At 57.2% G+C, this 51,312-nt stretch carries 55 protein-coding genes, 3 tRNA genes, 1 rRNA gene, 2 pseudogenes and 3 other annotated features; of the genes and pseudogenes, 45 read left to right on the top strand and 16 right to left on the bottom strand.

The window, feature by feature from the left end; all coding sequences use genetic code 11:
- Positions 1-334: a sequence feature (23S ribosomal RNA rRNA prediction is too short), on the top strand.
- Between the two features lie 125 nt (positions 335-459).
- Positions 460-1,084: a sequence feature (23S ribosomal RNA rRNA prediction is too short), on the top strand.
- Between the two features lies 1 nt (position 1,085).
- Positions 1,086-1,940: a sequence feature (23S ribosomal RNA rRNA prediction is too short), on the top strand.
- 101 nt (positions 1,941-2,041) lie between these two features.
- Both rrf and NANH_RS0112630 read left to right on the top strand, forming a co-directional pair.
- Positions 2,042-2,156: ribosomal RNA gene (rrf, locus tag NANH_RS0112635) — 5S ribosomal RNA — on the top strand.
- A gap of 69 nt (positions 2,157-2,225) precedes the next feature.
- Positions 2,226-2,302: transfer RNA gene (locus NANH_RS0112630), tRNA-Met, on the top strand.
- Between the two features lie 295 nt (positions 2,303-2,597).
- Here the strand turns inward: NANH_RS0112630 and NANH_RS26185 are convergent.
- The 9 genes from NANH_RS26185 to NANH_RS28580 all read right to left on the bottom strand — a co-directional run bounded on the left by NANH_RS26185 (position 2,598) and on the right by NANH_RS28580 (position 12,408).
- Entirely contained in the window at positions 2,598-4,928 is a 2,331-nt protein-coding gene (locus NANH_RS26185) for a S8 family peptidase (protein ID WP_036049819.1), read from the bottom strand.
- A gap of 8 nt (positions 4,929-4,936) precedes the next feature.
- On the bottom strand, positions 4,937-5,905 hold the full coding sequence (locus NANH_RS0112620) for an AAA family ATPase (RefSeq protein ID WP_211237093.1): 969 nt from the start codon (positions 5,903-5,905) through the stop codon (positions 4,937-4,939).
- A 242-nt stretch (positions 5,906-6,147) separates the two neighbouring features.
- Complete coding sequence (locus NANH_RS0112615) at positions 6,148-7,296, bottom strand: hypothetical protein (protein ID WP_027262356.1); 1,149 nt, start codon at positions 7,294-7,296, stop codon at positions 6,148-6,150.
- 176 nt (positions 7,297-7,472) lie between these two features.
- Positions 7,473-7,691 (bottom strand): hypothetical protein, encoded by a 219-nt coding sequence (locus tag NANH_RS0112610; protein WP_027262355.1) that lies wholly within the window; start codon positions 7,689-7,691, stop codon positions 7,473-7,475.
- A gap of 122 nt (positions 7,692-7,813) precedes the next feature.
- A complete protein-coding gene (locus NANH_RS26180) occupies positions 7,814-8,050 on the bottom strand; it encodes a helix-turn-helix domain-containing protein (protein WP_027262354.1) in 237 nt (78 codons plus the stop codon).
- Positions 8,051-8,240: 190 nt separating this feature from the next.
- Positions 8,241-9,440 carry a site-specific integrase gene (locus NANH_RS0112600; protein ID WP_027262353.1) on the bottom strand — a complete coding sequence of 400 codons (1,200 nt, stop codon included), beginning with the start codon at positions 9,438-9,440 and terminating at the stop codon, positions 8,241-8,243.
- Positions 9,441-9,880: 440 nt separating this feature from the next.
- Complete coding sequence (locus NANH_RS0112595) at positions 9,881-10,888, bottom strand: IS5 family transposase (protein WP_027260401.1); 1,008 nt, start codon at positions 10,886-10,888, stop codon at positions 9,881-9,883.
- A 490-nt stretch (positions 10,889-11,378) separates the two neighbouring features.
- A complete protein-coding gene (locus tag NANH_RS27965) occupies positions 11,379-11,729 on the bottom strand; it encodes a thermonuclease family protein (RefSeq protein WP_245601453.1) in 351 nt (116 codons plus the stop codon).
- 511 nt (positions 11,730-12,240) lie between these two features.
- A complete protein-coding gene (locus NANH_RS28580; RefSeq protein ID WP_154665578.1) occupies positions 12,241-12,408 on the bottom strand; it encodes a hypothetical protein in 168 nt (55 codons plus the stop codon).
- A 351-nt stretch (positions 12,409-12,759) separates the two neighbouring features.
- Between NANH_RS28580 and NANH_RS0112580 the strand changes: the two genes are divergently transcribed.
- The 5 genes from NANH_RS0112580 (at position 12,760) to NANH_RS0112565 (ending at position 15,775) form a co-directional block, all read left to right on the top strand.
- A complete protein-coding gene (locus NANH_RS0112580) occupies positions 12,760-13,275 on the top strand; it encodes a DUF805 domain-containing protein (protein ID WP_027262352.1) in 516 nt (171 codons plus the stop codon).
- Between the two features lie 44 nt (positions 13,276-13,319).
- The gene (locus NANH_RS0112575) at positions 13,320-14,090 is read left to right on the top strand and encodes a hypothetical protein (protein WP_027262351.1); all 771 of its coding nucleotides are present in this window, start codon (positions 13,320-13,322) and stop codon (positions 14,088-14,090) included.
- A gap of 44 nt (positions 14,091-14,134) precedes the next feature.
- Positions 14,135-14,611: a hypothetical protein gene (locus NANH_RS0112570; protein WP_175543437.1), complete on the top strand. Its 477-nt coding sequence runs from the start codon at positions 14,135-14,137 to the stop codon at positions 14,609-14,611.
- A 125-nt stretch (positions 14,612-14,736) separates the two neighbouring features.
- Positions 14,737-15,183, top strand: coding sequence for a DUF3955 domain-containing protein (locus NANH_RS29815; RefSeq protein ID WP_074920776.1), 447 nt, complete (start codon positions 14,737-14,739; stop codon positions 15,181-15,183).
- Positions 15,128-15,775: a hypothetical protein gene (locus tag NANH_RS0112565; protein ID WP_027262349.1), complete on the top strand. Its 648-nt coding sequence runs from the start codon at positions 15,128-15,130 to the stop codon at positions 15,773-15,775. The genes NANH_RS29815 and NANH_RS0112565 overlap by 56 nt, the downstream gene beginning before the upstream one ends.
- A gap of 87 nt (positions 15,776-15,862) precedes the next feature.
- On the opposite strand, the gene NANH_RS0112560 is transcribed toward NANH_RS0112565, so the two are convergent.
- Positions 15,863-16,150, bottom strand: a complete 288-nt coding sequence (locus tag NANH_RS0112560; RefSeq protein ID WP_027262348.1) for a hypothetical protein — start codon at positions 16,148-16,150, stop codon at positions 15,863-15,865.
- Between the two features lie 215 nt (positions 16,151-16,365).
- Here NANH_RS0112560 and NANH_RS0112555 point away from each other — a divergent pair, with 215 nt between their 5' ends.
- The 7 genes from NANH_RS0112555 (at position 16,366) to NANH_RS28570 (ending at position 20,463) form a co-directional block, all read left to right on the top strand.
- Positions 16,366-16,722, top strand: coding sequence for a helix-turn-helix domain-containing protein (locus tag NANH_RS0112555; RefSeq protein WP_027262347.1), 357 nt, complete (start codon positions 16,366-16,368; stop codon positions 16,720-16,722).
- On the top strand, positions 16,719-17,258 hold the full coding sequence (locus NANH_RS0112550; protein ID WP_027262346.1) for an ImmA/IrrE family metallo-endopeptidase: 540 nt from the start codon (positions 16,719-16,721) through the stop codon (positions 17,256-17,258). The genes NANH_RS0112555 and NANH_RS0112550 overlap by 4 nt, the downstream gene beginning before the upstream one ends.
- 336 nt (positions 17,259-17,594) lie before the next feature.
- The gene (locus tag NANH_RS28945) at positions 17,595-17,756 is read left to right on the top strand and encodes a hypothetical protein (RefSeq protein ID WP_154665577.1); all 162 of its coding nucleotides are present in this window, start codon (positions 17,595-17,597) and stop codon (positions 17,754-17,756) included.
- Positions 17,757-17,961: 205 nt separating this feature from the next.
- A complete protein-coding gene (locus NANH_RS0112540; protein ID WP_027262345.1) occupies positions 17,962-18,222 on the top strand; it encodes a hypothetical protein in 261 nt (86 codons plus the stop codon).
- Positions 18,223-18,426: 204 nt separating this feature from the next.
- Positions 18,427-18,837 carry a plasmid mobilization relaxosome protein MobC gene (locus NANH_RS0112535; protein ID WP_027262344.1) on the top strand — a complete coding sequence of 137 codons (411 nt, stop codon included), beginning with the start codon at positions 18,427-18,429 and terminating at the stop codon, positions 18,835-18,837.
- Positions 18,834-20,207, top strand: a complete 1,374-nt coding sequence (locus NANH_RS0112530) for a relaxase/mobilization nuclease domain-containing protein (protein ID WP_027262343.1) — start codon at positions 18,834-18,836, stop codon at positions 20,205-20,207. The genes NANH_RS0112535 and NANH_RS0112530 overlap by 4 nt, the downstream gene beginning before the upstream one ends.
- A 28-nt stretch (positions 20,208-20,235) precedes the next feature.
- Positions 20,236-20,463 (top strand): hypothetical protein, encoded by a 228-nt coding sequence (locus NANH_RS28570; RefSeq protein WP_139236600.1) that lies wholly within the window; start codon positions 20,236-20,238, stop codon positions 20,461-20,463.
- A gap of 38 nt (positions 20,464-20,501) precedes the next feature.
- Here NANH_RS28570 and NANH_RS0112520 read toward each other — a convergent pair whose 3' ends face one another.
- The gene (locus NANH_RS0112520; protein WP_027262342.1) at positions 20,502-20,939 is read right to left on the bottom strand and encodes a hypothetical protein; all 438 of its coding nucleotides are present in this window, start codon (positions 20,937-20,939) and stop codon (positions 20,502-20,504) included.
- On the bottom strand, positions 20,936-21,172 hold the full coding sequence (locus NANH_RS0112515) for a hypothetical protein (RefSeq protein WP_027262341.1): 237 nt from the start codon (positions 21,170-21,172) through the stop codon (positions 20,936-20,938). The genes NANH_RS0112520 and NANH_RS0112515 overlap by 4 nt, the downstream gene beginning before the upstream one ends.
- 524 nt (positions 21,173-21,696) lie before the next feature.
- Here NANH_RS0112515 and NANH_RS0112510 point away from each other — a divergent pair.
- Both NANH_RS0112510 and NANH_RS28565 read left to right on the top strand, forming a co-directional pair.
- Positions 21,697-21,876: a hypothetical protein gene (locus NANH_RS0112510; protein ID WP_027262340.1), complete on the top strand. Its 180-nt coding sequence runs from the start codon at positions 21,697-21,699 to the stop codon at positions 21,874-21,876.
- Between the two features lie 155 nt (positions 21,877-22,031).
- Positions 22,032-22,421, top strand: a complete 390-nt coding sequence (locus tag NANH_RS28565) for a hypothetical protein (RefSeq protein ID WP_139236598.1) — start codon at positions 22,032-22,034, stop codon at positions 22,419-22,421.
- Between the two features lie 70 nt (positions 22,422-22,491).
- On the opposite strand, the gene NANH_RS0112505 is transcribed toward NANH_RS28565, so the two are convergent.
- The gene (locus NANH_RS0112505) at positions 22,492-23,400 is read right to left on the bottom strand and encodes an ArdC family protein (protein WP_027262339.1); all 909 of its coding nucleotides are present in this window, start codon (positions 23,398-23,400) and stop codon (positions 22,492-22,494) included.
- A gap of 239 nt (positions 23,401-23,639) precedes the next feature.
- On the opposite strand from NANH_RS0112505, the gene NANH_RS26165 reads away from it, so the two are divergent.
- The 15 genes and pseudogenes from NANH_RS26165 to NANH_RS27955 all read left to right on the top strand — a co-directional run.
- Complete coding sequence (locus NANH_RS26165) at positions 23,640-24,422, top strand: restriction endonuclease subunit S (protein WP_139236596.1); 783 nt, start codon at positions 23,640-23,642, stop codon at positions 24,420-24,422.
- A 50-nt stretch (positions 24,423-24,472) separates the two neighbouring features.
- Positions 24,473-24,778 carry a hypothetical protein gene (locus NANH_RS28560; protein ID WP_139236594.1) on the top strand — a complete coding sequence of 102 codons (306 nt, stop codon included), beginning with the start codon at positions 24,473-24,475 and terminating at the stop codon, positions 24,776-24,778.
- 57 nt (positions 24,779-24,835) lie between these two features.
- Complete coding sequence (locus NANH_RS0112495) at positions 24,836-26,356, top strand: type I restriction-modification system subunit M (RefSeq protein ID WP_027262338.1); 1,521 nt, start codon at positions 24,836-24,838, stop codon at positions 26,354-26,356.
- Entirely contained in the window at positions 26,349-27,560 is a 1,212-nt protein-coding gene (locus tag NANH_RS0112490) for a restriction endonuclease subunit S (protein ID WP_074920772.1), read from the top strand. Before NANH_RS0112495 ends, NANH_RS0112490 begins: the two co-directional genes overlap by 8 nt.
- Entirely contained in the window at positions 27,557-29,278 is a 1,722-nt protein-coding gene (locus NANH_RS26160; protein WP_074920771.1) for a DUF6119 family protein, read from the top strand. Before NANH_RS0112490 ends, NANH_RS26160 begins: the two co-directional genes overlap by 4 nt.
- Positions 29,275-32,505: a type I restriction endonuclease subunit R gene (locus NANH_RS0112480; protein WP_027262336.1), complete on the top strand. Its 3,231-nt coding sequence runs from the start codon at positions 29,275-29,277 to the stop codon at positions 32,503-32,505. The genes NANH_RS26160 and NANH_RS0112480 overlap by 4 nt, the downstream gene beginning before the upstream one ends.
- Positions 32,502-33,218, top strand: a complete 717-nt coding sequence (locus NANH_RS0112475) for a M48 family metallopeptidase (protein WP_027262335.1) — start codon at positions 32,502-32,504, stop codon at positions 33,216-33,218. Before NANH_RS0112480 ends, NANH_RS0112475 begins: the two co-directional genes overlap by 4 nt.
- 798 nt (positions 33,219-34,016) lie before the next feature.
- Complete coding sequence (locus tag NANH_RS0112470) at positions 34,017-34,874, top strand: hypothetical protein (RefSeq protein WP_139236592.1); 858 nt, start codon at positions 34,017-34,019, stop codon at positions 34,872-34,874.
- Between the two features lie 288 nt (positions 34,875-35,162).
- Entirely contained in the window at positions 35,163-35,465 is a 303-nt protein-coding gene (locus NANH_RS0112460) for a hypothetical protein (protein ID WP_027262333.1), read from the top strand.
- A gap of 62 nt (positions 35,466-35,527) precedes the next feature.
- Complete coding sequence (locus tag NANH_RS0112455) at positions 35,528-35,743, top strand: hypothetical protein (RefSeq protein ID WP_027262332.1); 216 nt, start codon at positions 35,528-35,530, stop codon at positions 35,741-35,743.
- 132 nt (positions 35,744-35,875) lie between these two features.
- Positions 35,876-37,507, top strand: coding sequence for a type IV secretory system conjugative DNA transfer family protein (locus tag NANH_RS0112450; RefSeq protein ID WP_027262331.1), 1,632 nt, complete (start codon positions 35,876-35,878; stop codon positions 37,505-37,507).
- A 25-nt stretch (positions 37,508-37,532) separates the two neighbouring features.
- Positions 37,533-37,835, top strand: a complete 303-nt coding sequence (locus NANH_RS28555) for a hypothetical protein (protein WP_139236590.1) — start codon at positions 37,533-37,535, stop codon at positions 37,833-37,835.
- Positions 37,825-38,160 (top strand): hypothetical protein, encoded by a 336-nt coding sequence (locus NANH_RS0112440; protein WP_027262329.1) that lies wholly within the window; start codon positions 37,825-37,827, stop codon positions 38,158-38,160. The genes NANH_RS28555 and NANH_RS0112440 overlap by 11 nt, the downstream gene beginning before the upstream one ends.
- A 2-nt stretch (positions 38,161-38,162) precedes the next feature.
- Positions 38,163-38,693 carry a hypothetical protein gene (locus NANH_RS28550; RefSeq protein ID WP_139236588.1) on the top strand — a complete coding sequence of 177 codons (531 nt, stop codon included), beginning with the start codon at positions 38,163-38,165 and terminating at the stop codon, positions 38,691-38,693.
- Positions 38,683-39,714 (top strand): annotated as a pseudogene (locus NANH_RS27955) (recombinase family protein); the annotation flags it as partial. The gene NANH_RS28550 and the pseudogene NANH_RS27955, both read left to right, overlap by 11 nt.
- 547 nt (positions 39,715-40,261) lie before the next feature.
- Here the strand turns inward: NANH_RS27955 and NANH_RS0112425 are convergent.
- Positions 40,262-40,336 (bottom strand) — tRNA-Thr (locus tag NANH_RS0112425).
- A 221-nt stretch (positions 40,337-40,557) separates the two neighbouring features.
- On the opposite strand from NANH_RS0112425, the gene NANH_RS26155 reads away from it, so the two are divergent.
- From NANH_RS26155 to NANH_RS0112380, 8 genes are all read left to right on the top strand, one after another.
- Entirely contained in the window at positions 40,558-40,740 is a 183-nt protein-coding gene (locus NANH_RS26155; protein ID WP_036049813.1) for a hypothetical protein, read from the top strand.
- A 5-nt stretch (positions 40,741-40,745) separates the two neighbouring features.
- Positions 40,746-42,014: a UDP-N-acetylglucosamine 1-carboxyvinyltransferase gene (gene murA, locus NANH_RS0112415; RefSeq protein ID WP_027262326.1), complete on the top strand. Its 1,269-nt coding sequence runs from the start codon at positions 40,746-40,748 to the stop codon at positions 42,012-42,014.
- Complete coding sequence (locus NANH_RS0112410) at positions 42,011-42,481, top strand: DUF2948 family protein (RefSeq protein WP_027262325.1); 471 nt, start codon at positions 42,011-42,013, stop codon at positions 42,479-42,481. Before murA ends, NANH_RS0112410 begins: the two co-directional genes overlap by 4 nt.
- A 123-nt stretch (positions 42,482-42,604) precedes the next feature.
- The gene (locus tag NANH_RS0112405) at positions 42,605-42,817 is read left to right on the top strand and encodes an anthrone oxygenase family protein (protein ID WP_027262324.1); all 213 of its coding nucleotides are present in this window, start codon (positions 42,605-42,607) and stop codon (positions 42,815-42,817) included.
- 52 nt (positions 42,818-42,869) lie between these two features.
- Positions 42,870-44,180, top strand: a complete 1,311-nt coding sequence (gene hisD / locus NANH_RS0112400; protein ID WP_027262323.1) for a histidinol dehydrogenase — start codon at positions 42,870-42,872, stop codon at positions 44,178-44,180.
- 243 nt (positions 44,181-44,423) lie between these two features.
- Positions 44,424-45,071: a VPLPA-CTERM sorting domain-containing protein gene (locus tag NANH_RS0112390; RefSeq protein WP_027262322.1), complete on the top strand. Its 648-nt coding sequence runs from the start codon at positions 44,424-44,426 to the stop codon at positions 45,069-45,071.
- Between the two features lie 172 nt (positions 45,072-45,243).
- The gene (locus NANH_RS0112385; RefSeq protein WP_027262321.1) at positions 45,244-45,723 is read left to right on the top strand and encodes a UPF0262 family protein; all 480 of its coding nucleotides are present in this window, start codon (positions 45,244-45,246) and stop codon (positions 45,721-45,723) included.
- Between the two features lie 3 nt (positions 45,724-45,726).
- Entirely contained in the window at positions 45,727-46,185 is a 459-nt protein-coding gene (locus NANH_RS0112380) for an arsenate-mycothiol transferase ArsC (protein WP_027262320.1), read from the top strand.
- Here the strand turns inward: NANH_RS0112380 and NANH_RS0112375 are convergent.
- Positions 46,179-46,805, bottom strand: a complete 627-nt coding sequence (locus NANH_RS0112375) for a class I SAM-dependent methyltransferase (protein ID WP_027262319.1) — start codon at positions 46,803-46,805, stop codon at positions 46,179-46,181. The genes NANH_RS0112380 and NANH_RS0112375 overlap by 7 nt on opposite strands.
- A 129-nt stretch (positions 46,806-46,934) precedes the next feature.
- Between NANH_RS0112375 and NANH_RS26150 the strand changes: the two genes are divergently transcribed.
- The 6 genes from NANH_RS26150 (at position 46,935) to NANH_RS0112345 (ending at position 50,350) form a co-directional block, all read left to right on the top strand.
- Positions 46,935-47,855 (top strand): LysR family transcriptional regulator, encoded by a 921-nt coding sequence (locus NANH_RS26150; protein WP_175543436.1) that lies wholly within the window; start codon positions 46,935-46,937, stop codon positions 47,853-47,855.
- A gap of 330 nt (positions 47,856-48,185) precedes the next feature.
- Positions 48,186-48,404 (top strand): translation initiation factor IF-1, encoded by a 219-nt coding sequence (gene infA / locus NANH_RS0112365; RefSeq protein WP_005978431.1) that lies wholly within the window; start codon positions 48,186-48,188, stop codon positions 48,402-48,404.
- Positions 48,405-48,415: 11 nt separating this feature from the next.
- Positions 48,416-48,994 (top strand): Maf family protein, encoded by a 579-nt coding sequence (locus tag NANH_RS0112360; protein ID WP_027262318.1) that lies wholly within the window; start codon positions 48,416-48,418, stop codon positions 48,992-48,994.
- On the top strand, positions 48,991-50,013 hold the full coding sequence (locus NANH_RS0112355; protein WP_027262317.1) for a ribonuclease E/G: 1,023 nt from the start codon (positions 48,991-48,993) through the stop codon (positions 50,011-50,013). Before NANH_RS0112360 ends, NANH_RS0112355 begins: the two co-directional genes overlap by 4 nt.
- Positions 50,010-50,192, top strand: a complete 183-nt coding sequence (locus tag NANH_RS27950; protein ID WP_074920765.1) for a DNA gyrase inhibitor YacG — start codon at positions 50,010-50,012, stop codon at positions 50,190-50,192. The genes NANH_RS0112355 and NANH_RS27950 overlap by 4 nt, the downstream gene beginning before the upstream one ends.
- An 83-nt stretch (positions 50,193-50,275) precedes the next feature.
- Positions 50,276-50,350, top strand: a tRNA-Phe gene (locus NANH_RS0112345).
- 66 nt (positions 50,351-50,416) lie between these two features.
- Here the strand turns inward: NANH_RS0112345 and NANH_RS0112340 are convergent.
- A pseudogene (locus NANH_RS0112340) lies at positions 50,417-51,312 on the bottom strand (IS3 family transposase); the annotation flags it as partial.

Raw genomic sequence — 51,312 nt, 5'->3', positions numbered from 1 at the left:
TCGGGGGTAGAGCACTGGATGGGTAATGGGGCCCCACAGGCTTACTGATCCTAACCAAACTCCGAATACCGAGGAGTACTAGATGGCAGACACACTGCGGATGCTAACGTCCGTAGTGAAGAGGGAAACAACCCTGACCTCCAGCTAAGGCCCCTAATTCATGGCTAAGTGGGAAAGCAGGTGGGACGACCAAAACAACCAGGAGGTTGGCTTAGAAGCAGCCATCCTTTAAAGATAGCGTAACAGCTCACTGGTCTAATCAAGTTGTCCTGCGGCGAAGATGTAACGGGGCTCAAGCCATGAGCCGAAGCTGAGGATGCCGTAAGGCATGGTAGCAGAGCGTAGTGTGACATAGTTCCATGTGTCCTTACCTTCTTCGGAAGGATTGGACACAAGGAGCTTTCGATGAAGCCGGGGCGTGAGCCATCCGGTGGAGAGATCACTAGCGAGAATGATGACATGAGTAGCGACAAAGAGTGTGAGAGACACTCTCGCGAACTCCAGTCACATAACTTCGTATAATGTATGCTATACGAAGTTATGCACCCCTAAGGCGAGGCCGAAAGGCGTAGTCGATGGGAACCAGGTTAATATTCCTGGGCCAGGAGGATGTGACGGATTGTGAAGGTTGTTTGCCCTTATCGGATTGGGCAGGCCGCTGATCAGTTCCTGGAAATAGCCCTCCGTGAGATCGTACCCTAAACCGACACAGGTGGACTGGTAGAGAATACCAAGGCGCTTGAGAGAACTATGTTGAAGGAACTCGGCAAAATACCTCCGTAAGTTCGCGAGAAGGAGGCCCAGTTTCTACGTAAGTATTGGCTGGGGGCACAAACCAGGGGGTGGCGACTGTTTATTAAAAACACAGGGCTCTGCGAAGTCGCAAGACGACGTATAGGGTCTGACGCCTGCCCGGTGCCTGAAGGTTAAAAGGAGAGGTGAGAGCCTTGAATTGAAGCCCAGGTAAACGGCGGCCGTAACTATAACGGTCCTAAGGTAGCGAAATTCCTTGTCGGGTAAGTTCCGACCTGCACGAATGGCGTAACGACTTCCCCGCTGTCTCCAACATAGACTCAGCGAAATTGAATTACCTGTCAAGATGCAGGTTTCCCGCGGTTAGACGGAAAGACCCCGTGCACCTTTACTACAGCTTCGCACTGGCATCAGGATTGTGATGTGCAGGATAGGTGGTAGGCTTTGAAGCAGGAACGCTAGTTCTTGTGGAGCCACCCTTGAGATACCACCCTTCGCACTCTTGATGTCTAACCGCGGTCCGTTATCCGGATCCGGGACCCTGCGTGGCGGGTAGTTTGACTGGGGCGGTCGCCTCCTAAAGCGTAACGGAGGCGCGCGAAGGTTGGCTCAGAGCGGTCGGAAATCGCTCGTTGAGTGCAATGGCAGAAGCCAGCCTGACTGCAAGACTGACAAGTCGAGCAGAGTCGAAAGACGGCCATAGTGATCCGGTGGTCCCGAGTGGAAGGGCCATCGCTCAACGGATAAAAGGTACGCCGGGGATAACAGGCTGATACTGCCCAAGAGTCCATATCGACGGCAGTGTTTGGCACCTCGATGTCGGCTCATCTCATCCTGGGGCTGGAGCAGGTCCCAAGGGTACGGCTGTTCGCCGTTTAAAGAGGTACGTGAGCTGGGTTTAGAACGTCGTGAGACAGTTCGGTCCCTATCTGCCGTGGGTGTAGGATACTTGAGAGGAGTTGCCCCTAGTACGAGAGGACCGGGGTGAACGATCCACTGGTGGACCAGTTGTTATGCCAATAGCAGTGCTGGGTAGCTACGATCGGACAGGATAACCGCTGAAGGCATCTAAGCGGGAAGCCCCCCTCAAAACAAGGTATCCCTGAGAGCCGTGGTAGACCACCACGTCGATAGGCCAGAGATGTAAGTGCAGCAATGCATTCAGTTGACTGGTACTAATTGCTCGATAGGCTTGATTTGATCCAGTAAAAGACAGACTTTTACCAGATAAATCAAAAGCATACACAAACACAGCGTACAAGACTTGGAACACAGAGGGCTTTTTCGGTTTGGTGGTCATAGCGCAAGTGAAACACCCGGTCCCATCCCGAACCCGATCGTTAAGCACTGTAGCGCCGATGGTACTGCGTCTGAAGGCGTGGGAGAGTAGGTCACTGCCAAACCTAAAAAGCCCTCTGTCGTATCTCTCTAACGATGACGCCTCACTCAATACGAACCCGTGAGGCATTTGGCGCGGGATGGAGCAGCCCGGTAGCTCGTCAGGCTCATAACCTGAAGGTCGTAGGTTCAAATCCTACTCCCGCAACCAAAATAATACAGTATTATCAATACGCTAGAAGCCACCTCCGGGTGGCCGCGCGCGTTCCCAAAACACCACTGGAAGCACTGTGGAAGCAAACGGACGCGGTTCGGATGTGTGACGCAAGCGCAACACACAAGCCAGATCAACACATCCAGAACCAGTGCAACCACAACCGCGAACGGCCCATTCCGGCCGTTCGGTGAGCGCGAATTTCGCTGCAGCGCAGCTATCACGAAGCTGACGTTCGTCAGTCTGCAGGCGACAGATTGACGCGCAGCAATCCGTAGGAAAAGTGGGGTTTTCAGATCCGCAATCTTGGCCGTAGCCTTGCATAGAGCTGCACCTGAGCTTGGTGCTCCAGCTCGACAACCAGCGCGAAGTTTTGTCGGATCTCCTGATCCATAGCCCAGCCACCTACGCAACGCACTACCAGATGATACTCTTCGCCATATTGGGTTGTGTCGGCGGTAAACGAGATCGAGGCACTCTGGATTGTATTTTTGTCGCGAGCGTTCTTCTTGGGCACCAGATCACAATCGTATTTTCCCGCCATCTCCGGTGGAACGGTCCCCTCTCCCACGCGCGAGCGAAAGTGTTCGAAAACGTGATCGACCGGGCATCCCCGAATGAGCCGGAAATTCATACGCGTACCGGTATACTCGGCGCGGGTTCTTTTCACCGGTGGATCATATGCCAGAGAAACTCGAATAGTTCGTTTCCCACCCGTCTGGAACTCATCCGGTATCGGTACCCGATAGACTGCGAAATGGTCCATCTCCAGATTATCTTCGGCAAAGTAGACGACCCTGTGATCGTCTGAGAAGGCCGCGCGTAAGGTATCGACAAGGCCATTTCCGTGGACTCTGGACTGGTCACGCGCATCAAAACCCGCCAGCCGCTGAGTGGAAGCCTCTGGAACAGTCGCCGAGTTCGCCAAAAGTGCCTTGATCAGATTGGCTGAAGCATCAGGGAAGCGCCTGACTAACTGCGCAGCTCTGTTCGCTAACATCGGCGCGGCGAAGGAGGTGCCGCTCTTGCTGGTAAGCAACTGTCGTAAAAAATCATGATTTGTCGTAATAAGACCTGCCGTTGGCAGATGCGGGGCTTTCTGCAAACGCCGCGCCACGGCGTCGAAAACCATTGTCCCGCCATAGTCGACGAAATCCGGTTTGGTCAGACCTCCGGCACCTGGCCCGGTGCGTGTGAAGGGCGCAGGTTCGTCTTGCTCGGTAATGGGCTGAATATGCGCATCAAACTCATGCTGTGGACCAGTGCCGTTGGAATGTGCCAATGCACCAACCGTCACGATATTCGCGCCCCCAGCGGGTTCACATACCCGGTTCGCGACTTCGAGCAGATAGTTCGGATACTGGGTCACGCCCTGTTCAACCGACGTGCCACCACGAGGATACCGATTTCCCGCTGATACAAAAATCAGGATGTTCAGCTCACGCGCCAGCTCATCGAGTGTCACGGCCCAAGGGCCGACACGCCCCTGCTCAAAGTTCGCCTTCGTATCTCCCAGAGAAATAACAAAAATCCGGCAGCCATAGTTTGCATGCAGGTTTTGGATCGTTTGCCTCATCTGGGTCGGGAGCGTTCGGCGATCAAAAAACTTGCTGTCGTCGGTAACCACCTTCGCAGAAATTATCCTCGCCACACGTTGCAGGGATGCTCCGGCGAGCTGAGCCCTTACATCACCAAGCGCTGCAACACCGGCAACAGCCGTACCGTGCCCGGCAACATCTGACTGCCCGAGCTCATTCGGAAATGCCTCCCGCGCGACAATCGCATCCGCCAAAAACGGATGATCGTTGACACCTGTATCCAGCACCGCAATGAGTGGAAGATCGGGATCGAGCGGCGCGACGGGCGGCACATCATCCAGTGCAAACTGCACGATCTGATTGGCCTCGATATCCGGTTCGGGCGTGAGGTCAATGAACGCTACTTCAGGCACTGAGAAGACCGGCCTGATTGCCTGCCCAGGAGCCTTGACGCGGATCATCGTGATCGAGGGCCCGGAATAGTGGTCATACACCTCACCGCCCTGCTCCTCGACAAATGCGATGATTTCTTCTGCTTTCCTGCGCCGCGCCGCTTGTGATCCGAATTCCCAAAGTTCGATATCAAGCACGTACTCTTGCCCGTCTTGAAAATCAGAGACCTCGGTAAAACCGGACTCTTTGATCCTGATACCGAGCCGGTCGCGCGGCTCCAATGTGCTTACACTGCCTATGCGGTTGATGAAGCCGGAGTAGCTCGGATTTTTTTGACCGGCAGGCGTTGGCCCTTCATAGGCATCGAGCCGACTGCGAAAGTCTGTCAATTCATCAGTCGAGGAAAACAGAACGATATTGTTGTCATCATCTGTATTTAACAGGGTCAGCCCAAGCTGTTCCCAGTCGCCTTCCATGGCAAGTCCGTGCATATGGACCTTCAGGATCAGGGATGGATCGACAAATTGGGGGGGGCGAATAGCGCGTTGTCGCGCGACGGCATCATCGGTTTCGCGCCGTATCTGCCCGCCATGACCTTTTCCCGGCTTCGGTACCGGAGGAGGCCTGCCGCCTTTTCTGCGGGTAAAAGGTTCCTTCGCTCTGACCAGTTGCAGATGATCGTATTGTGCCAACTATGGCCTCACTGGTTGTTCGATAATTTTCTTAGTCGCATCCTGCGGCGTTCAGCGTAACGAATGGCATCGCGAAAGTCTTTCTTGGAAATGCTTTTTCGGCGATCAAGAAGAGAAATTTTCTTGGCCTGGTTGCAGATTTTTTCCAGCTCGGCATAGGAATAATCCGCAAGGCTCTGAACAAAATCCTCTGCTTCGAATTCCGTTTCAGTATTTTTCAGCGCATTGGCAAGGTATCTGCGCACCATTGCTTCATCGGGATGATCGAACCAGACGACCTCATCGAAGCGCCGCCAGATAGCGGGATCAAGATGAGCGTCCAAGTTGGTTGCTGCAATCATAAAGCCGCCCGGCTGGATCTGGTCTATGAAGATCAGAAGGCTGTTGACCACGCGGCGAAGCTCGCTGTGATCATTGCCTTCTTCCCGCGACCGGGCGATCGCGTCAAATTCATCAAAGAACAAGACGCACGGCTGACGGCGCGCGAACTCGAAGGTTTTGCGAATATTGGTGGCTGTCTCGCCAAGAAAGGATGAAATCAGACTATCAAGTTTGACGTAGAAAAAAGGCAATCCGAGCTGTCCTGCAAAAACCTCTGCACACAGTGTTTTTCCCGTTCCCGGCGGCCCACAGAACAACAGCTTGGACCGCACCGGCAGCCCGTGCCGCTTGATCGTTTCAGATTTTCGGAATTCGTCCAGAAGCCCGGTGAACAACTCGATGTTTTCGTGTGTCAGGATGATGTCGTTGGGCGTATGAACTGGTTCAATCCGCTGGATGAAATCTCCTGCCTCGTCCGGGAACGGCAACAAAGGGGAAAGGCCCTTGGCCTGCGGGCGCGTCGTTAGACCATCCAATGTTTTGCGCAGCGACTTTGCCAAAACGCGGTTATTCTTGTTTTCTTCTTCGGCGATGATCTGTTCAACCACAGCACGGAAGTCGTCGTCGCGCCCGTAGCTCGACAACAGCTTCTTCATCAGTTCTCCGCGTGCCATGCAACCACCTGTTTTTCGTGAAACCGTAGCGAAATATTACGACGAGCGCTACCGATTTCGACGCTTGATGTGAAGGACGCTGGGTGGAAATGGCACGATGCCGGGGTGGGTTGGAGGTGCGACAAAACAGTTCGAGACCTCACGGCGAACGTCCGGTTTTCTCGTTCCGATTCAAGGTTTTGGCTGAGGCAGCGAAGGTCTGCTCTCCGCCCCTTCTGCCCGCCTCACGCCCACCGATACCTTGCTTGTGCCTTCCCGATCCGCTCATCCAACGGGACAGGGTGTTCGTCGCAATACTGTTGCAACGCGGCGGTATGCTGGTCCATGAAGTCATGAAACCCGTCGCTTGGCACGTCTGAAATTGCGGCGCGGGTGACGAACAGGCCGAGCAGTTGGCGGTCTATTTCGCGCATCTTCTCGGTGCGGTTGGCTTGCTTGATGTCGCTGGGCAGGACACCGCAGCAGTTTTGCAGCAGGTCGTTGCCGATTGCGCATTCGACCAGCCGCCACAGCTCGTGGGTTGGCCAGCGGGCGCGGTTGCGGTCGGCGGTGGGTTGGCAGTAGCGAATGCGGGTCAGGGCGTCGGTGAAGGCGTCTCCGATCATGTCGTTCAGGTCTTGCCAACTGCGCATGTCGAACCGGTTGCGCAGTTGCTTGCTGCCTAACCGCATCTCGAACCGCCAGACCTGGCTTTGATCGCGGTCGGTCAGGTCGAGCGGCGATTTGCCGTCTGCGGCGCGGGCCGCGTTCCAGATCGTCAGCCAGCCCGCCTTGCCTTGCTGGATCACCTCGGTGCGTTTGTCATAGATCGCGATTTGACGGTTGGCGACGGCCCCGGCGCGCAACCCGGTGACGCGCGCGCCGCTGGCCATGGTCGCGGTTTCATCGACGCCGGTGTATTCTGTCACCTTGGTGCCGGGGGGAACGACCAAGGCAGTCCGATCCGGTTCAAACCATGGGGCCAGCAGATCGACGGCAAAATCGGCGCGGGTCACGCGCAGCTGGGTTTCGACGTAGGGAATGTCCCAAGCGGCCATGCAGTTGCGAAAGTGATCCTCGGCCCCCTGCAATCCGCCTGTGGCCAGCCCGAAGGCGCGGAAATCGACGGTGATGCCGGGATTGTTCGGAATACGGTTTTCGGGGTCTTGGAACAGCCAGATTGCGCCATGATTTCCGGTATGGGCGGTGAAGCCCGATCCGCCCGCCTTGCGCACCGTCAGGGGCAGGCCGCCGATATCAACGGTGCAATCCGCGTTGCTGTCAAACGCATGCGCCTTGGCGCTGGCCAGTTCGTCTCGCAAGGGCTTGGGGATATCGGTTTGAAGGGTGAATTTCAGACCATCAAAGCCCGAATGCAGGATGTCCACGTTCATTTACGCTGGCCTTCGATTTCGTATTCGTGGAGGGGGGTGTTACAAGACCCCCCTCCATCACGGCCTGTATCGCCGTGCCGATGTGAATGAAGTTTCCATTGCGGGTATCTGAGGAAACATGCGCCTCCGGCGGGGCAGCATTGGTTTTGGGGCCGGGCCTTGGCCCGGCGTTGTCATTACTTCGCATTGATCTGACGACCGATCCAGATTTCGGCGCGCTCCGCGCATTTTGCGAGATTGAGCAGGTCCGAATGATGGAAGCTGCCGGTGTTCTTCCAATCGCCGGTATCGGTTTTGTAGGACCGGGACAGATCGACCGAATAGAAGCCGTCATTCGCCCAGACGGTTGCCGTGATGAGGCCGATCTTGAATTTATGTGCAGGTTGGTTTGCCATGTCGATATTCTCTTGATGTGGTGTTTGTTGAGAGGGTGCAGGACAGTTTCGCCTGCACCCCCGGTTGAAGCCTTCCGGCCCCAAAATCCCGCCCGGCGCTGCCAGCCCCGCGCGGGCAAAACTCAGGCAGCTTCGGAGCTGGTGTTGGCGCGGCGGCGGGTTTCGCCCCATGCCAAAAGGTCACGGCGGCGATAGCGGATCGACCGGCCAGATTTGTAGAACTTCGGGCCAAATCCGATGACGCGCCATTTCTGGATCGTGCGCACGCTCTGGCACAGAAAATCGGCGGCGTTGGTTTCGTCAATGAACCCGTCAAGGTAATCGTTGGGAGCGGGTTGTTCGGCGGTTTGTGATTGCATGTTGCGTTACCTCAATTTCTGACCTCCCTAGTATGTTGGAAATTCAATGACTTACGAAATGTGAAATCGTGTTACCTTTCATTACATTCCATTACCTTTCATTACCCGGTGACGCCAAGATGGAGGCCGTTTCAGGGCGAGAGGGAGAATTTTCGGGATTTCCAGAGGGCTGAGGCGCAGCAACGAATCACTATGAAACGAGGTTCGTTACTATTCGTAACTTCGGATGGTCGGGCATTTCGTTACCTATGATGGAATTCAATGCACTTGCGTTTTCCTCTGCGGCGCGGCGCACCGGATCATCGGCCAAGTGGGCATACCGCATGGTTGTCTGGATTTGAGTATGCCCTAGCAATCGCCCGACCATCTGAATGGGCATACCGGATGACACCGCATTGGAGGCATAGGTATGGCGGAGGTCGTGAATGCGTACATTGGGCAACCCGGCGCGGTCCCGTATGCGCCGCCAAGGGTGCTGAAAGTCCGTGGCATGGCGACCCTCCAGTTTCCCCGCGATCACATAAGGATTGCCGGGACTGTGGGGCAGGGCAGACAGGACCGCCCGCGCCGCCTGTGGCAACGGGATGCGGCGCGCTCCAGTCTTGGTGTCGGGAAGTTCCATGCCATCCGGTGTGATGTAGTCCCATTTCAATGTCTGGATCTCGCCAAGGCGACACCCGGTCAGGATCAGCAACCGAAACGCCGCGACAATATAGGGCGTTTCGCTGCCATCGCGTTCCACATCCGACAACACCTGCCCAAGTCTCTGCAATTCCGTGCGCGACAGATAGCGTTCCCGTTTCATTTCACGATACTTCGGGACATGGCGGCAAGGGTTGGACCCGTCAGGCCGCAAGCCCCAGATTTCAGCCAAGTTGAACATCTTGGACAGGACGCCAAGTGTGCGGTTGGCCTGATAGGGCTTGTCGCGGAACCTGTGATGCAGTTCGGCGATGTCCTTGCGTTCCACATCCACCACCTTGAAGCTGCCCATGGCCGGGTTGATGAACAGATCAATCGCGCGGCGGTATTCGCGCTGTGTCGTTGGTTTGCAGCGTTCCATGACATGGCTTTCAAAGAACCGCTCGCACAGGGCGGCAACGGTCGGGGCCTTGCGGTGCTGCGAGATGTCCTCGGCGGGGTTCTCGCCCATGGCGACTTGGCCCATGACATCCTTGGCTAGCTTGCGGGCTTCGTCCACAGTGATCTTGCCATGCCGTCCCAGCGACACCCGCCGGGTGCGTCCACCCTTGCGATACTGCGCCTGATAGGTCTTGGCCCCCGACGGCATTACGCGCAGCCCGAACCCGGCAATCTGACTGTCCCAGACAAAGTAATCCCGCGACTTTGGGCGCAATGCATCGACGGTACGTTTAGTCAGTTTCGCCATGATTTTTCCTACCTTTGAAATCTCTCGTGGAAGCACTGTGGAAGCAACTGGAAGCAATCCACAGAGCATGATGTAGGAATTGAGCGTAGTCGCCGTCAATAATAGATAAGCAAAAACAATAAGATAGGGTAGGTGGGCGCAAAACGGCGTACCCCGTGCAACTCACCGGATGCTATCTCATAACCTGAAGGTCGTAGGTTCAAATCCTACTCCCGCAACCAAAATATTACAGTATATCAACACGCTAGCGCCCAACAGGGCGCTTTGCGCGTTTCCGCTTCACAGCACAGTGCTACGCTGGTGCTACGGGAGAGATACCAAACGGAAGCTCATGTAAAAGACGTCTGCGTAACGGGTCATTTTTTTGTGGTTTCAGGACTGTGCTCACTCGTTTTGGTCCGCTGATTTTTCAGCGGACACAGAGCGTTTGAGGGGTTCGGTTATGCGATTGCGAGGGTTTGCCGGTTGAGGGTGATCTTGTTTGCAGCCTTGAGCAGGTTTTGCCCGATCGCCGCCATCGCCAGTTGGGCATGGGTTTTGTCGACGCCAAAGTAGCGGGCGCGGTGCAGCCCAAAGAGGCGCTTCATGGTTCCGAAACATTGCTCCACCCGAAACCGGCGTTTGGAGATCATTTTGTTGAAGCGCTTTTCGGAGGCCCGCAGCGGGCGATTACGAGCAGCCTTCCTCATGATCCCGTCGCGGTGTTGGCCGCGTAGGATGGCACGGTTGGCCCTGGATGCGTAGGCCTTGTCCGCAAGCACACGCTGGGCCTTTGCGCCTTCAATCATGTGCCCAAACTCCGGGCTTTCGGCGCAGTTGGCGGGCTTGGTGTGAATACGATCGACAAAGCCTTCCTCGTCGGTGCGGGCGAAGGCTTTGTAACCAAGCGTGCTTTTCGAGCCCTTCTTCACCCAACGTGCATCGGGATCGGCGCTGAAATGCATCTGCGGATCATCCGATGCCTCGCCCTCGGCACGATCTTCAGGGGCGTCTATATGCGTACGGGGCCGCGCTGCGCTTTCTACCAAAGTCGCGTCGATAATCGCGGCCTCAGCCTCCTTGAGTTTCAGCCCGTGATCTTCGATCTGGCGGCAGACTTCGGCCAGAAGGTCGTCATAAACACCGCCCTTCACCAAAGCGTTGCGAAAGCGGCAATGGGTCGTCTCATCCGGTACNGCAGCATGCAGATCAGGCCCGCAAAAGATCATGAAATCCAGACGAACCTTCAGTGCGCGTTCCAGCTTCGGGTCGCTAAGACCGTGCCATTGACCAATCAACAGGCACTTGAACAGGACCAGTGCATCATACCCTCGTGGGCCGAACCCGGATCGCCCAAGACCACGCTTGAGGATGGGTGAAAACGACCGCCAATCCATCAACGCATCAATCTTGGCCAGAGCATCTTCTGCCCCGATCCGATCCGTCGCTTCTCGCAAGAACAGATCCATCAAAATCCCCCGGAAACTTCTCCAAAACCATACCAAACGAAACAAACCATGGGAATCCTCTCATCATGCAGAGGTCTATGTAAGCGACAAGACAAGCGGGGTCGGCGAACCGCAACGCGGTCGCGTCCAGGGCGGAACAGATCGAAGTAGCTAGGGCGGGGATCCAACATTCGTTGCATCCCAGTCCAACGGCAGCACTGCGCATATGCGAGCGTCCGGTTTCGCAGCGTAGCCATGATCACTCCGCAGCTGCAGCGAATGTCCGGATTCCGCTCGACCTGTTGGAGCAGAGAAGGCTGAGCTGAACGTGGGTCGAGTCCACTTCGGGCTGACAACAGACCTTCCCGCCAAGAGCGGCAAGCGGCAGGTCCGAATGGAAGGGCTTTGATGTTCGGTATGAAAACTTGCTATTATGACAAGTTTCTTATTCCTTATGAGACATCATAGCCTGCGGCGGGAGCGCTCGGGTCCATGAGAGAACGATGCTTGGCTAAGGGTTCATCTTTCCGCGTTGTCGCGCGGCAGCACGCCACAACTTTTTTCTAATTCCGTCAGGTTCAAACTGTCGATATACCCCACCCGAATATTTGGGCCAATCCAAAGCCAACCCCTGCTTGACCAATTCGGCGGCAATGTCTGTACCATCAGGCAGAAAGCATTTTGCAACGACGCGGTCGTAAGAAATGTCTTCGCTGATTTCAGCGGTCACAACTTCGCCTTTGCACATCTTTATTACCGCAAATTTTGACTTTTTCCCCCATGGGTGATCCAGTTCCGGTGCATCAATTCCGGCAATTCGTATCTTTGTACCACTTATAACAATCGTATCGCCGTCTATCACATAGCACTTCCCCTTGAGGGACTTGCTTGTCGGCTGAATTGATGGCCGTTTAGGTTCAACAACGCGTCTACGGCGCACCGCAGGCGTCCGAATGGGTTTAAATTCTGGTTCTTGTACCGGTTCCGTCGGCTTTCGACCGCGAAACAACATGCGAAAAATATACTTGAGCATACGCCACCGACAACTAAGCACGCCTCGTTAAGTAGGGCGCTGCTACTACACGTTTAAATTGTAGCTGTGATTAAAGTATAGTGCAAACGCGATATTTATTGGTCAAAGATCGTTCGAATAGGACAAAGATTGCCCAAAGTATTTTTGCAAAATCGCTTTAATCCCGGCCCGAAGGATTAAGGCCAGCTATCTAGAGTGCTGGTCATAAGTGGCTTTCTCGCTTGGGGAAAACGCATATCATACTCGCAGTATGAAACTCCAAATTTGATCGTCAGCATCGTCAGCGGGCAGGGCTTTATGGGCTTGGTTTGCTGACAGTACTGACGATGCTGACGATCAATTATTGTGTTTCTATCCTGATGATACGTTCTCCGGCGCGGCCTTGGCGGTCGAAGGTGATGGTTAGCCCCATGGCCACCAGAACCGGCGCGCCATCGGCATCACGATAGACATGGCTCATGTCCGGTTCGCCGCATTTTGGGTGAGAGAGTTTGAGTGCGTGTTTCATGCGGCCAACCTCCTGCGCCGATATCACGATCGGGCCGAGCTGAAGAGGTGCCCTTGCGCCATCGATCACGCATATCGGGTGGTTGCCGGGGTTCCGGCCTCCGCCCAGATCAAGGCACCGGTCATGATAGGCCGCTCTTTGGATCTCAGAGCCGGCCCAGAACGCGGCTCCTGCCACAATGATAACAAGGGCGGCCCATGCATTTCGTTTCATAGGCATCGGAAGTCCTCCCCGAATTAAGCGTCGTCAGCTGGCCGCGGATACCCGGTCTGGCGGCTTGACCTGCGTCGGATCCTTCTATGTGATGACAGTATGTCATGCAAAACATCCACGGATGGGGGAGTTTTCGCCATGGGGTTCGTGCAATCGATCAGGGTCTGCTTTTCGAAATACGTCGTCTTTTCCGGACGAGCGACACGTTCGGAATACTGGTGGTTCGTGCTCTTCGTCATATTGTGCAGCATCGTGTTTTCGATTCTCGACCAGGCGATCTTCGGGACCGACCCGGAAACCGGCGAGAGCACCAATATCCTGAACGCCGGATTCCAACTCGCAGTACTCTTGCCAATGCTCGCCGCCGGGTGGCGCCGTTTGCACGATACCGGGCGCCCGGGATGGTACCTGCTCCTGCCAATGGCGTTAGGGGTCGCGACAATGGTTGCGCTCTTGAGCGGTGTCGCGGTCTTCTCGGTTCTGGAAGGCGGCGTAGACGACCCGGACGCCCTCCGTGGACCAGCGGCCTTCTTGGGCCTGACCGGAATGATCGTGGTCTGGGGGCTGCAACTGGTCCTGTCGGTCATGATGATCTGGTGGCTGACCCGGCCGTCGCAGGAGGGGGACAACGCCTATGGCCCGCCGGTGGCGTGAGTGACGTGCCAGATTGATCTGTCGATGAAGGAGAGGGAATTCAAATGAAGTACAAGATATTATCGGGATTTGCGCTGGTTAGCATCATCGCCACGCCAGCCCTCGCCGAGTGGAGCTTCGTAGACGGCCCGACGGCAAATGCGTTCATTCAGTCCAACGATTCGACGCTGGAGCTTCAATGCAACCGGATCCGCTTCGCGCCGGCTGGATATGAAGACAGCGAAGACATCGCAGCCAAACAGGGTTTGTCAATTCGTTTCATGAAGGACGGAACAACCGAAACAGGTGCCTTCCAGGTCGGACAGGACAACGCCATCGTGCGGATTGTCGACAATTTCCCGGTCGAGATCTCGTTCAACAGCGCGCAGGACTACGACTTCGTGCTGGATCAGTTGGCGGCAAATGCCTCGGTTAATCTTTCCAGGATCGATCAGGATGTCACATACGGCATCTTCGACCTGACAGGGTCGAGCGCGGCCATCAAGTCGCTGAGATCTGCCTGTAGCGGAGCGGAACAGGAGACTGCGAACTACGAGCCTCCGGAGGGAGCGGTCTATTGCGGTGGCGGAGCCGTCAAGCGCCAGATTGAATATGTTATACTCGACACTCCAGATGGCGAGTGGGATGCCTTGCTCACAGTGAATGGCGAGGTGACGCGGGCCATGACGGCCTACAGTTTCTTTGGCAATGCGGAAGCACCGAAGGGGTTCGTCGTCGCACTCCTTGGCGAGGATCGATCGGAAACGCTCGTGTTCAGCGATGGAGGCAGGGATTGGCTAGAATACGGGGACTACCAATATGAGAAGTGCAACTGATGCTTCGGCGTGACGAGAAACCACAATGGAGGGCAGCCAAAGCCTTGAGATTTCTCGCGGCCTTGGCCGCATCCTGGCTCGCTCTGATCACGCCGGCATGGTCCGCCGATATTTCCGAACTCCCCATACAGCTACAGGAAAAGATCGAGGCCGCCCGCCAGGCTTGCACCGAGTTGGACAATGGCGCCTTCCACCTCGAATGGGGGGCCGTTGACCGGGTCGATCTGGATGGCGATCTGTACCACGACTGGGTGCTGAACGAGCGCGGGTTCTCCTGTTCGGCGGCCGCATCGCTTTATTGCGGTACGGGTGGATGCATGTCGCATTTCCTCGTGGAAGATGTCCTCCATTCCCTGTTGAACCAGGGATGGGGTCTTGCCGATCTCGGGCCGAATAGGGTCCTTCTGGCGGATGTTCACGGCTCGCAATGCGGCGATATCAACCCGACGCCTTGTGTGACCGCCAGCACATGGGATTCGGAGGAGAAGCAATGGCGCACGACGGACGCGGAATGGGAGTAGCCTGCGTGAAAAACCCGGCCCGCCGCCCCCAAGCGTTTTGCACCGCCCCGCGCGGCGGCGAACGGAGCAAACGGACGTGAGCAAGCTGACGTTCATCTCCCTCGCGGTGCTGTGCTTGGGGTCTTGTGCCCTGGGCGGGCTACGCGGCCCAGAGCTCCTATGTCGACGAGAACGACATCCTGCAGGAACCTTTCCACTTGCTGGCCCTTGGCTGGTTTTTCGTCCTGGCCGGAGGGGTTGCGGAGGGGTGCATTGATGGGCGCGCTCGTTGCCAGAATCATCGAGAATTGGAGGATCCCCAAATGAAGACCCAGCTTACGCAAATCGGGTCCTCCGCGTCTCGATCCGTGCCGCTTACTTCCACAGGCACCCGTGCAAGCTCTCTGAGCGCTTGCGGCTTGTTGCTCAGTGTCGGCATGCTCGCCGGTTGCAGTGACCCGGCGCCGAGCGGTGGGATCAGCGAGCCGGATCCAGAACTGGTTTTCGTGCGAGGCTATCCACCAGCGGGCGGGCCTTTTGGCGTTCCTGTCAGTGGTGGCGCGCTTCTACCCTGCGCAGGGCTCGCGCGATGACTTCTGCATGGCGCTGGCGGGCGCGCTGCTGGCGGCGGGCCTCGGGCCGAACGAGGCGGACAGGTGCATTGTAGCGGTGGCCGAGGCCGCAGGCGACGAGGAGGCGGGCAAGCGCCGCAAGGCGGGCCAGACCGCCGCCAAGGTCGAGACAGGCGAGGCCGCAACGGGCATCCCGCGCGTGGTCGAGATGCTGGGCCTGCCCGAGGCTGTCGGCAAGCGTTTCCGGCTCTGGCTCGGCATGTCCGGGTGCGAGGACGGGCGGACCCGCGTGGAAATGTCGGAGAACCGGCTGCACGAGACACAGGACGCGGCGGAGGCCGCGATGATGGCCGCCGGGCTGCCAGTCTACCAGCAGATGGGGCGGCTGGTCCGGGCCGTCAGGCTCGACGTGTCCGAGCTTGATGGCGACGTTGTGCGGCAGGAGGGTGCGCTTGTCGTCCGCGACGTGCAGCCCCACAGCCTGCGGGACCTGATGACCCGGGTGGCCAACTTCGTGAAGGTGGTCGAGACAGAGGAGGGGACGAAGGACAAGCCTGTCGGCCCGCCGGTTTCGCTGTCGCTGTCATTCGGGGTCAGTTGCGAGGTGCGCTGAAAGAGCTTTTACGGCAGTCGCTATATCTGTGATGAGACGCACCGCGATTTCATCGTCGCTGGATGCGCAATGCGCCTGCCAATCGAGTTAGCTGCTGACAGTGGACAGAACCGACTTTGTTCCGTCGATCCACTCCCCTCCGATCTCACAGACCTTCGCAGCCTCAGCGACGAGCGGCCCGAAGTCGCGGATGATGGTCTCCGCATACATGCACCCGCCCCAGTCTGCCCACCATCCCTCGTCGGACAGGGCCTCAAGATGATCCAGTTCGAGGGCGATGCGGTAGAACTCGGGGTTGGCCTGCTCGCCTTCCGTCTCGTAGTGCCGTTCGAGCCTCTCCTGAACGGTGATGCCGATTGCTTGTTCGATATTCATTGATCTTATCCTTTTCCATCCGGCCCCATCGGCCAATGGTTGGAGAAGTCTCATGTCGCGCGCCCTGTGTCGGTCGCGCCAATCGGGCACTGAATCAGCGGGGATTAATGCGACGGCTGGCCTGTTAACCTCTCAGGGAGGAAAAATTAACCAGCAAGGTTGACAGGCCCGCGCGGACACCACATATTGGGTGTCGAACCACTAGGAGACCAACCATGACCACAGAAATTGGGAAGGAGCTGCGGAAACTGCGAATTGATGAGGATGAACGACTGTTGGATATGGCCGCAAGGCTTGAGAAGTCTTCCGCGTTCATCTCCGCCGTAGAGCGGGGCACCAAGACCCCGCCCGAAGGCTTCGTTGAGCTTGTGATCCGGGCCTACAGGCTGGCGGAGGATGCCGCAGCATCTCTCCGCCGGGCTGCCGACAGATCACGCAAAAACTTCACTCTGGAGGCCGACAGCCTCTTGGCGAGGGACACCGCAGGGCTGATGGCCCGCCGGATGAACTCGCTGTCCGAGGATGAGCTCAACAGCATCTTCCAAATCCTCAGCAAGAAGGACGCGAAATGACTGAGACGAATGACTTCATTGTTCCGCCGCGCCGCTGGGCGGAGATCGGCGGCATCGCGGACAACCTCCGCCACAAGCTCGGGCTGGCGGAGGAGCCCAGAGTTCCCGTCATTGAGATCATCGAGCGGGTGCTGGACCAACGCCTTGGCCTCGTGCGTTTCGAGGTCGGAAGCAAGCAGGAAATGGGCCGGGCCGAGGGCTACACCTGTCCCAACGGGGATTTCATAATGCTTCGGGAGGACGTTTATACCGGCGTGTGTGCGGGCGAGGGCCGCCCCCGGTTTACCGCCGCCCACGAACTGGGCCACTGGGCGATGCACACCAATATCCCGCTTGCCCGGGCGCGGAGAGGGGACGGCACCCCGTCCTTCCGCTTGGCCGAGCCGCAGGCGAACCAGTTCGCTGCAGAGTTCCTGATGCCGGAGTGCTTCATTGACGCTCTGGACGATGAGGATGACCTGATCCAGCGCTTCGGCGTCTCGTGGGAGGCGGCGCGCAACCGGTTGCGCTACCTCCACAAGCACGGGAGGCTCTAACGAAAGAAGGCTCAGGTTGGCGCCCGAGCCTCCTCGCAGATTTCTTCATCGTGCATCAGGGGCTTGACGATGCAGAGCCTCCCGGAAGCGCAAATCAGTCTCCTAAGCAGGACTGCACATAGCGCAATCTGGGTCAAAAGGCAAGATACGCCCCGAAGTGGAGAGTGTAATGACCAAGCGTCACACACCCCCTCCGCCGGGATACCGGTATGTCTTCCGCCCTTGGCGGACGTGCCCGAAGACCGGCACCCGGCTTTACGCGAAAGCGTTCGGCCTGCGGGCGTGGCCTATTCTGATCCCGGAATAGACACCCCACCCAGATCAACGGGAGGCGCGATGAGCGCGCCTCCCACCCTCAATGCACTAATGAAAGCAGAACAGATGAAATCGAAATCGTTCAAAGTTGGCCGCAGCGCCAAAACTGGCCGCTTCACCACGGTCAAGAAGGCCACGCAACGCAAGTCCACCCATGTGGTGGAGACCATCAAGAAGAAGTGACGGCCATCGTCGTGCCCTGCGGCGGTGCTCGCGGGGCACGACATTTCACAGGGGGGCAACATGGTAGAATACACCGAACCTTCCGCCGGAGGCGGCTGAGCTGACCCAGCGCCAGTATGACATTGACCGTGCCGACGCCGGACCCAAGGCCCCGGTCTCGGGCTTCCGCTACCGGGGCGTCCAGATTGAGAGCCGGTGGGCGGTCATGGCGGAGCTGGACACCATGCGCCGGATCATCGACGCGATGCCCGAGCTGATGGCGCGCCGCCTCGAAACCATCTGGTGCGATTCAAATGCCGGGGCCTGCTACACGGTGACCGTCCGGCCCGGCCTATTCGTGCCCGACCTCCGCTGGGCAATCGCTGACGCCGTGATGGAGGCTGGGGGCGGCCACAGCGGCATCATGGTAGAGGCGGACGGCGGCAGCGGCTGTCACATCGACCCTGACTGGGGCGAGGTGCCGTGAATCACCTCCGGGTAACGTTGGGGTAACGAGGGATTAACCCGCCGCCGGTCCCGTAAGTGCTTGTTTTTGTGGGGTGAGTGGTGCAGCTAGAGGGAGAAAGTTCGAACTCTCTCTTTGCCATCCTGCAAGAATGGGAAACTATTCTCCAGACCTGTGATCTGCCTTCCAACACCGTAACTCAGGACAACGATCCGGGGTGCGGTGATGAGCATTTCGGAACGTGATTTCAACAAAGTAGCTGGGAAGCCAGTCAAGAAGCGAGAAGCGCCATTCTCGCTTCGATTGAGCTTTGACGAGAAAGCCGCGCTGCTGGAAGCCGCGAACGGCGTGCCGCTTGGTGCCTACATCAAGGCCAAGCTTTTTGACGAGCCGTTGGAGAAGGTGCGCCGTCGAAACACAAATCCCGTGAAGGATCACGAGGCGTTGGGGCGTGTCCTCGGCACGCTGGGAGGATCGCGCCTGTCCCAGAACCTGAACCAGCTTGCACGCGCCGCCAATACGGGCGCGATGCCTGTTTCGCCTGAACTTGAAGAAGAACTGCGCAAGGCTTGCGATGAAGTCGCCAAGATGCGTGTTGAACTTCTCCGAGCGCTCGGGAATGGAGGTCAGCCATGATCCTCAAGGGTTCCCAACGTGGCAATGCCCGCGAGCTTTCGAAGCATCTGATGAATGTCCGTGATAACGAGCATGTTGAGTTGCACGATCTTCGCGGTTTCATGAGCGAGGATGATCTGCATGAGGCGCTCGCCGAAGCCGAAGCGATCTCGAAGGGCACGCGCTGCAAACAGCATCTATTCTCCCTCAGCCTGAACCCTCCAGAGGGCGTTCACGTCAATACGCAGACCTTCGAGACCGCCATCGAAATGGCCGAACAGAATCTCGGCCTTGATGGTCAGCCGCGTGCCGTCGTTTTCCACGAAAAAGAAGGGCGTCGTCACGCCCATGCCGTTTGGAGCCGCATCGATACCGATTCCATGACGGCAAAGCAGATGTCTTTCACGAAGGTGAAGCTCATGGAAGTTTCGCGTGAGCTGTATCTTCGCCATGGCTGGGAGATGCCCAAGGGGATGGTGAATCGTGAGAATCGCAATCCGCTCACCTTCTCCCGCGCCGAGTGGCAACAAGCGGCGCGTGCCAAGCTAGACCCCCGTATGGTCAAGGCAATGTTCAAGGATACTTGGGAGCGTTCGGATTCTGCGGAAAGCCTCAAGTCCGCCCTGGAGCAGCGCGGCTACTATCTGGCGCAAGGGGATCGTCGCGGCGTGGTTGCCGTGGACTATCGCGGTGAAGCGTTCTCCTTGTCTCGCTGGGCGGGCGTGAAGGCCAAAGACGTCAATGCCCGCTTCGCGAACGCCACAGAACTTCCAAAGGTTGATGAGCAACGGCAGCATGTTGCCGCGCTGATGGCGGACGGCTTGCGCCGTCAACGCGCCGAGATCGAAGAAGGGTACAAGCGTGCCCGTCCATCTATTGAGTTTCGCCGTACGCAAATGGTGGAACGCCATCGCATCGAACGTACGGGGATGGCTGAACTTCAAAACCAGCGCGAAACCCGTGAAGCCGCTGCGCGCGCCTCGCGTCTCCCAAATAAAGGCGTTGGCAAGTGGTGGAGTCAGCTCACTGGCCGATATTCGAAGCTGAAAGCCCAGAACGAGCATGATGCCTGGCAGGCGCTTAAGCGTGATCAGGTCGAGCGCGACAAGATGATTGCGCGGCAACTCGATGAACGCCAGCGCTTGCAGCAGGCCATTCGTGCCATGCGCGAAGAGCGGATTAAGGAACTCATGGCGCTACGCCAGGAGATCGCGAACTACATGCTCATGAAACAGGGCAAAGTCCCGAAGATCGAGCCCCAGTACCCGACGACCCGTGCGGATGCGCGATCCCAAGAGACCAAACGAACGGAACGCCGCCGCGCTGAGGATCGTCAGCGCGAACGCCAACGTCAGCGCCCGCGAGACCGGGGGCCTGATCGGGGCCGATAAACTTTAACCAGTAGAAAGGAGGTCGCCCATGCGACAAGAACTACGACAAACCTTCATGCTGAACTTGGATGAGAAACACGCTCATCTTCTCAATGATCTGCGCGAGCATTTCAGGTTGAAGGCGGAAGATACCCTCCGCCTCACAATCAGGCTGGCTCATGCACGCTTGAAAAAGCCTGATGTACTTGTGCCGAAGTTCAAGCCATCGGCGCACCGCGATGATTGGTATGATGATGAGGACAACAGACCAGGTTAGCTCGTAGAAAGCGCCACATGTTTCAGCGGCGCTTTTTTCTAGAGCGCGTCGAATAAATCGGCCTGTTTGAGCGTTTCGCTCTCTTCTTTCGGCAATAAGAGCGCTTTCGGTCCGACAAGTACGCAGTCCTGCTTGCCATGACGAACACGCATGCCGTGGTAGAAACCTTCGGGTTTGATACGCTGTTCGAAGGGAAGCATCGCGACCTCATTGTAGGTCGTGAGCTCGCCATCAAAGAAGCGCTCAGGCACGAGGCGATATGCTTCGGCGGATTTGCTGTTTGTGCCCGTGCAAACCCATAGGCAGTTTTTCCAAAAGAAGGGTTTTCTGATCTTTCCTTGCGCGATCTTATCGGCGCTGTAGGACGCCGCGATATCGCCTTCTCCGATTTGTCGGTTTCGCGTATGGCACCATGTTCCAGAAGCCAGGCGCGAAGGATCGACGCGGTGCTCTTGGGGTTCGATGGGGGCGTTCATGAGCGCCCCGCGTCGTTTGTGTTTTCGGGAGCATCCTCCAGCGGGAGGCGTAGGACGATGCGGCCATTGATCGGGCAGGTTTCGAGTTGGAGCGTAAGGCCTCGTCCGTCTTTGTGCTGCCAAGCGGCTCCGACTTTGTTCCAGTAGGATTTCTTGCCCTTCTGGGTGACGTGCCACGCCAGATAATCGGGCGCGTTCAAGGGCAGGTTTTGGTTCGTTTTTTCGCGTGCCATGGTCTTCTCCTTTGCTTTGTAAGTTGGCTTGCTAACGCCCTCCCGTGCGGGCGAAGGCAAAGGATCAGGGTTCATGTTCAACACGGCTGGCGAGGCCAGGTGGTGCGGGCAGGACATTGAAGGCTGAGCCGCATTCGGCCAGGGATTTAAGGGCAATCAGTGCAAGCCACTTCGACGCAATGGAGACAGACAGAGGTGAAGTAAGCGGCCAGACCTGACCTAGCCGCGCTCGTCAAAGTACGTCGCTCGACACTCATTTTCGATAATCCGCATCTGGAGCAATGCGCCGCTGGCATCGTACGCGGGCGGGCAAACGCCTCTGAAGCCTGCTGCCATCAAGCCGTATCAATACCGCCTTCGCGGTGATCCTCTTCAAACCGATGACGCCACGCTTCATGCGCATCTCTCCATAGTTCCAAGACCGTCTCCCGACCCATCAGCGCCTTCACTGGCCGATGATTGTGTGTGCGCGGGCCGAAAGGCCCTGAGCGGTTCGGGGCCTCCTTGAAACAAAGGAGGATACGATGAAACTCGTCTCACGATTTGAAGCGGCATCCCGCAGCACGGCAGAATTGCACGGACTTCTGGCAGAAGCCTTCAATGCCTTCGCCGCTGCTCCGCGCGGAAGCCAAGAGCGCCGCGATGCTCTTCAGAGTATGCGCAACATCGAAGGTGAGCTGGCGGCTCGCACGCCGAAGCTCTAACTCACGCGGTCGGTCATGAGGCTGGCCGCTATTTCTAGATTAGTAGAGATCACTCTGCTAATATGATATAGTATTGAATGAGTTTAAGAATATTTGCAGTACGAACGTATATTGGCATTCACTTTCTTATGCCGGGAGTTGGGAGAAGGATAAATATGTCCTACTTTCTTGCGCCTTCGTATATCCAGCGCCCAAGAAATTATTGCGGCATTGACTGTGTGATTGCGAAGCAGTCTATCGAGCTATATGAGTACGGTAATGATCGTCCGGGAATGTGTTATAAGCAAAGCTTTGAAAAGCTTTATGATTTTGCGTCTCACCTAATCAATCCAGCGCTAAACTTAAAAGTTTCTTGCGACACGCTTGATGCTATTTCAGCATCTCCAAGCTTACCTAATGAACAGAGAAAAGATTTCGACGTAAAGAAGTTCAGTGAGTTACACCCCCAAATCCGTGAAAAAGTAATTTCTGGCTGCGAAAGGAGGCGGAAGTCCCCTCCCATTCGCGTCATATCAAATATTCTAGAATATTTGGTATTTCGCTAAACTCTCAAATTACTCTTCTGCTGCGGCTGGCCATCAGGCCAGCCGCGAAATTTTCCGGATGTGGAGCCGCCTATGCGGCGACTCCGTTCGTCTTCACTTCCTCGATCAGGGGCTGCAATCCATGCAAGAAGTCCGCTGCGCGTTGCGCATGGGCGGCGGCGCTGAAAATCGCCCGCTTGTCTTCCTTCAAGACCTTGAGCCAGCTTTGAATGTAGGCAGCATGATCGGTGCCTGGCTCGGGCGTCAATTCCAGATCGGCGCAAAGGAACGCCGCGCCAAGCTCGGCGACCAACTCTTCGCGTGCGTAACCTTCATCGCCCCATGTCTTCCGCCCGAATTCGCGATCAAGGCGGCTCTTGTGCTTCGTCCAATGGGTTAGCTCGTGTGCGAGCGTTGCATAGTAGCTTTCGGGGCTCTTGAACGTCTCGAAGTGCGGCATCTGCACATGATCGCTGCCGCCGCTGTAGTATGCCCGGTTTCCGCCATGGCGGATATCAGCGTCTGTGTTGACGAAGAATTCTTCGGCGTGGGTGATCCGCAAGGCGGGGTCAATGATCGGCTCGGGCTTAGCATAGTAGTGCTCGGGCAACCCTTCGATCTGCTCGACATTGAACACGCTGTAGCCCTTCATGAAGGGGATTTTCCGCTCTTCCTCTGATCCATCGTCCTGCTCTTCGGTTTTGGTGATCGTGTTCGCATAGACAACCAGATTGCCGCGCTCGCCCTTTTTGACGTGTGCGCCAAGCTCCTTCGCCTGTTTGAACGTCATCCAGAAAGGCGAGAGATAACCCGCCTCAACGGCGGCTCCCCATAGCATCAGGATGTTGATTCCATTGTAGGGCACGCCATTGTGCCGCAAGGGCTTGGTGATCTTTCCCTCAAGGTTTCCGCTGTTCCAAGGCTTGAGCCATGACAACTCGCCTTGCTCCAGATCGGCAATGATCTTGTCTGTTACTTTCTGATAAATATCTTGTCTCATTGGCTTTTTCCTTCCTTCAAAGCTCGGTTGCGCATGCAACCGGACTAGGCCCGCGCCAATGAGCGGGGGGACGGCCGTCCAGACCGAAAGGCATGGAGGGGTGCGGGCGCAGCCGAAGGCGAGCCACGGCCATGACTTTCGCCCGTAGCCTCAAGCGAAGGGCTTGGTCTTGACGGAGGACGGGCCTGCAAGGCCCCAAACGAAAGGAAGAAGTGTCAGCCGCTAACGGCTGGCCATAGATGCGCAAGGGATGGAAGCCGCATGGCCGAGACTTCAGGCTCGGTTCACGACAGCCCGACCCGAAGGGTGCGCTTAACACCAAAATTACAGTAGAATGGCCTACTGCAAAAATTCTACTTGACAGCGCTTGGGTTGGGTTGTATATCTGTGGCATGATCTACAGACAAAAAAATACCACTTTGGCGGATGTCTGCGACATTCAGAGCGGCTATACGGCGCGCTCAAGCCTTATTGAGGATGAGGTGTTTGGCGTTCCCGCTATTCAGTTGCGCGACCTGCGCGATGACGAGGTGTCCTTAGAGTCCGTTGAGAAGTATCGACTTGAGGGCAAGCTGGAGCGTTACGGCGTTCGGCCTGGAGACATTCTTTTCCGCTCTCGGGGTGAGAAAAACACGGCCAGCATCGCCGTGGGGGAGCCGCAGGAAATGGTCGTGGCTCTTCTGCCTGTCATAGTGATCCGCCCGAAAGGCGATGAGGTCCTTCCTGAATACATCGCTTGGACAATCAATCAGCCCGAAGCTCAAAGGCATCTGGACAGTCGCGCGCGAGGGACAAAGCTCCGCATGATCCCGCGTGACGGGCTTGAGAAGGTTCCTGTCAACATACCCCCCTTGAATATTCAGCGCTTAGTCGTGGAGATCGACAGGCTATCGGCGCGCGAAGAGGGTCTGCTTCGCGAACTGGCTGATAAGAAGAGAGAATTTACGAGATGCGTTCTGCTCCGGCAGGTGCAAAACGCCCAGCTTCACGGCAATGAAGCTGGGCATAAGGTCGCCCGCTGACCTTGGTCGGAAGCGGGCAAAGTGCAACGGACAAACTCATGAGGTGAATAATGTCCATTAATATTGGAAGTTACCACGCCGAAGGTCCTTTCGGCAATGAAAACAACTTAGAGGCACGCTCGGGCGTCTACGTGATCCTTGGGCGGCGCAGTGCGGCGTCCACTTGGAGCGTAGTGGATGTGGGCGAGTCGCAGAACATTCGGGAAAGGGTCTCGAACCATAACCGTGCACCCTGTTGGCGCGGGCAAGGTCACGCGGAGCTTTCAGTCGCGGCGATCTATGCAGACGCGCACAATCGCTCGCTGATTGAGCGTCAGCTCCGCGAGCAGTTCAACCCGCCCTGTGGATTGATTTGAGAAAAAACTTGGGGCGGGCATGCGTCCGCCCCAGAATGAGAAAAAAAGGATTTGAAAATGAACGATAAACTTACACAGGCGGAAGTGAACAATGCGGCTTGGGCTGCCTGCGACACGTTCCGTGGCGCGGTCGATCCCGCACAATACAAGGACTATATCCTCGTGATGTTGTTCCTGAAATACATCACGGACAACTGGAATGACCACTTCGAGACATACCGCAAGCAGTATGGTGATGATGATGTTCGCATCCGACGCCGCATGGAGCGTGAGCGCTTCTATCTGCCCGAAGGTGCAAGCTTCTACGACCTCTACGAACAGCGCAACGAGCCGAACATCGGCGAACTGATCAATATTGCGCTCGAAGACATCGAGGACAAAAACCGCAGCAAGCTCGAAGGCGTGTTCCGCAACATCGACTTCAACTCGGAATCGAACCTTGGGCGCACCAAGGATCGCAATCGCCGCCTGAAAAACCTCCTCGAAGACTTCAATAAGCCCGCCCTCGACTTGCGTCCGTCGCGGGTGAAGGAAGACATCATAGGCGAGACATACATCTACCTGATTTCGCGCTTTGCGTCAGACGCGGGCAAGAAGGCTGGTGAATTCTATACCCCCGCAGCTGTCTCGGGCTTGCTGGCAAAGCTGGCAGGGGCACAGGAAGGCAATACCATTTGTGATCCCGCCTGTGGCTCCGGCTCGCTTTTGATTAAGGCTGCTGAGTCTATAGGCTCCGATAACTTCGCGCTCTACGGGCAAGAGGTGAACGGTGCAACCTGGGCATTGGCGCGGATGAACATGTTCCTGCACGCCAAGGACGCCGCGCGCATCGAATGGTGTGACACCCTGAACAGCCCCGCGCTGATCGAGGGCGATCACCTTCAGAAATTCGATATCGTGGTCGCCAATCCGCCCTTTTCGCTCGACAAATGGGGTGCGGATAGCGCGGATACAGACCAGTACAATCGCTACTGGCGCGGCATCCCGCCCAAATCCAAGGGCGACTACGCCTTCATCACGCATATGATCGAGATCGCCAAGCGCCAGTCAGGCCGTGTGGCCGTGATCGTTCCCCATGGCGTTTTATTCCGTGGCGGCGCTGAGGGCAAAATTCGCCAACAGTTGATAGAGGAAAACCTTCTCGACGCCGTTGTCGGCCTGCCTGCGAACCTCTTCACCACTACGGGCATCCCTGTCGCTATTCTGATATTCGACCGTTCCCGCGAGGAAGGCGGCGCGAACGCGGATCGTAAGGATGTGCTCTTCATCGACGCCAGTAAGGAGTTCACGCCTGGCAAAGCCCAGAACGTGATGGAGGAAGACACCCACATCAAGAAGGTGCTCGACACATACGCGGCTCGCGCCCAGGTCGAGAAGTATTCTCACCTCGCCAGCACCGAAGAGATCGCAGAGAACAACTATAACCTCAATATCCCGCGCTACGTGGACACCTTCGAGCCGGAGGAAGAGATCGACGTTGCCGCCGTGCAGGCGGACATCGCGCGGATCGAGGGCGAGCTCGCAGACGTGCGCGCGAAGATGTCGGGCTATCTGAAGGAGCTCGGGATTAATGCATGAGCTCTATAAGAAGTTGCCATTAGCGAAAGTTGCCAAAATCGAACGAGGAAAGTTTTCTGCTCGCCCCCGAAACGACCCTAAATACTATGGTGGCGATATACCATTCATTCAAACTGGTGACGTCGCCCGTGCTGGTCGAACCATCCATAGTTGGACGCAAACGCTGAACGAACTCGGCCTTGGTGTAAGCAAGATGTTCCCGCGTGGTACGATTTTCATGTCGATTGCCGCGAATATTGGCGATGTAGCCATTTCGGGTTTTGACGCGGCCTGCCCCGACAGCGTGGTCGCAGTAAAACCACTGAGCAAGATTGATCCAGAATGGATGTTCCAGACTCTAAAGTATTCGAAGAATGGCTTGGCGGCACTCTCCACCCAGAACGCTCAAGCCAACCTTAGCATCGAAAAGATTGAACCTTTCAAAGTACATGTTCCCCCGTTTCCCGAACAGCAGAAGATCGCTGCGATCCTGCGGACCTGGGATGAGGCGCTCGAAAAGCTTAACGCGCTGCGAGCGCTGAATATCCGTCGCCGTATCTGGCTGCGCACCCAACTTTTCACGGGCAAGGTGCGCTTGCCGGGGTTCACAGATGAATGGCGCACGGTGCCCCTCAGCGACGTGCTCCATGAACATAGCTCCAAGTCCACGGGGGCTGAAGAGGTCTACTCCGTTTCGGTTCACAAGGGGCTTGTCAATCAGGTCGAGCATCTTGGGCGGTCTTTCTCGGCGGCGAGCACGGATCACTACAACCGTGTTCTCCCTGGCGATATCGTTTACACCAAGAGCCCCACGGGCGACTTCCCGCTTGGCATTATCAAGCAGAGCAAGATCGACCGCGAGGTCATTGTCTCACCGCTCTACGGCGTCTTCACGCCGCAGAGCTATGCGCTTGGTGTCATCCTTGATGCGCTCTTCGAGTCACCCTTGGCAGCGCGCAATTACTTGCACCCGTTGGTGCAGAAGGGTGCCAAGAACACGATTGCCGTGACCAACAAACAGTTTCTCGAAGGGAAGCTCCACCTGCCGATGAGCCCAGACGAGCAAGCGGCAATCGCCGATGTTGTAAACACCTCACACGCCGAGCTGGCTTGTCTGGATGCTGAGATCAAAGCCCTGACCGACCAGAAGCGCGGTCTAATGCAGAAGCTTCTGACCGGCGAATGGCATGTCGAAGTCTCGGACGATGAGGAGGCTGCTGCATGACTGAGAAAACAAAAATGCGCACGCTTAACGTCCGGCTTCTACGGAAAGGACGTACGCCCGAAGACGCCTTCACCGAGACATTTGCACCTGACGCTGACCGAGCGCTTGAAGAACGGCCTTGGGATGCGGGTGATGGTGCGCGTCTGTTCGTTGGACAGATTTACTCCAACCCTCCTGGTTGGCGTGATCTGTTACAGCAAGTAAGCCCAGATTTGCCGGAGGGCATTTTCACTGGCGGAGCTGGTGCGGTAGTCTTCATTCCTGTTGGAGATCGCTTCGCCGCCATCTGTTTCGGTCATGTCCATATCGCACTTAACGATCACGCTTTCGAACGTCAATTTGGCTTGCGGGTCACGCTAAACAGCGTTCCGAGAGACAAGCTTCGGTCCCTTGATCTGGCGACACCAGACGCCGTCACGTTTCAAAAACGTGTGCAGGCGAGCAAGGATAGCGATGTTCAGGCATTCGGAGTCGATATGCTCCGCGACCTTGCGCGCGTGGCGGGTGGAACGCCCCGAAACCCTGCTTTTGCCAGCTTCGTTGCAGGCAAAGACAGCTTGTCGATCACGTGCCGAGTGGAACCAGACAAGTTCCATGAGAAGTGCGCGGAGATCATCTCGGAGTTCACCAAAACGACCTATCAAAAGGAGTTCGCATGGGTCGATAACATGCGCAGGGTCGAGGAGAAGGATACAATCGAGAAGCTCGACGCGAGTATCGAAAAGGCGATCAAAGATTTGAAGGCGGGCAAGGCCAGCGATCTACACATGACACCGCCGGAGATCGTAAATTATACCGAGGGGTCTCTGCTGCACTACAACGGTTTTGGAAGCCACGGAACAAATTTCCACAGCCTTTCTATCAAAGACTACATTTCAGAGTTAAAGCGCTGCGCCTTCAAGGGCGGAATCTCCGAAATCAAGGAGAAACATCGCGTCAAAGCGAAGGCAGAAGACGAAGGCGAGTTTTCAGAGAAGTGGCGTGTATATGATTGCTTTGTCTTCGAAACAACCCTCGGCGCGGATGGTAGCCAAGAGCACTATGTTCTTTTCGCTGGAGATTGGTACAAGGTCGAAAAATCGTTCAAGGACCGCATCGAAACCGCTTTCAACGCAATTGAGCGGGTTACCATTGTTGGCAAAACGACCTGCCGCAACGAGGAAAAGCTCATTGAACACCTTGAGGCCAGCCGTGACGATCTGGTCAAGCTGGACTGCGAAAAAATCAACCCACAGAACGTGCGGTATGCCAATATCGAACCATGCGACTTCTTCTCAGATCAGAAAGATTTCATCCATCTGAAGGACGGAAGCTCTTCAGGACCGATTAGCCATCTTTGGTCGCAAGGTGTTGTCAGTGCTGATGCGTTTATCTCTGACAAGGAGTTCAGAAAGAAGCTACGCGCCAAGGTAAAATCCATAAAGGCGGGCTTCGAGGTTCACCTGCCCAAGAGCACCGACAAAGTGGTTCGAGAGGACTACAAAGTGGTCTATGGCATCATGAGGCCGCCGTATGCAGACGGCACCCTCGGCTTGCCGTTTTTTAGCAAGGTGAGTTTCCAAACCGCTGTCGAGCGCCTCGCACAGTTCGGTATTCCTGTGGCTATCGAGCTTATTGAGAAGCCTGCCTCTGATGCTGATGCTGATGCTGATGCTGATGCTGGCGATGGAGATGATGGCGACGAAGGCAACGACGATGTGATTGAGGAAGCAGCATGAACCAGCACGCTGCATCTCAAGGCTTCAACCCTGCCGAAAAGTACCAATCACAGATTCCTGCGCTCCAAACACTGGTGGCGCTTGGCTTCCAGCCGTTGTCGCAAACGAAGGTTGATCGACTGCGGGGCAAGACCCGCAGCGTGATCCTCGACGACATCGTTGTCGAGCAGATGCTGAAGCTGAACAGCTTCAGCTATCGCGGCAAGAGCTACGCCTTCGATCTTGAGGATGCTCACGAAGCGCTGCGCCGCCTCAAGCCAACCCCTGACAAGCTCAAGGGGCTGAAGGGCACGAACCAGGATATCTATGATCTCTTGGTGCTGGGTACGACGATCTCCAAGGCGATTGAAGGCGATAGCAAGAGCTATTCCTTCAAGTACATCGATTGGGAGACGCCTGAAAACAACGTCTTCCATGTGACTGCGGAGATGAGTGTTGAGCGCACGGCCAGCACCGCTACGCGGCGCTGCGATATCGTCTGTTTCGTCAACGGCATCCCGTTTATCGTGATCGAGAACAAGCGCCCTACGGAGTCGCTCAAGAAGGCCGACAGCCAGCTGATCGGGTATCAGAACGAAGACAATATCCCGCAGCTCTTCCACTACGCGCAGTTGCTCATGAGCATGAAGCGGCAGGAAGCCCGCTATGCCACCGTAGGAACGCCGCGCAAGTTCTGGCAAATCTGGCGCGATGAAGAGGATCAAGACGCGGATATCTCTGCTGCGATCAATCACACGCTGACGGCAGATGCAAAGAACGCTGTTTTCTCCGGCGATTTGGCTGATGCACGCAGCTTCTTCGAAGAGCTAGCGGCGGGTGGAGAAAGGTCGATCAGCGAACAAGACCGCGCAATCTATGCGATGTGCCGACCGGAACGCCTCCTCGATCTTGTGCGCCGTTTTACGGTCTTCGATGGAGGTGTGCGTAAGATCGCCCGCCATCAGCAATATTTCAGTATTAAAACCGCTCTCGCCCGCCTTAAGGGTGTCGATCTGGAAGGTCGCCGCAAGGGAGGTGTGATCTGGCACACGCAGGGCTCTGGAAAGAGCTTAACAATGGTGATGCTCGGGCGAGCGCTAGCCTTGGACAAAGATGTAAAGAACCCCCGCATCCTGATTGTCACGGATCGCGATGACCTCGACAAACAGATCAAGGGCACGTTCAAATCCTGCGACCTTGAACCCGTGCGGGCAGCCACAGGGGCAAATCTGATTGAGCTGATCAGGAACCGGACTCCCTTGGTCACGACGATCATCAACAAATTCGATACCGCCATGAAGGCGGGTGAATTTCAGGATGACAGCGCCGACATCTTTGTTCTCGTCGATGAAAGTCACCGCAGCCAGACAGGGCGCTATGGCGGGCATGGCAAATTCGCCCTGAAGATGCGGCGCATCTTGCCGAACGCCTGCTATCTCGGTTTCACAGGCACACCACTATTGAAGAGAGACAAGAACACACTCGATACATTCGGGGGGCTTATTCACAAATATACGATTGATCAGGCGGTGAAGGACGAGGCCGTTGTCCCGCTGCTATACGAAGGGCGTTTGGTTGAGCAGCAGGTGAGTGGCGATGTTGTTGATACTTGGTTCAACAAAATCAGTGAGGGACTGACAGATAAACAAAAAGCCGATTTGAAGCGAAAGTTCTCGCGCATGGATGCTTTGTCAAAAACGAGCCAAGCCATCCGCGCAAAGGCGTTCGATATCTCCGAGCACTTTCGCCAATATTGGCAAGGAACAGGATTTAAGGGGCAGCTGGTGGCACCATCAAAGGCCGCTGCCGTGCGTTTTAAGGAGGTTCTCGACGAGATAGGTCATGTGACCAGCGAGATCATCATCTCCGCCCCTGACGACAAGGAAGGGAATGAGGAGGTTGATCAGGAGTCCAAGGACTTGGTCCGCAAGTTCTGGGTCAAAATGATGGCCAGGTACAAAACCGAGGACGAGTATAACCGTCAGATCACAGACTCTTTCAAGGGCTCGGGCGATCCAGAAATTCTGATTGTGGTCTCCAAACTTCTGACTGGCTTTGATGCCCCACGAAACACTGTGCTCTACGTCTGCAAGCCGTTACGCGAGCACAACCTCCTTCAAGCCATTGCCCGCGTGAATCGTCTCTATGAGGACGACGACAAGGAAAAGCAGTTCGGCTTCATCGTCGATTATGAGGGGCTTCTTGGCGAACTCGACGCCGCCCTGACGACCTACAGCGCTTTTGAAGGTTTCGACGGCGAGGATGTCGCCGGGTCACTGCACGACATTCGAGAGGAAATCCGCAGGCTTCCGCAGCTTCACGACCAACTATGGGATGTCTTTAAAGAGGTTCGCAACAAAAAGGATATGGAGCAGTTCGAGCAACTGCTCGCGGACGATGCCAAACGGGTAGATTTCTACTCACGGCTGAAGGACTATGGTCGCTGCCTGCACATTTCGCTTTCCTCAGAGAAACTCTATGATGTGTTCGATGAGGCAGCGGTCTCAACCTTCACGAAGGATTGGAAAGCATTTTCCGAGCTAAAGCGCTCAGTCCAGCTGCGCTATCAAGAAACCGTTGATGTCAAAGAGTTCGAGCCAAAAATTCAAAAACTGCTCGACGATCACGTTACGGCCAAGCCTGCCGAAGTGATAATTGATTTGGTGAACATTAATGACCCAGATGCTTTGAATGCTGTAATTGAGGAAGAAGGTACGACTGCCGCATCAAAGGCGGATCGAATTGCAAGTGCTACCAAGCGCACGATTACAGAGAAGATGAGCGAAGACCCTTCGTTCTACAGACAGTTCTCCGAGTTGCTTGCTGAAACGATCCGCGATTACCGCGAGAAGCGCATTTCTGAAAAGGACTACCTAAAGTCGGTTGTAGAGCTTGCGGGACGTGTGGCGCGCCGGGATCATGGGCGTGAAATGCCCGAAAGCATAAAGAGTGACACTGACGCACAAGCAGTCTTTGGCGTTCTTGAACCAATTTTGAAGGAGATAAACGGGGGCATTGAGGATAATGTGACTGCTGAACTTGCGCAGTCGATCATCGAGATTGTCAAGGATCATCATATCGTAGATGTCTGGTCAAATGAGATGGCGCAAAACAACATGCGCAACGCAATCGACGATTACTTCTTTGATGTTGTGCGCGATGAAAAAGGTATCAGCATTCCTCTCGATCTTCTCGATGACATTGAACTTCGGATCATGGATATCGCACGGGCGAGGTTCCCTGGATGAGTGCCGAGGTTTGCGAAGTTGCATTTGGTCAGAACACGATCACCTTCGATCTCGTTAGGCGTGAACGAAAGACCCTCTCAATCAGTGTTCACCCTGATCTAGCAGTCGAGGTCTTGGCACCTACTGATGCCAGCTTCGAGAAGATCGCGGAGAAGGTTCTAAAGCGTGCACCTTGGATTCAGAACCAGCTCAAATACTTCGCTCAGTTCCAGCCTCGCACACCTAAGCGGAGTTATGTGGCGGGTGAAACACATTTGTACCTTGGACGGCAATACAAGTTAAAAGTTGTGCCTCATATCCAAAACGGCGTGAAGATGCTTCGTGGGCAGATCATGGTCAATAGTACCAAGCCCCGAAACCAAGAACACACGCGAGATTTGGTTCGCGACTGGATGCTGAAAAGAGCACAGGTCAAGTTTTCCGAACGTTTGGAAATCTGCCGTGGGCGGTTTGCCGATCCCGAAGCGGTCGTACCCGCTGGACTTTTGATCCGCGATCTTTCCCAAAGATGGGGCTCAATGACAGCTCGCAGAAATCTGGTGCTCAATAGGTCGTTGATAGGAGCGTCAACGGATTCAATCGACTACGTGATCACGCACGAGCTTTGTCATATTGAGTATCAACACCACGGCACCGCCTTTTACGAACACTTAGGTCGAGTGATGCCGGATTGGGAGCGCCGAAAAACTAAGCTCGAACGGCAGCTGGCTTAGACGTTTAGGAAAGGCGTGGTGGCAAACTCTATAAACGATCTGGATGACATCCTCATGGGGGTATCGGGGGTAGCGGGAACGCTCTCCTGATTGGTGGTCAAACGGGCAGCCGTTTGTGCATGGTTCGGTGTTGGTGGAGAGGCACGTCTCCAAGTCCAACGAGTGGGATGTCAGGGGGCGCGATAGCCCCTTGGCTCGATGGGATGGCTCCAAGGTAAGGGCAGCTATGAAATGCTCCCTTCCTGGTCTCGATGAAATCGTCTCCATGAAGTGGCGCGCATCCAAACCGCGAAGGGTTGGTCTCCATGACATGGTGGTGATTGAACGGCCACACGTTCTACTGGCTCTGAGGATGGGCTTCATGCCCTGATCTGAGCCACAGGCCGGGGGGATGCAACGGGGGCGCGCAGCGGGACCCCTTGCCAAGCGCGTGGTAGTACCACGCACAGCTTGCGTTCGGCGTTATTCTTTCCGCCCTCACGGGGCGCACACTGGTAGTACCAGACCAAAAGCTTGATCTTGGACAGTATATACTGCCATTCTCGGTGGCCGTCGTGCTAACTGTATACAATGCCTAGCCGTGAACCCCGACATAGCGAGACATCATTAGTCTTCGATCCGAAAAAGTTCGGGAACGCTGTTCGCCGATATCTCAAGAAGCACCGCCTGATAATCAAAGCCAGAGAGCATCAGGACTTCCCATGGCTTGTCGAGGAACTGGAGGACTGGCTTGATGGAGAGGTAGTTTGTGGAAGCCTCGAAGACTTACCCATTCGCGCTAGAGATACGCAAAGGCAGATGGCCCGTGCCTTGCTTCAGACCCTGTACGAACTGTGGAGACGAGAAGGCTACATCACCAAGACGCATTGTATCGATTCCCTCGCGAAAGCTTTCATTCCAAGTATTGAAACGAGAGAGCACTTCTTTTTTGCTCTTCAAGAGCAGTGCGTAGTCTATCTTCACCAGACACTTACCTCTGACCCATTCTACATCCCCCCCGTTACAAAACCTGATGCGAGGCACAAGCCTAACAGAAAAAGAAGTGAGCTGCCTGATCCAGCGCAACCGGCATGGGCGTCTGTTAATAGACACAAGTCATCAAAGTTCCAGATAACCTGTCGTGTAGAGTGGCACATCAAAGCACGAATTCAGGCCGCAGCGCACATGATGGGGCAAAGCCAAGCCGCCTGGATAGAGCATGCCATAAAGAGCGCACTTCTAGATCACGGGTTTTCATCGGCGCAAAAGCGCTTCGATGATTACGATAGGCGACTTGATAGCTTAGGTCGAAGAGAAGCCAGATCAGAGCTACCGGAGCCAGATGTCAGCCGACACGCCAGCGTGAACCGCGCAGATAAGTCTACAACGGTTCGCATTAGCAAAGATCTAGCCAAGCAGATAGACCGTGCAAGGCAGACCCAAAGCAGGTCTCAGTGGCTGGTAGAAGCCGTAGACATGTTTATCAAGTCAGCGGAGGAGTTGCCGACAGAAAGTGTGGCGCCGCGCATGCCACGTACGGAGGTTGTCGGTCTTCGCTTTGATCGTGAGTTTTATTCCGAATTGGCGTCGATCATAACTGAATCCGGTCGCTCAAAATCAGATTGGCTCCGATCTGTGGCTCTTTGGCGGATAGAAACATCCAAAATGACCTTCTGAGCGGCTATTTTGTATTGCTCTGTGTAAATTGTGACATCACATTTTTGAAAAATTTGAATGTTGTGTCGTCATTTAAATAATTAAAATTCAGCCACTTATCTCATCCACCTTGGGTCCACCCCCCAATTCCTGCCTATATCCAAATACGAGGGGGTCGGCCAACTCCTTCTGGAACATCTCGGGCCTTCTCAGCCCACGATATTGAAACCACCCAACGCTGAAGTGATGCGCTTCAGCGATCACCCAGGCTCGGCTTTTTGCCGGGGCGCAACAAAGAAAGGAAGAGTTATGAGTAAAAAAGAAACCAAAAGCCAAAACGAGGATTACGAGCGGCTAGCGGGGTTGCTTTCTGCAAGCCTGACACTCGTGATCATGGCGAATGCCATCGATGGCTATTTCGATACCGTCTATGAGTACTTCTCTCGCCGACTACCAAGCGAATTAGCTACTCTGTCCACGCTCGGAAGCTACGGCCTCTTCGCAGGCATCGCCTTCTACTTCTTCAAAATCGTACTGACGGCGATCCTGCTTGGATCAGTTGTCAGCGCGGCGCGTAATGGCGGCTCGCCGTTCGGCGTCCTCGGCTTCTGAGCAATCCAGCACGGAAGTTCTAAAGGCCCTTATCGGGCATCACATAAACTAAGGAGAAACACATGCGAACCAAACAATTCAAAAAAGACAAAATCTGGGGAACTGGAAAACAAGCGACATTCGGTCTTGGTTGCTTCCTCATCTTCACAGCCGGATTTGGCCTGTGGAATGAAGGGCTGGCAGTCCTCGGAGTCGCGCTGAAAATCGGCGGAGTTGGTGCAGTTCTAGCTGTCATCGGCGCTCTGATCCCTCCGAAAGATCAGTACACCCAGCGGTAAGAGGTCTGCATCGAGAGCTGTCTCGATCCAGACCCCACAACCGAGACTTCAAAAGCCTCCAACGGTCTGGCGCTCTTCAGCCGTCCAAGCGCAAAGCGCCAGACCTCTAACCCAAATGTAAGGAACATTACCATGACGATCCATAGCAATTCGCCTTATGGCGAAGCCCGTTTTGCACGCCTTGATGAAGTCCGTCAGAAGGGCCTTTTCCAATGCGGCGGGGTTGAATTCGGACTAATCGAAAACCGCCCGCTCTATCACTCGAACCGCGCGGGCATGAAAATTACGGGCGGTGCAGGAAGCGGAAAAACCTCGCAGCTTGCCCTGCCGATGATCCTCGGCTCGAACGCCAGCTTCGTGCTGCTCGATACAAAGAACGCGGAAATCACCCGCGTGATCGAGGCGCATTGTGCGCTTCAAGCCTTGCCGCTCTACACCATCGATCCGTTCGGTGTGAGTGGCCTGCCGCGCCAGCGCGTCTCGCTACTGTCCTACCTCAAGCCAGATTCCAATAGCCTGGTGCCTGACTCTCAACGCTTCTGGAATGCACTGCTACCGGATAGCGGCGGCGACAGCCGCTTCTTCGATCAAGCGGGGCGGCGCTTCGGCGATGCCATTACGCGGCACGACATCTACCTGAATGGCAGCACGTCTTTCCAGTCGATCTTTGAGATGGTCTCGATGCTGCGCAGCGATTTCCCAGCGTGGAGTGCCTGGGCCGATCTGGCGTTTGAACACAGCCCCGCCGACATCATCGCCACTTTCGGCGAGATGAAAGATATGTATGCGGGCTCGGCCAAGACGTTTGACTCCGTCATGGCGGGTATCAGCAACGCGCTCTCCTTCATGGCCAGCCCTGCCGCGCAAGAGACATTCGTCTCAAATGAACTTGCTGACTTCCCGCTGGAGGCGATGCTGCGCGGAGGCAAGGCAATTGTATCGCTGATCGTGCCGGAAGAACTGCTTGAGCCACTGGCTCCAGTGGTCCGCCAGTTTTTTTCCGCGATCCGTACCGTGAAACAACGAACACCAAGTGCGTCACCGATCAACCTTCTAATCGACGAAGCCGCGCGGCTTGGCCGTTTTGGCGAGTTGGCAGAGTTGTTTTCCATCGGGCGCGGGCAAGGCATCACGCCATATGTTTTCTACCAGGATGATGGACAGATTGCCCGCAACTTGGGCCCAACCGGAAAGGCGACCATTGAGGCGAACGCCGCGATCATGATCGATCTTGGCGGCGGTATCCGCGACTATGAGACCGCTCGCAATCGCAGCCTTGCTCTCGGCTATCAAACAATTGAGGTGGCTGATCAGCTTGTCCAGACCCGCGCGCAGAGCGAGGCGGCGGACATCTGGCGGAAAGTCCATCTGGAAGGTGCCGATCCCATTCAAGCGGGACTGCGTCTGGGGCAGCTCGACTACGAAGCGGCGCATCGAACCAAAATGCGCAAGGCTCTAATGGAGCCGGAACAGCTTCTCGGTCTCGATCCCGCCAAGATGCTCGTGCAGGCGCGTGGATATCACTTGCGCCCGTTCATTGCGGACAAGCGCCCGTACTTTGTACAGCGGCGTTTCGCGGGACACTACCTGCCAAATCCAAACGAAGAGCGCGACCTTGCTCGCGTCACGATCCAGACGCGTTTCGGCAAACGCCGCCGCGCTGTCATTGAACAGGACTGCCCGCGCGAGCTTTCAAATCTACCGCAATACGCAGCCGGGCATCGCTCGCTGCGCTTTGTCCAGGGCTTCAAGCCCGCCTCCTGAAACCCAAGCAAAGAAAGTAATACCCATGACCCAAAATCGAAAAGACGGCCCAATCGCCAAGCTTCGCGAGCATGCGCTGACTGCGGAAGTCTGGGAAAACCGCCATGAAAGCGGTGCCTCCCACAATGTCACCTTCAGCCGTGCCTACCGCGACTCCGAGGGCAAGTGGCAAAGCACTTCCAGCTTTGGCGAGCGTGATCTTCTGCCGCTTCAGCATCTGGCTGGACGTGCTCACGATTCCATTCGCGAACGCAAAAACGAGCTGCGCCAAGGTGAACGGCCAAAGGAAAACCGCACTCGAAGCCGGAGCCGCGAACATGAGCGCTAAACCCAAAGACGCGTTCGAGCGGATGGCCTCGAATGAGGCGCATGTCCGCCGAGAGGGTCTTCCCGATCCGTCCCTCGTGGCGGGATCGGGGATCAAGACAAAGGAAGCTCTCGACTGGATGGCGCTGGAGAGGCCCGACAGGCCTGAGCTCGTGAGGGAAATCGACGACGAGTGTCTGCGCCGCGAGGTGCAAGACGCGACCATTGAAGAAAAGCGTACGCAAGTCCGAAACATGCGCATGCGCTTCCGACAAACGGCCCGAAAAGGTCGTGAAGATTTTGAAACGGCTCGCAGCTTTCGCGGCCACGAACATGAAAGGGAATGAAGATGGAACAGGAACTGGCAACGGCCGAAATTTGTAATGAAGCAACCAAAGGTGGTAAAATGAAAGTAGGACAAAGCGTCTCGAATGGCGCTCTGCCTTCTGCCTCCGCCATTCAGCATGGGGCACCTCAAGGGCATGACGGGAATGATGTACATCCGCGAGTAACGGATGCGGGAAAACGCACGCCTACGGTGGGAAAGGAGGGTGCGGCCATGAATGAACACGATGAAGAACAGGATGTTCGCTTCACGCTAGATGCGGCGGCTAAGCCAAGTCTGGAGATCGATACGGCGAAGTATCAAGCCTATCTTGATGATCCTTCTCTGAGTGATGCTCAGAAAGAAGAGATCATGCAGGCACTCTGGAGCATCATCGTCGCTTTCGTGGACCTCGGCTTCGGCGTCCACCCGGCGCAAGAAGTATGTGGAAAACCCCAGCAATCGCTTGATGTGCAAGGCGACAAGGATTCTAATGAATCCAAGCCCGTAGACACTTTGAGCAAGAAATTTGAGCGTGCCGGCGATGATACGTGATCGCGGCCCGCCAGAAAAAGGAGTTCCGATGAAACATGAACAAAAAATGGAGGGCACCCAACTCAAAGCAGTCATTTACTGCCGAGTGTCCTCGACCAAACAAAAGCTGGATGGTGGCGGTCTGGAAAGCCAGGAGCAACGCTGCCGTGCCTATGCCGAGACCCAAGGCTACGAAGTAGAAGCAGTCTTCCCCGATGATGCATCGGGGGGCGGCGACTTCATGAAGCGTCCGGGTATGGTGGCGCTTCTCAGCTACCTCGATGCCCAGCCTGACAAAAACTACGTGGTCATCTTTGATGATCTCAAGCGGTTTGCGCGCGAGACCGAAATGCACATCAAACTGCGCCAAGCCTTCAAGGCGCGCGGCGCACTCGTGGAATGTCTGAATTTCAAATTCGAGGATACGCCCGAAGGAAAATTCATTGAGACCATTATCGCAGCTCAAGGTGAGCTTGAGCGCGAGCAAAATCGCCGACAAGTCATGCAGAAGATGAAGGCGCGCGTTGAAAACGGATTTTGGGTTTTCCGCGCTCCAATCGGCTACAAATACGTCTCTGCCAAAGGCGGTGGCGGCAAGGTTCTCGTCCCTGATGAACCGCTCGCCTCGACTGTCCGAGAAGCACTGGAGGGCTTTGCGAATGGACGCTTTGCCTCGCAAGCCGAAGTGCAGCGCTTCTTCGAGCGGTGCCCGCATTTCCCGAAGGACTTCCCTGACGGGCGGCTCCGTCCGATGACAGTCTCCCGACTGCTGAAGAAAGTCGTCTACGCCGGATACGTTGAAGCGCCCAAATGGGGTGTCTCAGTCCGAAAGGGAGAGCATGAGGGATTGATCAGCTTCGAGACCTTCGAACGTGTGCAAGAGGCGCTTGCTGGCCGTGCACGACCTGCTGCGCGGAAGGATTTCAACGAAGACTTCCCTTTGCGAGGCTTTGTGCACTGCGATGACTGTGGCAAACCAATGACCGCTTGTTGGTCAAAGGGGTGCCGCAAGCACTACGCATACTATCTGTGCGACACGCGCGGTTGTCCGTCGAAGCGGAAGTCGATCCCGCGTGCCAAAGTTGAAGATGGCTTTGCAGATATTCTCAAAGCCATGCAGCCGACGAAGCAACTCTTCACTCTTGCTCGCGTGATGTTTGAGGATGCTTGGAATGCACGCCTCCAGTCCGTCACGGCATCCCAAGGGGAGATCAAGCGTCAACTCAAAGCCGTTGAGAAGCAGATTGAGAGCCTTTTGGATCGCATTGTGGAGGCAAATAGCCAAGCCGTGATCAGTGCATACGAGACGCGCCTAGCAAAGCTAGAGCGCGAGAAGTTCGTATTGACTGAGAAAGAGGCTTCTGGGCTGCCCCCAAAAGGACGGCTGGAGGAATTTATCGAACTATCGCTCAGATTCCTGGCAAGTCCTTGGAATATCTATAAAAATGGCGATCATGCCACCCGTCAAACGGTACTTCGTTTGGCCTTCGTGGAGCCTCTTCAGTATAGCCGGAATCAGGGTTATCGAACTCCCGAAATTTCCTTTCCCTTCAAGGTGTTGGAGGGCATTTCAGGCGCAAAAAAGCAGATGGTGCTGCTGGAGAGAATTGAACTCTCGACCTCTCCCTTACCAAGGGAGTGCTCTACCTCTGAGCTACAGCAGCCCGCTGTTTTCCAAATAGCTAACTCGGGCGTTGCCCCGATACAAGCGGGCTCTGGAAAAGCCCTTTAGTTTCAGCCGCCTTTGCCCGCAGAGCTTCGCCTTACCAAGGAAATGCTCTTCCCCCGAGCTACAGCAGCGCCGATGCTGCGGGTCATTAGACTCAAACTGGATATCGTGCAAGCGCAATCTGGACGCTTTTTCAGTGCTGCGATACAGAGGGCCATGACCAGCAAGACTCCCCCCAGGCCGACACAGGCGCAAGGCTCCAGCCGTGACGACCGTCTCAAAGCCGCGCTCAAGGCGAATTTGGCCCGGCGCAAGGCACAGGCCCGTTCGCGCAAAGCGGCCCAAACGACCGATACGGACACCCCGTCGGGCAACACCAAGAATACAGACAAGGAATAGAGCAGATGGATTCGATTGTGGTGACGGGAAACGGGCCTTTGTCCGGGCAAATCCCGATTGCGGGGGCCAAGAACGCCTGCCTGACACTGATGCCCGCGACCCTTCTCAGTGACGAGCCGCTGACCCTGACCAACGCGCCGCGGCTCAGCGACATCCACACCATGACCGAATTGCTCGGCTCGCTCGGGGCCGAGGTCAGCCAGCTGCAGGACGGTCAGGTGCTGGCGATGTCCAGCCACGATCTGAACAATCACACGGCGGATTATGACATCGTGCGCAAGATGCGGGCCTCGATTCTGGTGCTGGGGCCGATGCTGGCGCGCGACGGCCATGCCATCGTGTCGCTGCCGGGCGGCTGTGCCATCGGTGCGCGGCCGGTCGATCTGCACCTCAAGGCGCTCGAATCGCTGGGCGCGGAACTGGATCTGCGGGACGGATACGTTCACGCCAGGGCTCCCGGCGGCCTGAAGGGCGGGGTGATCGATTTCCCCATCGTCTCGGTCGGGGCAACGGAAAACGCGCTGATGGCGGCCACGCTGGCCAAGGGCACCACGGTGATCAAGAACGCCGCCCGCGAACCCGAAATCGTCGATCTGGCGCAATGCCTGCGCAAGATGGGCGCGCAGATCGAGGGCGAAGGCAGCCACACCATCACGGTTCAGGGCGTCGACCGGCTGCACGGCGCGACCCATCCGGTGGTGACCGACCGGATCGAACTGGGCACTTACATGCTGGCCCCCGCGATCTGCGGAGGCGAGGTCGAACTGCTGGGCGGGCGCATGGATCTGGTCGGTGCCTTCTGCGAGAAACTGGATCAGGCCGGCGTTGACGTGCGTGAAACCGACAAGGGTCTGGCCGTCAAACGCCGCAGCGATCATGTCAGGGCGGTCGATGTCACCACCGAGCCCTTCCCCGGCTTTCCCACCGACCTGCAGGCGCAGATGATGGCGCTGCTGTGCACCGCCGACGGGGTGTCGGTGCTTGAGGAAAAGATCTTTGAAAACCGGTTCATGCACGCGCCGGAATTGCTGCGCATGGGGGCTGATATCGACGTACACGGCGGTCACGCCACCGTCACCGGGGTGCCCAAACTCAAGGGTGCGCCCGTCATGGCCACAGATCTGCGCGCCTCGGTCTCGCTGATTCTGGCCGGGCTGGCCGCCGAGGGCGACACCACGGTCAGCCGGGTCTATCATCTGGACCGCGGATATGAGCATGTGGTGCGCAAGCTGCGCGGCGTGGGTGCAAACATCGAACGGATCAAAGAACAGTGACACAGGACGCAACATTCGAAGACGGCCGCGAGGCCCCGCTGAATCTGGGCGCGCAGGATGGTGATGACCTGCAGGTCATCGCAGCGCTGACACAGGATGCGGTGTTTCCCATCACCGAAATGCGCTGGCAGGCCCGGCAGCGGCGGTTCGCCCTGCTGCTGAACCGGTTCCGGTGGGAGGACGACGCCCGCGACCGCCACAGACCCGAACGGGTGCAATCGCTGCTGGTGGTCGACAACGTGCTGCGCGTCGCCTCGCAGGGCATCGACCGCACCGACCCGGACATGATCCTGTCGCTGCTGTCGCTGACCTTCGAACCGGGCCAGGACGGCGCAGGCGATCTGCTGCTGACGCTGGCCGGGGACGGTGCGATCCGCCTGTCGGTCGAGGCGCTGGACATCACCCTCAAGGATGTGACCCGCCCCTATCGGGCCCCGTCCAAAAAGGCGCCGCACCACCCGGCCTGACCCTGCACACCCTGCGGGCGCAGTACATCGGCGCGTCAATTTTCAGATTTTCCCTGTCACGGCGACGAAACCTGCCCGGTTTGTCGTTTCAGCAGGTACAGTCATTTGACAAAGACCTGTTTCATGCGCGCTCTTCTGACCCTGCAGATCAACGTCCCCATGAACGAGGCGCTGGCCCAGGTCGCGCTGCCGCTTGCGGATGAAGAGGCGACGCGAATCTGGGCCGGTTACGCCCCGGACTGGCAAATCCGGAACCGGATCAGAACCGTGGCATCCGGGGTCGCTCTGCTGCTGGTCGGTCTGCGGTTGATGGCCCTGCCGCATCGCAGCGTATAAATCTTGAGGCTCTGCGCCGTTGCGGTTATGTCAGCCGCCAAAGGAGAGCGTCATGCCGCAGTTTCTGGACACCACATCGCCTGATTTCGAGCCCGCGTTTGTGGCCCTGCTGAACGCCAAGCGCGAAGACAGCCCCGATGTGGATGCCACCGTGGCTGAAATCATCGCCGATGTGCGCGCCCGCGGCGATGCGGCGGTGATCGAGCTGACGGCGAAATTCGACCGGCTGGACCTAACCCCGGCACAGCTCGCCTTTACCCCCGACGAGATCGCCGAGGCGATTGATGCGGTATCGCCACAGGACCGCGCCGCGCTCGAGCTCGCCGCGGAACGCATCCGCTCCTATCACGTGCGGCAGATGCCCGAAGACGCGCAATGGACCGACCCCGACGGCGCGACGCTGGGCTGGCGCTTTTCCCCGGTGTCGGCGGCCGGACTCTATGTGCCCGGCGGTCTGGCCTCGTATCCCTCGTCGGTTCTGATGAACGCGGTGCCCGCCAAGGTGGCCGGTGTGGGTCGGCTGGCCGTCACGGTGCCCACGCCCGACGGGCAGGTCAATCCGCTGGTCCTGCTGGCTGCACACATCGCCGGGGTCGATGAAATATACCGCATCGGCGGGGCGCAGGCGATTGCCGCGCTGGCCTATGGCACCGGCACCATCGCCCCGGTGGACAAGATCACCGGGCCGGGCAACGCCTTTGTCGCCGCCGCCAAGCGCCGGGTGTTCGGCAAGGTCGGCATCGACATGATCGCCGGGCCGTCCGAAATTCTGGTGATTGCCGACGCCGACAACGACCCGGACTGGATCGCGCTGGACCTGCTGTCGCAGGCCGAACATGACGAAAGCGCGCAATCGCTGCTGATCACCGATGACGCCGGGTTTGGCCGCGCGGTTGCCGACGCGGTGGACAAACGCCTGCGGACCCTTGAGCGGACCGCCATCGCCGGGGCCAGCTGGCGCGACTACGGCGCCATCATCACCGTGCGCGATCTGGATCAGGCTGCCGAGCTGTCCAACCGAATCGCGCCCGAACACCTGGAGCTCTGCGTCGCCGACCCCGCCGCCCTGGCCGAGAAAACCATTCACGCCGGTGCCATCTTTCTGGGTCAATGGACCCCCGAAGCGATCGGCGACTATGTCGGCGGCCCCAATCACGTCCTGCCCACCGCCCGCTCGGCGCGATTCTCGTCCGGCCTGTCGGTAATGGATTTCCTCAAACGCACCACGCTGGCGCAGATGACCCCGCAGGCGCTACGGGCCATCGGCCCATCGGCGGAGCGGCTGGCCCAATCCGAAAGCCTGCAGGCCCATGGGCTGAGCGTGCGCGCCCGGCTGGACAGCCTGAATCGCCCGCCGATCTAGAAACGCGCCTGCAGAATCGTGTCAAGCGAAGAGTTTTTTCCGCCGGGATCCGAGGCTTTCAAGCGAAAGCGAAATCCAAAAGCGGAAAACATCCTAAAATTGTAGTCCGTAAGTGTTAACCAGTTTCTTTGAAAATACAGTGAAAACTTGATTCATATGCCCTTTACCGGTTAAAACTGGCGTGGTAGGCGGTAGCTTGCCGACCATACTGAGTGGCATACTCTTAATAAGTGGAAATGGAACATGATTAACAAAATCAAATTGCTGGGCCTGGCAGCCGCCGTTGCCCTCGCTCCGACCCTTTCGTCTGCCCTGACACTGACCATCGACGACATGAGCACCGTCGGTGTCGATCAGACCGTGATTGGCGCAACGATGGCGAATTTCAGCGGAACAGCGGGTGGCTTTGACATCCAGATCGCGTCTGGCGGCATTTCAACAAGTGGCAATGCCTATACCCTGAACACCTCGTCAATCCAGGTTCTGGGCGTCGGATCGCTGCAGATTTCGGCCGAACAGACCAACCTGACTGGCTTTTCCGGCCCCGATCTCAGCTTGATCGGTTCGGGCACCGTGTCCGACATCGGCCTGACCGTGACCGTCGAGCACTTCATCAACACCGGCAGCGGCTACCAGACCGTTGGAAATGTGCTGAACTTTGCTGCCGCCTCTGGCCCGGTCAATCTGTCCGACATCACCTATGACACCGTTGCGATGTCCCCGATGTTTGACCTGAAAAGTGTCTTCACCATCGTAACCGACGCCAACTACCAGTCCGCGAACGTCAACTCGACGCTGCGCGTCACACCGGTTCCGCTGCCCGCCGGCGGCATTTTGCTGCTGACCGCTCTGGGCGGCATGGGTATCGCGCGTCGCCGCAAAAAGGCCTGAGCCGCGGCCCCTTATCGAACTGTTGCAAAATGGGGCCTTCGGGTCCCATTTTTATTGGAAGCATCGCCGATCCCCCGCCAAGCGTGACAGCCGCAGGCAGGCATGCTATCGGGCCTTGGCGCGCGATCCGTCACAGGACGCGCACCGGCCAAATGAACAGGTAACGACGCACATGTCGCACATCGTTGATATCGCACTGGATGACGCCGGGCTGCCGCCCCCGACGCCGGAGATCGAACAGGAACGCAAGGTCGCGATGTTCGACCTGCTGGAAGAGAACCGCTTTGTGCTGCCCCAGCGTGACGACCGGGTGGTGCCAGACGGTCCCTACAACGTTCAACTGTCGATCCGCGACAAGCGGCTGGTGTTTGACGTGCAGACCACCGGCGGCCACAAGGCGGCCGAGTTTCACCTGTCGCTGTCGCCCTTCCGGCAGGTGGTCAAGGATTACTACCAGATCTGCGAAAGCTATTTCGACGCGGTCAAGACCATGCCCCCCAGCCAGATCGAAACCATCGACATGGCCCGGCGCGGCATCCACAACGAAGGCAGCCGGGTGTTACAGGAACGGCTACAGGGCAAGGCCGAAATCGACACCGACACCGCGCGGCGCCTGTTCACCCTGATCTGCGTCCTGCATTTCGGGGGCTGAGGCTTGCGCCAGCTGCCCCAGTCGATCCTGTTCTGCTGCGACCACAACGCAGTGCGCTCGCCCATGGCCGAGGGGATCATGAAGAAATTCTACGGCACCGGCACCTATGTGCAATCTGTCGGCGTCACCAATGACATGGAAATCGACGGCTTCGCCATCGCGGTCTGCCAGGAGCTCGATGTCGAACTGTCGCGCCACCGCTCGCGCAGCTTTGACGAGATGGAACAATGGGGCGACGATCTGTCTTCGTTCGATCTGGTGGTGGCCCTGTCCCCCGCCAGCCAGCGCCGGGCGCTGGAACTGACCCGCTACTATCACCTGACGGTCGAATACTGGCAGATTCTCGATCCCACCGGTCTGGGTGAAACCCGCGACGCAAAGCTCGCCAGCTATCGACAGACCCGCGATCAGATTGCGCGGCATCTGATCGACCACTGGGGCCAGCCGACCCGCGTTCAGTGATCTTCACGCCGCCGGGCGACGATGAACCGGCTGCTGGATCTGGCCGGGTAAAGCTCAGTCTCGACAATCTCGAACCCGGGCCCCGTGATCGCCTGCCGCAGGCCCTGATCGGTCAGAAAATTCACAAAGGGCGCATAGCCGACCGCGCGCATCGCCAGAACCAGCAGACGCAGTGCCCGATGGCCCTGAGCCAGACAAGGCGTCTTGGTGATGAACAGCCCGCCCGGTTTCAGCAACCGCCGCGCATCCCGTGCCGCAACCGTCACATCGGGCAAAAGGTGCAACAGATTGAACGCCAGCACCGCATCAAAACCGCCCTCGGGCAGGTCCGGTGCCGCGGCATCCGATCGTTCGAACCGGACATTATCGGCTACGGTCGGTTTGGCCGCCGCAATCTCGATCATCCTTGCCGAGATATCCGTCCCGGTGTACCGCTCCACAGCATCCGCCAGCAACAGCGCGGTCGACCCGGTGCCGCAGCCAAGCTCGACCGCCCTGTCCGTTGCCTTCAGATGGCGGCGCACATGCGCCAGCGTCTGCTCATAGGCCGCCATGTCCTTGATCTGGCGTTTTGCATAGCCTTTGGCATGCTTGTCCCAGAATGCATCGGTCTGCACCATGTCCCGTCCTTCCGTGTCTTTTCCGTAAATGCCCGTGTCTTTTTCCGTAACGGGTGACAGAGCGCAAATAACATATGCACAGATCGAAATGAAATTGCCTGAATTTGGTGTTAGTATATACATAATTGCATGAACTGGGCCACGATCACATTTGACTGGAATCAGGCCCGCGCCTTTCTGGTCACCGCCGAAGAGGGGTCGCTGACCGCCGCCGCCCGCGCCCTGGGACAGACCCAGCCGACATTGGGGCGGCAGGTGGCGGCGCTGGAATCCGCTTTGGGTGTGACCCTGTTCGAACGTGTCGGCAAGTCGCTGCACCTGACAGGTTCCGGGCTCGAACTGCTGGATCACGTCCGCGCCATGGGGCAGGCTGCCGGGCGGGTCTCGCTGACCGCCTCGGGGCAGTCCCAACAGATCGAGGGCCATGTCAGCATCACCGCCAGCGACATCCTGTCGGCCTATCTGCTGCCTCCCATCGTTGCGCGGTTGCGCCAGTCCCATCCGGGGATCGTGGTTGAAATCGCCGCCTCCAACGCCATCCGTGACCTGACCCGGCGCGAGGCGGACATCGCCATTCGCCACCTGCGTCCGGATCAGCCCGATCTGATTGCGCGTCACGTGGGCCAGGGATCGGCCCGGCTCTATGCCTCGACGGCCTATCTGGACCGCCATGGCCGTCCCTCCGGCCCTGCCGACCTGGCGCGGATGGCGTTGATCGGGTTTGACCGCGACGGCGTGTTGCTGAACCACCTCACGGCCGCCGGGCTGCCGATCGGCGAGGCCAATTTCCGCAGCTGTTCCAGCAATGGTATCGTGGCCTGGCATCTGCTGCTGCAGGGCCTGGGCATTGCCGTGATGCCCTGCGATCTGGCAGATGCCACGCCGGGGGTCGAACCGGTATTGCCCGACATGGCCCCGTTCGATTATCCGATCTGGCTGGTTACCCACCGCGAACTGCACACCAGCCGCCGCATTCGTCTGACCTTCGATCATCTGGCCCGGTCGCTGCGCGCAGGGGCCGCGATGGCTGCGGCGCAGGTGGGCGGTTAACCTTGCGTTTGGATTTGGCGGCACACGCTGCGTTTGCCGCCCCGCGCCGGGCTTTGGCCGCCTTGTGTATGTACGCGGTATGTACGGCTGCCATACCCGTCACCGACAGCAAAACAAGGGGAGTACCACCCGATTCGCCCACCATCGCCTGACAACCGTTGCGTGTATCCGACCCCTCCGGCTGTTCACGGATGCCAGGAATACGATGTATGCACGTTTCAAATCGGTAACAAATCAGCGCATATGCCGATTGCACGCTTGAAAAAGCTCTGGAAAAGCATCATCTAACCGCACGCCCCGCTTTGCGGGATTCACAACAATGGAGACAACATGGCCAAGGAAGATACTCTCGAATTCCCCGGCGTCGTGAAGGAACTCCTGCCAAATGCGACGTTTCGGGTCGAACTTGAGAATGGCCATGAAATTATCGCACATACCGCAGGAAAGATGCGTAAAAACCGCATCCGTGTTCTGGCTGGCGACAAGGTTCAGGTCGAGATGACCCCCTACGATCTGACCAAAGGTCGGATCAACTATCGATTCAAGTAACGCCAGCTCGTATGGCGTTCATTTTGGGATCGGGCAGCCCCAGGCGGCTGGACCTGCTGGCTCAGCTTGGGGTCGTGCCCGACGCCATCCGCCCCCCTGACATTGACGAGACCCCGCAACGCGATGAGCAGCCAAGACCCTATTGCGCGCGCATGGCGCGTGAAAAAGTTCAAGCAGTTCAGGCGGATACGGATGATGTCGTGCTGTGCGCCGATACCACGGTTGCACTTGGCCGGCGCATTTTGGGCAAGCCTGCGGATGTCGGCCAGGCGGCCGAATTCCTGCTGGCCCTGTCCGGGCGGCGGCACCGGGTGATCACCGCCGTGGCCGTGCGCCGGGGCGGTCGCGTCTGGGAAAAGAACGTTGTCAGCAGCGTCCGGATGAAGCGGCTGTCGGACGCCGAACTCAACGCCTACCTCGCGACAGACGACTGGCGCGGCAAGGCCGGCGCCTATGCGATCCAGGGGCCCGCCGGAGCCTTTATTCCATGGATCAGCGGCAGCTTTACCGGCATCGTCGGCCTGCCGCTGGCAGAGACCGCAGGCCTGTTGCAGACCGCCGGTGTTTGCCTGTATCAGGTGGCCTCATGAAGGGGCGCACCATCATTCTGGACCAGATACAGGGCCGCGAAGCCGCCGCCCTGATGGTCGATGGCCGTCTCGAGGATTTTTTGGTCCAGGGTGACGAACCCGCCCCGGGAACCATCTACCGTGCCCGCGCCGATCGCCCGGTCAAGGGGCAGGGCGGGATGTTCATGGCCACGCCGGACGGCTCCGCTTTCCTGCGCCAGATCAAAGGCTTGGCTCCTGGCGACATGCTTTTGGTACAGGTCACCGGATACGCCGAACCGGGCAAGGCGATCCCGGTGACGCAAAAGATCCTGTTCAAAAGCCGCCACGCCATCGTGACCCCGAATGCGCCGGGCCTGAACCTGTCGCGCTCGATCCGTGGCGATGACGAAAGGGACCGCCTGCTGGAAATCGCGCATGGCGAAATGGCGGAGTCGCCGCATGGGCTGATCCTGCGCTCGTCCTGTGCCGCCGCAGAGGCCGAGGTCATTGCAGAAGATATCGCCGAGATGCGCGCCTTGGCGGAACAGGTGATGCAGGATTCAGGGCAGGATCTGGAAAAACTGCTGGACGGCGACCCACCGCACAGTCTGGCATGGCGGGAATGGGTCGAGCCGGCCGAGATCGTGACCCAACCCGGTGGTTTCGCCGAACACGCCGTGTTGGACGCGGTTCAGGACGCCTTGGGCACCGAGGACTCTCTTGGCAGTGGCGCGCGAATGTATATCGAGCCGACCCGCGCGCTGGTGGCCGTAGACGTGAATACCGGCAACGACGCGTCGCTCGCCGCCGGCGTCAAAGCCAACATGGCCTGCGCCCGTTCTCTTCCCCGTGCACTGCGTGTCCGGGGGTTGGGCGGCCAGATCACAGTCGATCTCGCGCCGATGCCGAAAAAGGATCGCCGCACCTTTGAAAGCGCCCTGCGCGCCGCATTCCGTGCCGATGGCGAAGAGACCGCACTGCTTGGCTGGACTCCCCTTGGTCACTTCGAGTTGCAACGCAAACGCGGCCGTCTCCCATTGCGCCAGGTCTTGCGATGACTTGCCCGATCTGCTCGAAACAGACACAATACGCCTTTCGTCCATTCTGTTCGAAACGCTGTGCCGATCAGGATTTGGGCAAGTGGCTAAATGGCACCTATGCGACCCCGTCCGATGATCCGGAAGATGTTGAAAAAGCACAAGAAGCTATCAACCAAGCGCCTCATGGCCTGCATTGATGCGCCCGGTATGAAAAAGGCACTGGACACCACTGCACGCAGCGCCTAGAACGCCCGCACCCAAAGGCGTGAGCCTTTCCTGTGCCCGGGTAGCTCAGGGGTAGAGCAGTGGATTGAAAATCCTCGTGTCGGTGGTTCGATTCCGCCCCCGGGCACCATTTAAATTGACCTGAGACCCATCTCTCCTCCAGCCTTTGGGAGAATCCGGGTTTTGTTTTCTGGCCTCATGCGGCCTGCTTTTGCAACGTCATTTTGTCTGCGAACTCGTTCGGCGTGAGATTTGCCAGCGACGAATGCGGCCGGTTTCGGTTGTAATCCTCCTTCCATTTTTTGATCTCTGATCTGGCGTCTGCGAGGGACGAGAACAGCGTCTCGTTCAAGCACTCATCGCGGAAACTGCCGTTGAAACTCTCGATGAAAGCGCGCTGTGTTGGCTTTCCTGGAGCGATGTAATGCCAGTCGATCTTTGTTTTCTGGCACCATTTCAAAACCGCTGAACTGGTCATTTCGGTCCCGTTGTCGCTGACAATTGTCTTCGGCATTCCGCGCACCTGAATGATAGCGTCCAATTCACGCGTCAGCCGCGCGCCCGACAGCGATGTATCCGGAACAAGAGCCAAACATTCACGGCTAAAATCATCTACCATCGCCAGAACGCGGAACCTGCGTCCATCTGTGAACGCGTCCGAAACGAAATCCAGGCTCCAACGCTCATTGATGGTCTCTGGCACGATCATCGGGCGGCGCGTGCCCAGGGCGCGTTTCCGGCCACCACGCTTACGCACCTGGAGCCCTTCTTCGCGATACAAACGCCGCAGCTTCTTCTGGTTCATGTAGATGCCTTGACGCTCCAGCATGATGTGTATGCGCCTGTAACCGAAGCGCCGACGTTCAGCAGCCACATCCTTCATGGCTTTGCGCAGGTCAGCATCATCTGGTCGGATGCTGCGATACCGCACACTCGACCGATCCACGTCCAACACATCGCACGCCCGCCGCTGGCTCACCCCGTGCTGATCACAAAGATGAACCACCGCTTTCCGCTTTGCCGCGGGCGTCACCATTTTTTTGAGTTCACATCCTTCAGCATGGCGTTATCCAGCATCTGTTCTGCCAGCAG

This window comes from Sedimentitalea nanhaiensis DSM 24252 (genome assembly GCF_000473225.1).
Classification (GTDB): Bacteria; Pseudomonadota; Alphaproteobacteria; order Rhodobacterales; family Rhodobacteraceae; genus Sedimentitalea; species Sedimentitalea nanhaiensis.
Note: the sequence above shows the minus strand (reverse complement) of the source record. Positions and strands in the feature narration are given on the sequence as shown.

What these genes read in the sequence shown, in the direction of transcription:
- NANH_RS0112535 (WP_027262344.1), top strand. Translation starts at nt 18,427, where the DNA reads ATGAGCATTTCGGAACGTGATTTCAACAAAGTAGCTGGGAAGCCAGTC.
- NANH_RS28555 (WP_139236590.1), top strand. Translation starts at nt 37,533, where the DNA reads ATGACCCAAAATCGAAAAGACGGCCCAATCGCCAAGCTTCGCGAGCAT.
- NANH_RS28570 (WP_139236600.1), top strand. Translation starts at nt 20,236, where the DNA reads ATGCGACAAGAACTACGACAAACCTTCATGCTGAACTTGGATGAGAAA.
- NANH_RS0112495 (WP_027262338.1), top strand. Translation starts at nt 24,836, where the DNA reads ATGAACGATAAACTTACACAGGCGGAAGTGAACAATGCGGCTTGGGCT.
- NANH_RS26180 (WP_027262354.1), bottom strand. Translation starts at nt 8,050, where the DNA reads ATGCAATCACAAACCGCCGAACAACCCGCTCCCAACGATTACCTTGAC.
- NANH_RS0112490 (WP_074920772.1), top strand. Translation starts at nt 26,349, where the DNA reads ATGCATGAGCTCTATAAGAAGTTGCCATTAGCGAAAGTTGCCAAAATC.
- NANH_RS28565 (WP_139236598.1), top strand. Translation starts at nt 22,032, where the DNA reads ATGTCCTACTTTCTTGCGCCTTCGTATATCCAGCGCCCAAGAAATTAT.
- NANH_RS0112460 (WP_027262333.1), top strand. Translation starts at nt 35,163, where the DNA reads ATGAGTAAAAAAGAAACCAAAAGCCAAAACGAGGATTACGAGCGGCTA.
- murA (WP_027262326.1), top strand. Translation starts at nt 40,746, where the DNA reads ATGGATTCGATTGTGGTGACGGGAAACGGGCCTTTGTCCGGGCAAATC.
- NANH_RS27950 (WP_074920765.1), top strand. Translation starts at nt 50,010, where the DNA reads ATGACTTGCCCGATCTGCTCGAAACAGACACAATACGCCTTTCGTCCA.
- NANH_RS0112620 (WP_211237093.1), bottom strand. Translation starts at nt 5,905, where the DNA reads ATGAAGAAGCTGTTGTCGAGCTACGGGCGCGACGACGACTTCCGTGCT.
- NANH_RS0112390 (WP_027262322.1), top strand. Translation starts at nt 44,424, where the DNA reads ATGATTAACAAAATCAAATTGCTGGGCCTGGCAGCCGCCGTTGCCCTC.
- NANH_RS0112575 (WP_027262351.1), top strand. Translation starts at nt 13,320, where the DNA reads ATGAAGTACAAGATATTATCGGGATTTGCGCTGGTTAGCATCATCGCC.
- NANH_RS0112505 (WP_027262339.1), bottom strand. Translation starts at nt 23,400, where the DNA reads ATGAGACAAGATATTTATCAGAAAGTAACAGACAAGATCATTGCCGAT.
- NANH_RS0112555 (WP_027262347.1), top strand. Translation starts at nt 16,366, where the DNA reads ATGACCACAGAAATTGGGAAGGAGCTGCGGAAACTGCGAATTGATGAG.
- NANH_RS0112540 (WP_027262345.1), top strand. Translation starts at nt 17,962, where the DNA reads ATGGCGGAGCTGGACACCATGCGCCGGATCATCGACGCGATGCCCGAG.
- NANH_RS26165 (WP_139236596.1), top strand. Translation starts at nt 23,640, where the DNA reads ATGCGCAAGGGATGGAAGCCGCATGGCCGAGACTTCAGGCTCGGTTCA.
- NANH_RS0112375 (WP_027262319.1), bottom strand. Translation starts at nt 46,805, where the DNA reads ATGGTGCAGACCGATGCATTCTGGGACAAGCATGCCAAAGGCTATGCA.
- NANH_RS0112360 (WP_027262318.1), top strand. Translation starts at nt 48,416, where the DNA reads ATGGCGTTCATTTTGGGATCGGGCAGCCCCAGGCGGCTGGACCTGCTG.
- NANH_RS26150 (WP_175543436.1), top strand. Translation starts at nt 46,935, where the DNA reads ATGAACTGGGCCACGATCACATTTGACTGGAATCAGGCCCGCGCCTTT.
- hisD (WP_027262323.1), top strand. Translation starts at nt 42,870, where the DNA reads ATGCCGCAGTTTCTGGACACCACATCGCCTGATTTCGAGCCCGCGTTT.
- NANH_RS0112550 (WP_027262346.1), top strand. Translation starts at nt 16,719, where the DNA reads ATGACTGAGACGAATGACTTCATTGTTCCGCCGCGCCGCTGGGCGGAG.
- NANH_RS0112385 (WP_027262321.1), top strand. Translation starts at nt 45,244, where the DNA reads ATGTCGCACATCGTTGATATCGCACTGGATGACGCCGGGCTGCCGCCC.
- NANH_RS26160 (WP_074920771.1), top strand. Translation starts at nt 27,557, where the DNA reads ATGACTGAGAAAACAAAAATGCGCACGCTTAACGTCCGGCTTCTACGG.
- NANH_RS0112405 (WP_027262324.1), top strand. Translation starts at nt 42,605, where the DNA reads ATGCGCGCTCTTCTGACCCTGCAGATCAACGTCCCCATGAACGAGGCG.
- NANH_RS0112615 (WP_027262356.1), bottom strand. Translation starts at nt 7,296, where the DNA reads ATGAACGTGGACATCCTGCATTCGGGCTTTGATGGTCTGAAATTCACC.
- NANH_RS0112610 (WP_027262355.1), bottom strand. Translation starts at nt 7,691, where the DNA reads ATGGCAAACCAACCTGCACATAAATTCAAGATCGGCCTCATCACGGCA.
- NANH_RS0112470 (WP_139236592.1), top strand. Translation starts at nt 34,017, where the DNA reads ATGGCCCGTGCCTTGCTTCAGACCCTGTACGAACTGTGGAGACGAGAA.
- NANH_RS28945 (WP_154665577.1), top strand. Translation starts at nt 17,595, where the DNA reads ATGAGCGCGCCTCCCACCCTCAATGCACTAATGAAAGCAGAACAGATG.
- NANH_RS0112480 (WP_027262336.1), top strand. Translation starts at nt 29,275, where the DNA reads ATGAACCAGCACGCTGCATCTCAAGGCTTCAACCCTGCCGAAAAGTAC.
- NANH_RS0112475 (WP_027262335.1), top strand. Translation starts at nt 32,502, where the DNA reads ATGAGTGCCGAGGTTTGCGAAGTTGCATTTGGTCAGAACACGATCACC.
- NANH_RS28550 (WP_139236588.1), top strand. Translation starts at nt 38,163, where the DNA reads ATGGAACAGGAACTGGCAACGGCCGAAATTTGTAATGAAGCAACCAAA.
- NANH_RS26155 (WP_036049813.1), top strand. Translation starts at nt 40,558, where the DNA reads ATGACCAGCAAGACTCCCCCCAGGCCGACACAGGCGCAAGGCTCCAGC.
- NANH_RS0112450 (WP_027262331.1), top strand. Translation starts at nt 35,876, where the DNA reads ATGACGATCCATAGCAATTCGCCTTATGGCGAAGCCCGTTTTGCACGC.
- NANH_RS0112580 (WP_027262352.1), top strand. Translation starts at nt 12,760, where the DNA reads ATGGGGTTCGTGCAATCGATCAGGGTCTGCTTTTCGAAATACGTCGTC.
- NANH_RS0112600 (WP_027262353.1), bottom strand. Translation starts at nt 9,440, where the DNA reads ATGGCGAAACTGACTAAACGTACCGTCGATGCATTGCGCCCAAAGTCG.
- NANH_RS0112515 (WP_027262341.1), bottom strand. Translation starts at nt 21,172, where the DNA reads ATGGCACGCGAAAAAACGAACCAAAACCTGCCCTTGAACGCGCCCGAT.
- infA (WP_005978431.1), top strand. Translation starts at nt 48,186, where the DNA reads ATGGCCAAGGAAGATACTCTCGAATTCCCCGGCGTCGTGAAGGAACTC.
- NANH_RS0112510 (WP_027262340.1), top strand. Translation starts at nt 21,697, where the DNA reads ATGAAACTCGTCTCACGATTTGAAGCGGCATCCCGCAGCACGGCAGAA.
- NANH_RS28560 (WP_139236594.1), top strand. Translation starts at nt 24,473, where the DNA reads ATGTCCATTAATATTGGAAGTTACCACGCCGAAGGTCCTTTCGGCAAT.
- NANH_RS0112455 (WP_027262332.1), top strand. Translation starts at nt 35,528, where the DNA reads ATGCGAACCAAACAATTCAAAAAAGACAAAATCTGGGGAACTGGAAAA.
- NANH_RS28580 (WP_154665578.1), bottom strand. Translation starts at nt 12,408, where the DNA reads ATGAAACACGCACTCAAACTCTCTCACCCAAAATGCGGCGAACCGGAC.
- NANH_RS0112355 (WP_027262317.1), top strand. Translation starts at nt 48,991, where the DNA reads ATGAAGGGGCGCACCATCATTCTGGACCAGATACAGGGCCGCGAAGCC.
- NANH_RS0112530 (WP_027262343.1), top strand. Translation starts at nt 18,834, where the DNA reads ATGATCCTCAAGGGTTCCCAACGTGGCAATGCCCGCGAGCTTTCGAAG.
- NANH_RS0112440 (WP_027262329.1), top strand. Translation starts at nt 37,825, where the DNA reads ATGAGCGCTAAACCCAAAGACGCGTTCGAGCGGATGGCCTCGAATGAG.
- NANH_RS0112520 (WP_027262342.1), bottom strand. Translation starts at nt 20,939, where the DNA reads ATGAACGCCCCCATCGAACCCCAAGAGCACCGCGTCGATCCTTCGCGC.
- NANH_RS0112560 (WP_027262348.1), bottom strand. Translation starts at nt 16,150, where the DNA reads ATGAATATCGAACAAGCAATCGGCATCACCGTTCAGGAGAGGCTCGAA.